Raw genomic sequence first — 55,272 nt, forward strand, 5'->3', positions numbered from 1 at the left:
AAGCCGTAAGGCGATGTATACGGACTGACGCCTGCCCGGTGCTGGAACGTTAAGGGGACCGGTTAGCTCCATTTCGGTGGGGCGAAGCTGAGAACTTAAGCGCCAGTAAACGGCGGTGGTAACTATAACCATCCTAAGGTAGCGAAATTCCTTGTCGGGTAAGTTCCGACCTGCACGAATGGCGTAACGACTTCTCGACTGTCTCAACCATAGGCCCGGTGAAATTGCACTACGAGTAAAGATGCTCGTTTCGCGCAGCAGGACGGAAAGACCCCGGGACCTTTACTATAGCTTGATATTGGTGTTCGGTTCGGCTTGTGTAGGATAGGTGGGAGACTGTGAAGCATGCACGCCAGTGTGTGTGGAGTCGTCGTTGAAATACCACTCTGGTCGTGCTGGATGTCTAACCTGGGTCCGTGATCCGGATCAGGGACAGTGTCTGGTGGGTAGTTTAACTGGGGCGGTTGCCTCCTAAAGGGTAACGGAGGCGCCCAAAGGTTCCCTCAGCCTGGTTGGCAATCAGGTGTTGAGTGTAAGTGCACAAGGGAGCTTGACTGTGAGACCGACGGGTCGAGCAGGGACGAAAGTCGGGACTAGTGATCCGGCGGTGGCTTGTGGAAGCGCCGTCGCTCAACGGATAAAAGGTACCCCGGGGATAACAGGCTGATCTTCCCCAAGAGTCCATATCGACGGGATGGTTTGGCACCTCGATGTCGGCTCGTCGCATCCTGGGGCTGGAGTCGGTCCCAAGGGTTGGGCTGTTCGCCCATTAAAGCGGTACGCGAGCTGGGTTTAGAACGTCGTGAGACAGTTCGGTCCCTATCCGCTGTGCGCGTAGGAGTCTTGAGAAGGGCTGTCCCTAGTACGAGAGGACCGGGACGGACGAACCTCTGGTGTGCCAGTTGTCCTGCCAAGGGCATGGCTGGTTGGCTACGTTCGGGAGGGATAACCGCTGAAAGCATCTAAGCGGGAAGCCTGCTTCGAGATGAGGACTCCCACCCACTTGATGGGGTAAGGCTCCCAGTAGACGACTGGGTTGATAGGCCAGGTGTGGAAGACCGGTAACGGTTGGAGCTGACTGGTACTAATAGGCCGAGGGCTTGTCCTCAGTTGCTCGCGTCCACTGTGTTAGTTCTGAAATAACGAACATCCAAAGTGCCGGATGACGTTAATTTCATAGTGTTTCGGTGGTCATAGCGTTAGGGAAACGCCCGGTTACATTCCGAACCCGGAAGCTAAGCCTTTCAGCGCCGATGGTACTGCAGGGGGGACCCTGTGGGAGAGTAGGACGCCGCCGAACTCCTTTTAAAAGAAAGCCCTGGTGGGGATACCCACCAGGGCTTTCTTGCGTTTGGGGCTAAGCCAACCGGCAAAGGTCTTCCCTTCTCACCCGTCCTGACAAGGGCAGCCCCCGCACCCACCGTTCCGTTTCCTCCACCACCCACACCCCCAGCCTTCGGACCTCGCTCCCCTGTGCTCCCGCGATATGCGGAGTGACCAGCACATTCGGCAGGGAGAACAGCGGATGCCCCGTCGGGAGTGGCTCCGGCTCCGTCACGTCCAGGAACGCGTTGAGCCGCCCCGACGCGCATTCCCGCACCAGCGCCTCCGTGTCGATCAGTGAGCCGCGTGCGGTGTTGACGATCGTGGCGCCGTCCGGAATGAGAGCCAGTCTGCGGGCGTCCAGCATGTGCCGGGTTTCCGGGATAGCGGGAGCGTGAAGCGTGATGACTCTGCTGCTGCCGCACAGTTCCTCGAGACCTACCACCTCGACACCCAGCTTCGCCGCCTCCGGGGCAGACACATAAGGGTCGTACAAAAGCACCCGGCAGCCCGTATCCGCCGCGACCAACCGCTCAAGGACCAGCAGTCCGATGCGTGACGCCCCGACGACACCGACCGTGCGGCCGTCGCCTCCCTCCCGTTCCGCGAATCCGGGCCAGGCGGCAGCGCCACCCGCCGCGTATGCGGACGCCGCTGCCACCGCCTTCTTGGCCGCGAAGGTGATCGCGGCGAGGGCGTAGTCGGCGACCGGGCCGGCATTGGCGTCGGCTGCGGAGGAGACCATGATGCCCCGCTCCCACACCGCCTCCGTGACCAGCCATTTGACGGACCCGGCAGCATGGAGGACCACCCGCACGCGTGGCGTCCGGGCGAGGAAGGCTTCCGTGAGCGGGGGGCTTCCCCAGCCCGTGATGAGAACGTCGGCCTGTTCCGCCGAGCCTCCCACGACCTCCCCACACGCCGCGAGCCTCGTCCGTAGGTCGGCGGGCAGGATCGCGTCCGCTTCCCGCCGGCCCATGGTGATCGCGATCCGGGGTTCGCTCATGCTCCCGAGCCCATGCCCACGGGCGGCTTCAGCTCGGCCGCCGCCTGGGCGATCTGGGCGAGCATCCGGCGCCGTTCCGCCCGGTCGATCAAAAGGCCGCGCGTCACCACCGAGTCGATGCGCTGTGTATTGCGGATGTCGTCCAACGGATCGGCTTCGAGGACGACGAGGTCGGCGGCCTTGCCGGGCTCGATCGTGCCGAGGACGGCCTCCAGGCCGAGGGCGCGGGCCGGCGTGGTGGTGGCGGCCCGTAGGGCGTGGGCCGCCCCTAGGCCGGCCCGGGTGAGGTGTTCCAGCTCCTGGTGGAGGGCGAAGCCGGGGACGAGATAGGGGGCTCCGGAGTCCGTACCGGCGAGGAGGGGGACGCCGTGGCGGTGGAGTTCGCCGACGATCCGCGCGTGATGGGTGTTTAGATCGCGGACGTCGGCATACTCCTGCTCCGTTCGGCCGCCCAGCAGCTCCTCCAACTGGCCCGGCCACGCGCCGGTCAGCCATTCGGGCAGGTGGGCCCACTCGGGGGCCCGGTTCGGGAGGGTGTCCGGGCGCTCCATGACGTGGTGGATGCCGAGCGTCGGGGTGACGAAAGTGCCGTTCGCGGCCAGGCGGTCGAAGACGCGGGCGGCCCGTTCGGGGTCGTGGGAACGGGCGGCGAGCGACTCCAGTTGGTGGACCCGGCGGTACCAGCGGCGGAAGCGGGCGACCGACCCGGCTTCCGCCGGATCGACCCGCAGACCGTTCTCCAGCTCGCGGCGGAGCATCGGCTGGTCCGAACTCGTCGCGGTGAGCAGGGGGTGAAGGTGTTCGATGGTGCGTTGACCGGCGTCGGACGCCTCCGTGACGGACACGGCGTCGGGGCAGTGGCCGGCGTACGGGATCTCTTGCCGTCGGGCTTCGTCCGCGAGGGCGAGATAGACCTCGCGCGTCAGCCGTGAGTACACCTTGATGAAGTCGGCGCCCTCCTGCTTGATGCCGCGGACGGCCTCCCGCGCCTCGGCCTCCGTGCCCGCCTCGACGACCGGGACGGGTGAGACGTCGTCGGTCCAGAGGCTGGGCCGTCCGTCGACGAGGGTGCTGCCGATCACCCACCGAGGGCCCGGGAATTCACCCCGCTCGACGCGGTCGCGGCCGGCGCGGACGGCCGGTGTGCCCCACATCTCCCGGACGGTCGTCACGCCGGTGAGGGCGTAGAGCGGGGCGACGAGCTCCGCCGGGCCGTGGCTGTGGGTGTGCATGTCGATGAGACCCGGGATGACGTACTTCCCGGAGAGGTCCATGACGCGGGCCCCGTGCGGGACGGGCACCTCGGCCGTCCGGCCGACCGTCGCGACGCGGCCGTCGCGGACGACGACGGTCATGTCCTGCTCGGGGCTGTGTGTTCCCGGGGCGGCGATGAGCGTGGTGTGGGTGAGAAGGAGGGTGTCGTGCATGGCGTTACCCCCTGTCGCCTTGGCTTCGGTGGCTTCCGTGCTAGCCGGTCGTAAGGGTGCGGCGGGGCCAGCGCGCCCGTCCCTGCTCCTCGGAGCGCATCAGCGCGTACGTGGGGAGGCCCTGTGCCTCGCCGTGCTCCAGGAGGTCGGGCAGGGCGGGCAGCGGGGCCACGGCCGCCACATCGTCGAGGACGAGGGTGAGTGGTGGGTCGAGCCGGCCGGAGGATGACCGTGCGGCCATGCGGCGGCCGTGCTCGACCACGCTTGAGGCGAGTGCGGTCAGCAAGGGCATCGCACCCGGGCGGGTGCGGGGATCCTCAATCGCCTCACCCACCACGTACAGCGTTCCCCCTTCGGCGATGAATGATTCCGGCGCCGGCGAATTGACTCGATTGGGGTTACAGGCGTCCCGGATGTGGACGGACGTCAGGGCGCTGAGCGCCCGGGCGGCCAGCTCCTGGGCCATGTCGCGGCGTTCGGGGTGGCCGGTGAGGGCGGATTCCAGTTCGCCCGCGGTGCCGCCGGTGGCCTTGGGGCTGGTCCGGAGGATGCGGACCGGTTCGTGGGCCGACGTCCCCTGGGCCCAGCGGTGCACCTGCCGGAAGGGCCGGCCGTCCACGGCGGCGGCGTGCAGCCAGCAGCGCAGCAGGGTCTCGGCGGTGTCGGCGGTGGCCGAGTCGAGGGTGCTGAGGGGCCGTACGGGCGCGAGGAGGGCGGCGGCGCGGGTGGTGGCGGTCTCGCGCGACTCGCAGCCCGTTGTGGGGCTCCAGCGGAGCCGATCGGGGGTGTCGAGGAGGTGGCTCGGGTCGAAGACGTGGACCGGCCCGAGCTTGGCGCGGGCGGTCTTGGTCTCGGCCCAGAGGCCGGGATCGCTGGTGACGACCAGCGCCGGCCCGGCGGCCTCGAGAATCGCGCGTGCGGCGGGGGCGCGGCGGTCGGTGGTGTAGAGGAGGCGGTGGGAGGCTGACGGTGGTGGGACGGCGGGGGTGGCTGGAGCGGCCGGTGTGGTGGCCGGGACCGGGGTCGTCGCCGGAGCCGCCGCCGAAGCCCTTGTCGACGCTTCTGCGTCGGCTGCCCGCGGCTCGCCCGTGTCGGCTGTCCGTGGCTCGGGGATGGCCGTGACAGCCGATTCCACCGCCGGCGCGGCCTCCGTCACCGGTGCAGCCGCTGGCACGACGACAGCCGTCGGCTCGGCCATCCCTGGCGCGCCCGCCGTCCCCGCAGTTCCCGCCGCCCCCACCACCCGGCGGGCCCGTACCGCACGCCAGCGGGCCAGTGTGCCGATCACGAACGTCATCAGCACCACGGCCACCAGCAGCTCGCCGATGAGGATGCCCCAGAACAACCCGTACCCCGACAGGGCCTCCTGCGGGGTGCTCGGCCAGGCGGAGGGGAGGTCGCGGGGCTGGGTCATCAGATGGCGCAGGGCCTGGGGGGTGCGGGTCAGGGTCACCCCCTCCGGCCAGCCGCCGTGTTCGGCGAGGGCGGCCAGGCCGGTGGCCGTCCAGACGAGCAGGGTCAGACCCAGCAGAAAGGCTATGACGCTGAGCAGCAGGCCATCCGGAATTCCACGCTCCACACCCGGGTCCCGGTGCCGCGCCCGGTCCCCGCCCCCCGAGGAGGCCATTTCACGCCACCGTCGATTCCGAGGATCCGTAGGTCGCGGCGGTGCCGTAAGGCTCGTCGGCGAAGGGCGATTCCCGTGCCGCGGCGGCTCGTTCCGCCGCCGCTGCCTCCGCCGCGAGTTCGTGGGTGCGGTCGCCGTCCTCGGTCATGGCCCGGTCGGTGTAGACCAGGGGGCGTTCGGCGTCGGTGATGAGGTGCTTGACGACCTGGACGTTGCCGTTGACGTCCCAGACCGCGATGCCGGGGGTGAGGGTCGGGATGATCTCGACCGCCCAGCGGGGCAGCCCCAGGACCCGGCCCGTGGCCCGGGCCTCGTCCGCCTTCTGGGCGTAGATGGTCCTGGTGGAGGCCATCTTCAGGATCGCCGCGGCTTCCTTCGCCGCCGCGCCGTCGACGACGTCGGAGAGGTGGTGGACCACCGCGACGAACGACAGGCCGAGCCGTCGGCCGAACTTCAGCAGGCGCTGGAAGAGCTGGGCGACGAACGGGGAGTTGATGATGTGCCAGGCTTCCTCGACCAAGAAGATTCGCTTCTTCCGGTCCGGCCTGATCCAGGTGTGCTCCAGCCAGACACCGACGATCGCCATGAGGATCGGCATGGCGATGGAGTTGCGGTCGATGTGGGAGAGGTCGAAGACGATCAGGGGCGCGTCGAGATCGATGCCGGCCGACGTGGGGCCGTCGAACATGCCGCGCAGGTCGCCGTCGACGAGCCGGTCCAGCACCAGGGCGACGTCCAGGCCCCAGGCGCGTACGTCGTCTATGTCGACGTTCATCGACTCCGCGGACTCGGCCTCGGGGTGGCGCAGTTGCTCGACGATGTCGGTGAGGACGGGCTGCCGGTCGAGGATCGACTCGTTCACGTAGGAATGCGCGACCTTGAGGGCGAAGCCGGCGCGTTCGTCGAGCCCCCGGCCGGTGGCCACCTCGATGATGGTGCGGAGGAGGGCGAGCTGGCCGGTCGTGGTGATGGCCGGGTCGAGGGGGTTGAGCCGGATGCCGCCGTCGGCGGCGGCGACGGGGTCGAGGCGGATGGGGGTTATCCCCAGCTGTTGCGCGATCAGGTTCCACTCGCCGACGCCGTCCTCGCCCTGGGCGTCCAGGACGACGACCTGGCGGTCGCGGAAGCGCAGCTGCCGTAGGACGTAGGTCTTCTCCAGCGCGGACTTGCCGTTGCCGGACTCGCCGAGGACGAGCCAGTGGGGGGCGGGCAGTTGCTGGCCGTAGAGCTGGAAGGGGTCGTAGATGTAGCCCTTGCCGGAGTACACCTCACGACCGATGATCACGCCGGAGTCGCCGAGGCCGGGGGCCGCAGTGGGGAGGTAGACGGCCTGCGCCTGCCCGGTGGAGGTGCGGACGGGCAGCCGGGTGGTTTCGACCTTTCCGAACAGGAAACTGGTGAAGGCGTCGGTGACGGTGGCGAGCGGGTCGAGCACGGCATTGCCCCTATCGTCGGATGCCGGTCGCGAACGGCAGCGTGTTGACGAACGCCCGGTGGTGCTCGCGGTCGCACCACTCGAGCTTGAGGTAGCTCTTGCCGGCCGAGGCTCTTATGGTCCGCTTGTCGCGCGCCAGGGCCTCCGGGGAACGGGATGACACGGTGATGTAGCCGACGAGGTTGACGCCGGCCGCGCCGCTGGCGAGGTCCTCGCCGCGCTGGTCGACACGGGAGTGGTGGGCGACGTCGCGCGGGTCGACGACACGGTTCATCTTGGCGGCGCGGGAGGCGTCCGCGTCGTCGTTGGTCTTCTCGGTCAGCATCCGTTCGATGGCGACGTCGGTCGGCTCCAGGTCCATGCAGACCGCGACTGTACGAATCACATCGGGGGTGTGGACGAGAAGGGGAGCGAGGAAATTGACCCCCACGGGTGTCATCGGCCATTCCTTGACCCACGCCGTGGAGTGACACCAGGGTGCCCGGGTGGACGACTCGCGCGTCTTCGCCTGGAGGAACGTGGGTTCCATGGCGTCCAGCTCGGCCGGCCAGGCGTTCCGCTTCGTCATCGCCTGGATGTGGTCGATGGGGTGGTCCGGGTCGTACATCGAGTGGACGAGCGAGGCGAGGCGCGCCTGGCCGAGCGGCTGGCGGACGCGGATGTCCGCCTCGGCGAGACGGGCGCAGATGTCCGTGAGCTCGCGTGCCATGACGACGGCGAGGCCCGCGTCCTTGTCCAGCCGCCGCTTGCCGGCCTCGTGCCGGGAGGCGCGGGCGATGGCCTGGGCCTCGGCGGCCAGTTCACGGCCGTAGTGCATGCAGGCGACGAGGTAGGCGCGGTGCTGCTCGGAGGAGGTGGAGACCATGGACTGCAACTGGTCGTAGGAGTCCTTGAGCCACTCCGGCGCCCGTTCGTCGCCCCGCCGCTCGACGTCCTTGGCGTGGGCGTCCGGGTCGGCGGGGAGCGTGCGGGCGAGCATCTGGATGCGGGTGACGTAGCCGTCGCCGTTGGCGACGTGCTTCAGGAGCGTGCCGAATCGTTCGACCAGTGCTTCCTGGTCCTCCGAGTCGCGGAGGCCGACGCCCGGGCCCTCGATCTCGATCGCGGCGGTGACGGTCCGGCGGTCGGCGTGCAGCAGCACGGCGATCTCGTCCGGGCCGAAGGGCGCGGACAGCCAGTTGATCCGCCCGATCCCGGGCGGCGGTCCGACCTCTATCTCCCGCCCGTCCAGCCGGGTGCCCGCCTCGATCGCACTGGACCGGTACGTCGCACCGCGACGCAGCGTCCGTTTGTACGAGCGGTTGATTTCAAACCACTTGTAGAACGTGCGGTTCTTGTACGGCACGTAGACGGCGGCCAGCGACAGCGCGGGGAAGCCGGTGAGGGACATGATCCGCAAGGGGAGGATCGGCACCAGCAGCCCGCACATCATGCCCAGGAACGCGCCCACGACGATCAGCGCGATCTCGCCGGTCTCCCGGTTCTTGCCGACGACCGCGTTGGGACGTGCGCGGCCGATCAGATACGTACGGCGGGGCGCGATCGGCTGGGACTGGGCCGGGATCGTCAACTCCGCTCACCTCCGGATGTATTGCGCTTGCTGTTGTTCTGCGCGTTGTTCTGCGCGCGGGGCGCGGGCACGGCGGCCGTGCCCGGCACCGAGGCTGCGGAGGGAGCACTTCCGTTGCCGCCGGACGGGGCGGTCGCGGGGCGGGCGCTGTGGGCGGTGACACCGCCGCTGACAGCGCCCGAGGGGCGGGCCGCCTGGGACCCGCCGCCGTCGCCGCGGGTGCTGTGGGTGGTGATGCCCTGCTTGACCAGCGCGGCGGGCGAGGAGATCACGGCGGCGGCCTGGCGGGAGGCCGCGTCCTTGCTGGCGTTGCGGCTGCTGACGATCTCGTCGCCGAAGCCCGGCACGAAGCGGTAGATCATCGCACTGGCGAAGATGGCGAGGAGGATGATCGCGAGGCCGGAGACCACGGCGGAGAAGGAGTTCGGCCCCTTCCCGGAGGACAGTGCTCCGGCGAGGCCGAGCACGATCATGATGATCGGCTTGACCAGGATCACCGCGATCATGATGCCCGCCCAGCGGCGGACGTGCCCCCACATGTTCTTGTCCACCAGCCCCGCGTACACGGCGGTGCCGAGGAGCGCGCCCACGTAGAGCAGGGCGGCCCGGATCACCAGCTCCAGCCACAGCACACCGGCGGCCAGCACGGACACGAGCGACACGACGATCAGCATGATCGGCCCGCCGCCGATGCCGTTGCCCTTCTGCAGGGCCTCGGCGAAGCCGCCGAAGAACTGGTCGTTGTTGGTGGACGAGCCGGTGGCGATGACCTCCGTGACGGCGTCGGTGGCGTTCACGACGGTGTAGAGGATCAGCGGCGTGAACGCGGACGCCAGCACCGTCAGCCACAGGAACCCCACGGCCTCCGTGATCGCCTCGGTGAACGGCACCCCCCGCACCGCCCGCTTGGCCACGGCCAGCAGCCACAGGACGAGGGTGAGGATGGTGGAGGCGGCGAAGACGACGGCGTACTGGCGGAGGAAGGGCGTGTTGGTGAAGTCGACATTGCCGGTGGAGTGGACCGCAGTGGAGAGCTTGTGGATGATCCACGACGCGGCGTCGGCACAGCCCTTGGCGAGGGACGCGAGGGGGTCGGTGACGGTCTGGGGGTCGTTGGGGGAGGTGGAGGTGCCGGGGTTTTTGCCGCCTTGGCAGTAGTCCTTGGCGGGACCCCGGATCAGGTCACAGGGGTTGTTGCCCGCGCTCGGGCTGCCTGACGGGGTAGGCGTGGGCGTTGCCCCCGCGCTGCCGCCCGGTGTGGGGGTCGGTGTCGCGGCCGGTGTGCCCGTCGGCGTTGGTGTCGGAGCGGCGAATGCCCGAGCCGAAAACACGACCACCGTCGTTTGAACGGCTGTCGCTGCGGCCGCGATGGAGAGGCGGCGACTAGCGGGCATAGGTGAACCCTCCGAACCCTTCGACGGCGTCCGACATCTCCTTGGCAGAGGAGGCGGCTTGGTCACGGCCGACCGGCGTCGGGCCGTCCTTCTGCGTGAAGCCGGTGATCTTCCAGTCGCCGTCGACCCACTTCAGGTCGAACGTGTTGGTGTACCAGCCCTCGGAGACGGGCTTGGTCGACCCCTCGCCGGCCAGCCCGAACAGCGACGAGTACCAGACCGCGACACTTGCCATGTCGCCTTCGTACTTGACGATTTTGGTCCCGGTCGGGTTCGTGCGGGACACAAAGGTCATGCCCTTCGGAGCGCTTCCATTGGCATCTAGGCCGATCTTCTTCAGGAAGCCCTGGTCCGAATACACCTTGTCGAGCTCGCCGCCGCGGACAGCGGCGGCATCGGGCGCGTAGACGGCCTCGACGATGACACGACGGCTGTCCTTCCGGAACATCCCGTCGCCCCCCAACGCCACCGCGAAGTTCGCCGCCGCCGACTGCGCCCCCTGCTCCGAATGGGCGAATCCGGAAGCGATGCCACCGGTCTTGCCGTCGACCGGCTTGACCCCCGTGGGAGCGGTCGGGCTGCCGCCGGGGCGGCGCGCGTCGGCGCCGGAGGGGGCGTCCCCGCCGGAGTCACCGCCCCGGTTGGCGAAGGCGATCGCCGCGATGAGCAGCACCACGACACCGACGGCAGTCACCAGGTTCCGGCTGGATGGTCGGCCCCCGCGGCCGGAACGCCCGCCTCCGCGCCGCGTCGGCGCGTAGGGGTCGACCTCGCCCTCCGGAAGCCGCGTGCGCGTCATATGACGGTCGTCGCCGTAGCCGCCCTGGCCGCCACCGTAGCCGTCGTCGCCGAGACTCATCGCTCGCCTGCTCCCTCATACGTCATGGCCGGCTTGCCGCCCGTATATGACGGTAGCGGTGTGAACGGAATCCCGGGGGAGGGCGTGGGGGAGTGAGGGGGCATCAGTTGGCAGCCTCGATGAAGGTGGGCTGGGGGACGAGAGGGCCTGCGCTGAGACGAAGCACCGGCGGTGCGCACGGGATCGAGTGGGGGTGGAAGGGGCGCGTGGAGGGGCTCAGACCGCCATGCCGTAGACAATGGTGAACAGCGTGCCGAGCGAGCCGATGATGAAAACGCCGGTCAGGCCGGCGACGATCAGTCCCTTGCCCTGCTCGGCGCTGAAGGTGTCGCGCAGGGCCGTGGCACCGATCCGCTGCTTCGCCGCGCCCCAGATCGCGATCGCGAGGCAGAGCAGGATCGCGACGGCCATGATGACCTCGATCATCACCCGGGCCTCCCGGCCCAGTTGACCGAAGGGACCCCAGTTAGGGGCGATTCCGCCAATAATGGTGTTGATGTCGCCTTTACCGGCCGCCAAGAACATCTCTAACTCACCGCCCCATACGGGTAGTTGTGTCCACCCCGCCGCACGGCAAAGGCCGGAACCTATCTTCGCTGACATACCGCCGTTCGCATGTCGATTTGGCGGCATTTTTTGTCGGAACCCGTATGACCGGCGGTTGCATGGCCCTGACCTGCGACGAGGCCCGTTGTCAGTGGGGGTCCTATGGTGACTCTGTGTATCACGCGTATGGACGGCGGGCAATGTCCGGCCATGTGAGGGGTATCGCAGGGGGGACGGGGATGTTCGAACGGCAGTGTGTTCGGTGGGTACTCTTCCTGGTCTGCGCATGGTTCAAGATCAAGGGTGGTACGGGTGCTGGTAGCCGGTCGGTACCGGTTGGGGGAGCCGCTCGGCCGCGGCGGCATGGGTGAAGTCTGGCAGGGGCAGGACGAGGTGCTGGGCCGTCAGGTCGCCGTCAAGCTCCTCCTGGGCGACGACGGCGACGAGTCGGCAGCCATGCGCTTCCGGATGGAGGCCCAGACGGCCGCCCGCCTGAACCACCCGCAGGTCATCGCCGTGTACGACTTCGGCGAGTGGGAGGGCCGCTTCTACCTGGTCATGGAGCTGGTCCAGGGATCGAGCCTGGCGGCGGAGCTCGCCGAGCGGCACGTCCTCGCGCCGGCCCGCGCGGCCGACCTGGTGGCCCAGACCGCCTCGGGCCTGGCGGCCGCGCACCGGCAGGGAGTGGTCCACCGGGATGTGAAGCCCGGCAACCTCATGATCGACGCCGCCACCGGCACGCTCAAGATCGGCGACTTCGGCATCGCCCGCTTCGTCGACGAGACCTCCGCTGGGCTGACCCGCGCGGGCCAGATCGTCGGTACGAGCACCTATCTCGCCCCCGAACGCGCCCTGGGCCGGACCGCGGGTCCCGAGTCGGACGTGTACGCGCTGGGCTGCGTGCTGTACCAGATGCTGATCGGTCGACCCCCGTTCTGGGACGAAAACCCGACCGCCCTGCTGTACCTCCACGTGGACAGCCCGCCCGAACCCCCGCGCGATTACCGCCCCGACGTCCCGCCCGCCTTCGAGGACTACCTGCTGAGGATGCTGGCGAAGCAGCCGGAGGAGCGGCCGTCGGCACAGGAGGTCGCGGACTTCTTCTCGGGCGCGGCTTGGCGAGGCACGCCCCAGCCGTCGTCGCCGCCCATGACTTCGCCGTTCGCGGCGGGGGCGCATCGGACCGCCCAGCCGGCAGCAGGGCTGGCTGAGGCGCCGGCCGTGGCGGCGGGGTCGCCGCCTGAGCTCCCGTCCGTACCCGCTGCCGCGCCATCAGCCACGCCCTCGGCTGCACCATCGGGCATGCCTGCGACCATGTCCCCGGTCGCGCCCTCGGCCGTACCGTCCCAGGGCGGCGCCGGACCCCGGACGGGCTCGTCGGCCGTACCCCCGCATCTGCAAGCGGCGCCCATGCCCCACGTGCCCCCCGTGGCCACGGGAGTGCCACCCATGCCGTCCGCCCCGCCCGTGACACCCGTACCGGCCGCGGCGCTGCATCCAGCGCCGCCCATGGCGTCAGGGCCGGTGTCGGGGCCGACGTGGGCTCCGGTGGAGCCCCTGGGCTCAGCCTCCCACGTACCGCCGTTGCCGCCGGCGCTTCAGCGGGAGACGACGACCACGTACGCGCTGCCCTCCGTGCGGACCAGGGCTGCTGCTGCGGCCGGCGCTGCCGGGCGGCAGCGACCGAAGGTACTGCTCGCGGCCGTCGCCGGAGTGATGGTCTTCGTCGTGGCCGCGCTGATCGGCGCCGCGCTGTTCTGAGCCCGATGGTCGCCGAGGGGCGGGAATGAGCCTGGAGTCTAGTCGTCGATTCCCTCGACGAAGTGGTCGAACTCGCCTGCCCTGACGCCCAGGCAGAAGGCCTCCCACTTCTTCTCGGTGGTTACGACGACCGTCTCCGGGTTGATGTTCTCCCGGATGTAGACGTTCCCGTCGCCGCCGAAGGCCACCTCCAGGTATTCGGTCATCGTCTCGTCGTCAGTGGCCGGGATCCAGTTGAGCTCGGGCACGGCAACGCCCCTTCACGCGATGGGATGTTCGGATGAACGTCGGCGACCACGATAGAGGAGCCCGCTGACTCCCGAAGCCTGCTCAGTGCCTCCTGAATGGTGTGAATCATCAACCGGGGCCGACGGAAGACGTCGTCGCCGCTGAACCGGAGCAACTGGCGGATGCCCTCGCAGCCGGAGAGCTCGTTGAAGCGAAGGATGTCGTTCTGGTGCGCGGACCGGCTGCCATGCCAGGTGTGTCCCTCGATCTCCACGCCCAGCCCTTCCGTCCTGAAGAGGAAGTCGAGCCGCAGCAGTCGGCCGTTCGGCGTCGTCACCTCGGCTTGCGACTCCGGATGCAGCCCGACGCCGTGCATCCACAGCCGCGCCATGCTCTCCGCCGGGGACCCGGAGGCCGGATCGGCCAGCGCGAGTGCCTCCCGGGCCGACCGCACGTTCCGCCGGCGGCGGCCGCATCGTCCGTCAAGGTGTCTGCCAGGGCGTCCATCAAGGCGTCCGTCAGGATGCCTGTCAGGACCCAGCGCCTCGCGGATCTGCTCCCGGTCGGCCAGCCCCTGGCCGAGCACGAAGTCGGCGGCGATCACGGCCTCGTGGGCAGGCAGGGCCATCAGCAGGTCGCAGATGGTGCGGAGAGCCGTGGTGACCCGCACACCGGCGACCACCGTGGTCTCACGCGCCGCCAACCGTATGGCGTGCACGACGACGCCGGGCACCCGCGTCTGCCCCCGTCGACGCGGGTCCGTGAACTCGACGACGTCGTCGCCGACGACGCGGGTGACGCGGCCGCGCCGGACGGTCCGGCCGTGCGGAAGGGCGGGAATGCCGTACAGAGCCGCCGCCGAGCCATGGCTGCCCACCCACTCCGGATGTCTCAACTGCACCGCGAGCAGGCGCAGCCGCGTATCGATCCGCAGACCCGGCTGCCCCCATGTCCCGCAGTACAGCCGAGACCAGCCGGCCCGTCGTAACGCCCCCGCCGCACCGCTGGGCCGCAGCCCGCACTCGACGGCCTGCGTCGTGAGCAGGACGCCGCCTTGCGAAGCGGCGACCTCATGAAGATTTCGCTGATCCCCCCGTTTCATGACCCCAGGACACCGCATGGAGCGGAATCCCGCGAGGCCTGTGGATAACCCGGGCGTCCGGGGTAAGAGTCGCTCCGTTCCGCCTGCGTTTATCTCGACCCCCTGAGGGGCGAGATTAAGGTCGGTGCTGTTTGTCGCACGGCAAGCCCCGCCCCGGCGAACCGGCGGCAGGGACCTGTCGCGTGACAGTCGACAGCTACATCGTCACCACCGGTCGATGCCCATGGTCTGCGCCGCGCTGTGGATCGCGTTGTAGTGCGGGATCGACATGTCGGATTTCTTATCCTTCGCCGGCAGATGCTTGTCGGTCTGCCGGAACTCGTCGCGTGCCGCGGCCAGCAGGCTCGTTCCGTAGCTGACCGGCACGTCGGGTTTGCCGTGAACGGGGTGCGACTTGGCGGCCGTCTGGCTTCCCGCGTTGGCGAGGATGCTTCGCGCCTGGTTGTACGCGGCCGCCTTGATCGTCTTCGGATTCGCCACCACGGCGTGCATGCCTGATTCCGCACGGCCGTGGTCGGCGCTGATCGCGGCGGAGGCGGGAGCGACGACCGTGGCGACGACGCCGACCGCGACCGCCGCGGCGAGACCGGTCCGGGTGATGAGGTTCATGAGGCACCTCTCTTACTCGACGGAAGGGTTCCGGTTCTTGCGAAGGAGACTCTTCCCGTGAGGGATTGGCGTCCGATGAACGAAGGATGGACGCGCTGGTCACCGGGCGACGGCCCGGCCTCAGCCCCAGGTCGTACCGGCCGGCTCCTCGATCGTCGTGTTGATGCGGTTGAAGAAGTTGGTCGTGGCGACCATCAGGATGATGGCGGAGAGCTGCTTCTCGTCGAAGTGGTCCGCCGCCTCGTCCCAGATCTCGTCCGGCACGGCCTTGCCCGAACGGTCGGCGATCCGGGCCGTGGCCTCCGCCAGCGCCAGGGCGGCGCGCTCGGCGTCGCTGAAGAACGGCGCCTCGCGCCAGGCGGCGACGTGGTGCAGCCGCTCGTCGGACTCGCCGGCCTTCTTCGCACTGGCGATGCCGCCGTACACACAGGCACTGCACCCGTTGATCTGGCTGGTCCGCAGGTGCACCAGCTCCAGGACCTGCTGCGGGGCGTCGCCCTGGCGGATGGCCGACATGAGGCTCTGGACGCCCTTCATGGCGTCAGGCAGGACGAGTGCCGGGTTTTTCATGCGCGCGTTCATGGTGTGTTCCCCTTCGCTGCCGTGACGACCGGTGCGTCTGCCGCATCGGCCGCTCGAGGTCCGTCACCGCACTGACGGATGGCGATGGGGGAGTGTGACGGATGGGCGAGAAGAACTTTCTGGCTGAGCGATTTGAGGAGCCCTCCCCATCTCCCTGCGGTGGCGTACCGCACGCCGAGTCCGGGCGGGCCTGGGCCCGCCCGACCTTGCCGTCAGCGAGCGGCACACGAGTCACAGATGGTTGGCGGTGATACCCCAACGACGCTTGACGACCACGCTGGATGCGGCCTTGTCGTGAATGCACTGGCGCAAAGGTTTGTCCCAGAGGCAGGAGAGCGCGTTGATCAGTCCACCGAGGGGGACGAGGCCGATGAACTGGTAGACGGCCCAGCGCCCGAAAGCGCCGCCCAGGGACAGGTTCTGCCCGTCCGAGACCCGCGCGACACGCAGCCCGCAGATGCGCTTGCCGAAGGTGCCGCCGTAAGCGTGCGTCATGATGGGCTCATAGAGAGCCATGCTTCCGAAGAACACTATCGCCATGGCTACTCCGCCGGCGTCGTTGTTCTCGGTCAGCCCCATCATGGTCATCCCTACGGTAAAGGCGATAGGGCCTCCCCCGACCACGATGATGAGGATGTCGACGATTCGGGCTCCGAGTCGCACAGCCGGGTTGGGTAGAGCCTCGTCGGGCGGTCCTGGCCTCGGCGGTGTGTACGGCGGGTGGAACTGGGGCTGGTATGCGCCGTATCCGTGGTGCGGTGGTTGCTGGTACTCATGCATGCGGGCGGTCCAATAGAGGCAGTGGTAATCGTTAGCGGTTGTGGTTCGGGGGCAACAGGGGGTGAACGATAGCGGGGGGCTGTGCACTTTCCTCGATCTGAGCCGACCGAGGAGCGGGGGCAGCGCTCAGTCCGGGCCCCTGCGACCGACCGTAGGTCAGTGGGATCGTATTGGCTGTGAACAGCACTGGCTTCTTGGCGCATGCGCCGCAGTACTCGACGACGGGTGAGCTTCTGTCGGCCGCCGCACGGCGACGGGGTATGGACGTGGAAGTTCTGCCCACCAGCGGTGGGGCAGGCGCATTGACCGGACGGCCAGGCGGTCATTACTTCGGTGGGCCTCTGTTCGCTGCTGGAGTTGTGGACGATCTCGAAGTCTCTCTCTTGGAGCCGCCGGATGATTGGCTGACGTCTTTGCCTTTCGAGTACGTCCTGCGCAACATTGAATCGTCCACTCTGGGAGAAGCACGGCACCTGTCCCGACCCGCGTTTGTGAAGCCGCCGAGTGACAAGAGCTTTCCGGCTGCGGTCTACGCCGATGGCAATCGGCTGTCCGGAGCTGCGCACTTGCCGCCGGAGACGCCGGTACAGATCAGTGATGTAGTCGGTTGGGCAAGGGAGTTCCGGCTGTTTGTACTCGACGGTGAGTTTCGTACGGGCAGCCAGTACGCCGTATTCGGCCGTCTGGACTCGGCTCCGCTGGCAGGCCATCCCGACGAGGATGCCGTGCTGCGGTTCGCGGAGGATGTTCTGGCGGCCCGTGGTCACACACTGCCCAGCGCGGTCGTGCTCGACGTGGGCCTCGTGGCGGCGCCTGGAGGTGGTGCTGATGGCTGGGCCGTCATCGAGGCCAACCTGGCGTGGTTTGCCAACTGTTATGCCGCAGATCCGGAGTACGTCCTGGACGTCGTACTGCGCGCGGCCGGGCCCCGGTCGCGGATGTCGGCACGAGATCGCCGGTTCTGTCGCTACCTCAAGGAATCGGAAATGGATTAGCGGAGCATCGACTCCAGCCAAGCCGAGTCATCTTCGCCCTTTGCCACGCGAGTAGTGAACGAAATAGGGATACCCAACTGCTCGATCAACGCGATGGTGTTGGCATTCAATTGGCATGCCGAGTTGGACGTCACGAAACCTGAGACGTCAATGTGCATCCGGTACCCCTGCGCGCGGAGCCCATCCAGTCTTCCTTGCAAAGGAAGTAGATCACTTACCAGAGCTGTAATGTGTTGCTCGACGTCAGTCGACTTCTCGGTCGGCCGATAGCTCCATGAGGTTTCAGCGAGCACGGCAAGGCCCGTCCCGGCCTGGCGCGGCTCTGTGCCCTTGAGCCCGAGGGCCGCGTCAACGGCCTCGAGTGCGAGGCCTGGCCTGGAGACGATGAGTGCAGCTTGTGCCGATTCCCAGCCGGATCCCTGATCAAGCATCGGTCGTCCACCTGTTTCTTTCGATTTACTCTGGCTAGCGCTCATTAATTTTTGGAATTACCTTGAGTGGAATCCCTAGATGCATGATCCGGGTGAGAAGTGTGTGGGGGATCACGAACGTCGCGCCGTCGCCTGCGTATCCGCGGATTTCAAGGTGAACCTGGTGATCGGTCGCGCGGAGACTTCCGAGCTCACCAGTCTTCGACTCGACCAGGGAGAGAAGATGGGCCAGTTGCTCGGCGGGGCCCTTCGCCGTGCGTTGATCGCACTCCAGCATCCAGAGGCCATTGGTGTCGTCGGCAGGGCGCCAGCGACTCGGCCCAGGGAGGCGGGAACTGGTCGGCTCGATCCCCAGCGCCGCCGAGACGGCTCGGGGGTCGAGATCCGGCTTCTCGATGGTGAGGGACACCGTGGTCAGCACCCAAGATCCCGTGGCTTGCACCGTATCGGTCATCTCTGTTTCCAGGTCTCCTGAGAAGAATCTACTCGTAGACATTCTAATACTCGATGTCGCGGCAAGCGGCCCAATGGACGTCGCCCATGCTCGGTTTCAATATCTGAGACAAAGGGGTTCGTTCGCTTACGGTCGTGGACTTCTCAAAGACGCTGAACCCTCCACCCATGCCGGCAGCGGGCGCGTCCAAAGTGTAGTCAGGGATAGTTTCGCCCGGACGGAATGTTTCCACATAGCCTCCTGGGTAAATTCCGGCCTCCACTGTGAGGCCGTTGAGTCCAGGCAGCAGATCTCCATGCGGAACATAGAAGGAGATGGTCGTGCCCGGTGGGACCGTCATCTCACCAGCTCCCCTTCGCAGGTATCCATGGCCGGCAAGAACTGTTTGGCCGTCGGGTCGACCGCCTTCGAAGACACGAGTCGCGTGGTAATGACCGTCGTCGGGTGCGTAGCGGGACTTGTCGATCACCTGTGGGTTGCGCTCGATGAGGGCCTGTTTCACCTCCTGCGGAGCGGGCAGCGGGTCACCCGTACCTCGGTGACCTTCTTCGTGCGGTGTGCTGGCGGAGTGTCCGGTCGGGTCGTCGCGGTGAACCGGCGGACCGTCGCTCCCGTGGGAATCCCCGCTGAGGTGAGTGCCTGTTTCGTGGCTGTGGCTGTCGTTGTGGGCGGTGTACGTGCTGTCCGCGTCGTGTGGGATGCGGTTGGCGTGTGAGCCTTGGGGGGCCGCGTGGTCGGCAGCGCCTGGGGTGGCGGGCACGTGGTGCTCGTGAGTGCCGGGCTGGGATTCGCCCACGCTGGGTGCACGGAGGTGACCCTCTGGGCCCAGGAGGAGGGCTTTGCCGTCCGCTGCCGTGTATTTGAGGGACTCGCCGGCCGGAGTGGGGGTGTGGTCCGGCAGTTTGCCGAGGCTCTGCTTGAGTTCGGCCGCCAGATCGCCGACCTTGAGGATCGCGGGCTTTGCTGCTTTGAGGCCCAGCCGGGCGCCCTTCACCGCGTAGGTAGCGGGGTCGATGACTTCTACGACCTTGGCGGCGGTGGTGATCGCCTTGGCAGTCACTCCTGCCTTGGTCGCGGCGGTCGCCTCACCCACGGGAGTCAGGAGTGTCAGGCCGTTGAATGTAAGCGTGCCAAAGGCGCGACAGGGATTCTTGCCCCACTCGTCCCATGCGACGAGGCCCTTGGACGCGCCGTTGGCGGCCTTTTTGTAGTCCCTGCCCACCTTGGGCAGCCATGAGTCGGGCAGATACCTGGCCACCTCGGCGCCGGGGACGTAGTTACTGGCGAAAGCCAGCAACGCCATGTTCTTCAGGGCCTCATGCGCCTGGTCGGCGCCGTCGACGCCGACCAGCGTGCCCAGTCCTCTGATCTGGGCCCAGGTGCCGTCGATGAGGAAGCCCTTGGCGAAGGCCGTCGTCCCATCGACTGCCTCGTGCCAGAACCACTCCGCGCCCTCGTACTTGCGCTTCTCGACGTTGCCCCATGGGGTCTTCTCCGCCTTCGCGGCTGCCTTGGGGTCGTAGCCGTACATCCCTTTCTTGTGAGTGCCGTCGTCCTCGACGAGGCGCAGGCTCTTGTCGAAGAGGCCGGTGATCTTGTTGAAGGCATTGCGTTCAGCCGCGTGGAACCTCTCCTGGGCCGCCGTCACGGCCTGGATGAGGTGCCTGTTTTCGTCGGTCTTGCTCTGGTTCTTGAGCCACTTGTCGTCGTTGCCGATGGACGCCCGGAAGGCGACGGCCTGTTCACGGAGGCGGTCCAGTTCCTGGACGATCGGGCGGACCTCCGCCGCGTACTCGGACAGGGCCGACTTCACCTTGTTCAGCTCGTCCGCGAAGTGGGCCGCCCGTTCTCGTACGGGCAGGGTCGAGTGGAGGAGCTGTCCGGCCTCGGGGGCCTCGTAGTGGGCCGACAGGCCCTGGAAGGACGCGTGCGTGTCCGTGCCTGTGGCGCGGATGTCGGACGCGTCCTTGGCGAGGCCGGATATGTCGCCTATCAGGGCGTCAAGGTTGCCGGTGAAGTGAGGAATGCTGATCGGGTCTATCGGGGAGCTGTTCACTTCTTGGGTCCGCCCAGCTCCTCCGGCGTGGGAGCCTGGCTTGCCGTGCGCTGAGTATTCGCAGCCATTTCCGTGTCGCCCTGCACGTAGGCCGCCGTCGCGTCCACCGCGCCCTGCAGCGACTTCTTCGCCCTCACGGCGATGTAGGTAAGCTCCGGTGTGGCGTGGTTCGCGTAGGCCTTGAGCGCGAGCCCTACGAGGCCCTCGCCCGCGTCGCACGGGCCCGCCAGGCGGCCGGCGTTACCTGCGGCGGACTCGACGTGTCCGACGTATGAGTTGCCCTGGTTCGCCAGTTTGCCTGCGATCTCGGCCGTCCTGGCGACCACTCCGCGTACGCCGTCGGGCTTGATGTCCCATCTGGACATGGCGGCGCCTGCCCCTCCCCTGAGAAACGATTCCCTTGCGCGTCAGCGCTCGGTTTGCGGCGCCCCCGTGCTCCGCACGTGCGTCCGACGCACGGTCAATCTTTCTATCACTGAGCGTGAGGGGGTGCGCATGAGTATTCGTACTCAGGCGTGTTGGCCGTCAGGTGGTCGCCCGTGAGTAGCGGAGCAGCGCCCGCAGGGTGTGGGGGGAGAGGGAGAGGGTGACGGTTGGGGTGTCGCTCTCGCGGAGGTGGATGGTGGTCGTGTCGTCGCCTGCGGACAGCTCTATGCACTCGCCGTTGTTGCCGCTCGGTCCGCTGAAGGTCGACTTCTGCCATCGGGGCTCTGACATGACTTCCTTCACATCGTGTACATCAGGTGCTGGATGAGGCCAAGGGAATCCTTCCTCGCATGGAACTCAGGTTCGACTTGGTCGTCAATCGGCGGCAAGGCGGAGGTGCTGAGGGACTGGAAGAAATGGGAGAACTGGTTCAGATGCTCTGGGTCGCTGATGAAGGGGGAGGCGACGGGCTGTTCCACATAGGCGGTGTTCAGTTCGGGAACCGGGCCTTCGAAGAGGACGAACGGCGTGCTGGATGTCGGCGGGTTGATGCTTGCCGTGAAGGGGAGGATCTGCACCTGCACGTGGGGCAGGCGTGCCATCCCGACCAGATGGAGGATCTGGCGACGCATGGTGTCCTCGGGCACGAACTGCATGCGCAATGCCGCTTCGTGAATCACGGCGTGGAAGCGCAGCGATCCGTCCTTCAGGGCCCGTTGGCGGCTTAGCCGGAACTGGACGTACTTCTCGATCAGCGCCGGTTCGGTGTGAGGTTCGGCCGACTCGAAGAGGGCCTGCATGTACTCGGCGCTCTGGAGGAGTCCTGGCATGTAAAGCCACTGGAACGAGCGGCATCCGATGGCGGTGGCTTCGAGCTCGGCCAGGTCGAGTGCATGCGGGCCCTGGACGTTCTTGTAGTCCGTCCACCATCCCTTGCCTGTGGATCGGCTCATCGCCACCAGCGCATCGACCAAGGGTTCCGAACGGCAACCATAAGCTTCGGTGAGCGCCCGCAACTTCACCTCGGGAATGGCTGTTCGGGCTGCTTCGATATGGCCCAGGTGGGCCGGCCCGAGGTCGGCAAAGGCTGCCGCGCGCCCGACGGAGAGGCCCGACGAGGTTCGTAGCCTGCGCAGCTCGACGCCCAAACGCCGTTGTCGCTGCGTGGGGTTCGTACGTAGGCCCATGGCGTCCTCCTTGTGATCGTGAGCAGTCTGCCGGTTTTCGGTGCCTTGGTGGCACTCGTTGGGGTCAATCGACTGGAATCGGTTGCCGATCGGCAACTGGACTCCCTACCGTCGAACCCGACCCGCCCTCCCCGGCCCATAAGCCGGAAGTGCACCGCGTCCGCATGCGCGCCCATCCGCGCCCCGTATGCGTGCCCGGCAACGCCACCGCGATCAGCCGCACGGAGGGCTTCCGGCAATCGGTGAAGCCCAGGAGCCACGTCATGTGTCCCATCACCACCGTCGTCCCCATCCGTCCCGACTTCTCCCTCGGTTTCCTCCCCGTCCCGAGCCTCGTCCGGGAGGTGCGTGCTGCCGTGCGCGCCCTCCTCGTCACCGCTCACCGCGACGACCTCGTCGACGACACGCTTCTCCTCACCTCCGAAGTCGTCACCAACGCCGTCAACGCCTGTCGCGGCAGCTCCTGTACGTCCCTCGTCACCGTCTACGCGAAGTGGATGTACGGCGGCGCCCTGCTCGTGCTCGTACGGGACTACGCCCCCGGGGTGCCCCATCAGCGGGCGTGGGCCGTTGATGCCGAGGGCGGGCGGGGGCTGGATCTCATCCGGGGTTGTGCCACCCATTGGGGCGTGTGCCGGCACGGGAGCGGGCCCGGGAAGGCCGTCTGGTTCCGGGTCGCGGCGACGGCGCGGGGTGCTCAGTGATCAGGGACATGATCAGATGTGGCACAGTCTCACCTCGTGGAAGCGCTACGACCTCAGGACCCCCCGCACATCGGTGTGCACACCGTTCTCGCCCGGCTCGGTGCCGGGGGGATGGGGCAGGTGTATCTGGGGCGGTCGCCCGGTGGGCGGCAGGTGGCGATCAAGGTGATCCGGGAGGACTTCGCCGAGTCGCCCGAGGCGCTGGCGCGGTTCCGCCGGGAAGTGGAGACCGTGCGCGCCGTGCGCAGCGCGTACACCGCCAGCCTGATCGACGCCTCGCTCGAGGCGACCCCCTACTGGCTCGCCACCGAGTACGTGCCCGGGCCCACCCTCGTGGAGGCGGTACGGGCGCGCGGGCCGCTGCCCGCCGATACGTGTCTGCGGCTGTTCGCGGCGCTCGCGGAGGCGCTCTCGCATGTGCACGAGCACGGGGTGCTCCACCGCGATCTGAAGCCGCACAACGTCATCCTCTCGGCCGTCGGGCCCAAGCTCATCGACTTCGGCATCGCACGCGGCGCCGAGCAGACCGCGCTCACCCAGGCCGGTGCCGCGCCGGGCACGCCCGGGTACACCGCGCCCGAGATCATCACCCGGAACGACGTCAGCGCCGCCGCCGACGTCTTCGCGCTCGGCGCGACCATGGCCGTCGTGGCGACCGGGCGGCCGCCCTACGGCGAGGGCTCGCTGGAGTCCGTGACGTACCGGGTCGTCCATGGGGAAGTGGACGTGGCCGGTGTGGAGCCGGTGCTCGCGGAGCTGATCCGGGAGTGCGTCGCGGGCGATCCGGGCAAGCGGCCGGATCCCGCCGGGATCATCGCGCGGTGCGCGGTGAGTTCGGCGATCGTTGACGATCCGGTGTACCGGGAGTTGACGGCGGCGGGCGGGACGCCCACGGTGCCGCCGCCGGTCGCTCAGCGGACGCCCACGGCCCCTGGGGCTTCCGCGCCTCCGGCCGGGTACGTGCCGACCTTGATGCCGGGGTCTGTGGGTGGAGCCGCGGGTGGGGCCGTGGGCGGTGCCGCCGCATCGCCTCGTCGTACCAAGCTGTGGCTGACCGTCGGCGCCGCTTCCGTCGCGCTGGGCGTCGTCGCCGCGCTCGCCGTCCAGTCGCTTAGCGACGACGACGCTAAGGGCAGCGCGGACAAGGCGCTGGGCAAGGAGCAGGCGAAGCCGGCCGCTTCCCCCTCGGCGTCGGGCTCGCCGTCGGCGTCCGGCGCGCCGTCCGCCGGTCAGGGCGACGGCAAGGAGCCGGCCTATATCGAGGCGACCAACCCCAACCGTGATTTCTGGACCCCCAAGGAAGGGGACCCCGACGGCCAGGGCTCGTGCGGCCTGCCGCCCGAGGAACGGGCCGGCCGGGGCGAACTGCTGGCCTCGATCGTGAACGTCGAGAACCCGGCGAGTCACCAGATGTCCGGCAAAGTAAAGATTTCGTTCCGCTTCAAGTACGCCGACCCCGCCCTCCCTCGGCCGTACTTCGTCTCCGTGGCTGTCAAACCTCCACATGAGATCGACTCGAGGACGGGCAAGCCGTTGGCGGGCTTGGTGAGCGCAAACCTCGGTCTGGGGTTCACCAGCAAACCGGTGAACCTCCTGCCCGACGGCGTGTCCGGCTTCGAAGGCAAGGACATCCAACTGACCTACCCCGACGACTTCCAGCAGTTCGTCATGGGCGAGCCCGTCGGATCGGCCATCCCCGTCGGGAACGACCCCGGTAACTGGACTGTGCTCTTCCAGCACGTCAAGGGCACGAAGGAGTACGCGAGTTTCGACTGCCGTGGCTTCGTCGCGAAGTAGTCGGGAGCGGTTCTCGCACGATATTCCGGAAACGGCAGTGCAAGGCGCCTGCCATGGGGGAAGGTTGACGGGTGCGGAAGCTCTGGGTGGGCGTGGGTGTCGGCATCGCGATGTGCCTGAGTTTCGTCGGGCTGCTCGTTGTCGGGGTGTACGTGGCCGCCGGGAACATCACCGGTCTGGGCAAGGGCGGCACGGTCGGGCTCGCCAAGGGCGCCGTGCCCGAGCAGTACCAGGCGCTCGTGGCCAAGTGGGGCAATCTCTGTCCCGCCCTCAACCCCGCCGTGCTGGCCGCCCAGCTCTACACCGAGAGCAACTGGGACCCGACGGCCAAGAGCCCCGCCGCCGCGATGGGGATCGCCCAGTTCATCCAGGAGACGTGGGACACCGAGGGCATCGACGGCAACGGCGACGGCAAGAAGGACATCTGGGATCCGGCGGACGCCATTCCGTCGGCCGCCTCCTATGACTGCCAGCTGTCCAAGGACGTAAAGGGTGTGGCCGGTGACATCACGGACAACATGCTGGCCGCTTACAACGCCGGCCCGTACCGCGTCATCAAGGCCGGCGGGGTTCCCGCCATCAGCGAGACGCAGGGCTATGTGAAGTCCATCCGCAGCCTGGAGAAGAGCTTCGCCCGACCGGTCGGCCGGGTGGCGCCCTCGCAGCAGGCGGCCGGGGCCATCTACTACGCCCAGGAGAAGCTCGGCACCCCGTATCTGTGGGGTGGTGACGGCGGGCCCGAGGACAACGGCCGCTTCGACTGCTCCGGGCTGACCAAGGCCGCGTACGCCTCGGTCGGGATCGAGCTGCCGCGCGTCGCGAACGACCAGTGGAACGCCGGTCCGCACCCCAAGCGGGACGAGCTCCTCCCGGGGGATCTCGTCTTCTACGCGAACGACCTGAACGACCCGCGCAGCATCCACCACGTGGGTCTCTACATCGGCGGCGGATACATGATCCACGCGCCGCGGACGGGCGCCGTGATCCGGTTCGAGAAGATCGACTCGCAGCCGGACTACATCGGCGCCACCCGGGTCACCGCGGACGGGGCGAAGGCGCTGCCCGCCGCGCAGGGGGCGGCGGGGAGGAAGGCCTGAGCCCTCCTCAGATCGGGGTGGTGGTGTGTGATGCCGCATCAGGTGCGAATGGCTTGAACTCCCCGTGAATCTCTCCCCTGAGCTGGGGTGATGGGTCACCCTTCGATAACGTCCAGGTGATCATTGGGTGGAGAGTGGAACGGCGGGCCGGAGTCGGGCGTTCCATTGGAGTGGGAAAGCAGCGCCGCGAGCTGCGGCGCACGGACCACGGGGGTCAGTGGCTGGGCGTGGTGTCGGGCGACAGATAGGGGCGGCGGCGATGGCTGGACTCGTGACGGGAGACCCCATGCCGGTGGCCGTGCTGGCCGGGGGTGAGACCAACCCCGACGTCAGCCTGCTCTACGACATCAACGGCATCGCCAAGGGCGCACCCAACTGGGCCGATCGGGCCATGGAGTTCATCGGCGAATACGGCATCCTCTTCGGCCTCGCCGTGTTGATGCTGTGCGCCTGGTGGAGCGTTCGCAAGAGCAAGGACGCCCCGGCCGGGACGGCCGCGCTGCTGTGGTCGCCGCTCGCGGCCGGGATCGCCCTGCTGATCAACGTGCCCATCCGGGGGTTCGTCCGCCGGCCCCGGCCCTTCCTCGACCACCAGGGCCTGGAGGTGCTGGTCAAGGGGAAGACGGACTTCTCCTTCGTCAGCGACCACGCCACGCTGACAATGGCGCTCGGCGTCGGACTGTTCGTGGCCAACCGGAAGTACGGGCTCATCGGCATCGGGCTCGCCCTGCTCGAGGGATTCTGCCGGGTTTACATGGGCGTGCATTACCCAACGGACGTCGTCGGCGGGCTGGCGCTCGGGACGGCCGTCACGCTGCTTCTCGCCCCGCTGGCGATGATGCTGCTCACGCCGTTGACGCGGTGGGTTGCCGGGACGCGGCGAGCCGGGTGGCTCGTTCGGGCGGGGTCGGCTGGTGCCGGGGCGGATTCCGCTGTCGCGGTGGCGCCTGGGGTGGCGGGATGTGAGCGCGGCGTTCGGGCGCACGATCGGGATCTGGCCGCCTGAGTGCTCCGCTGCAGTGCGTTCGCGTTCGTCTGCGGGCCGGTGGGGGCTGGTCGCGCAGTTCCCCGCGCCCCTACGGGGCGCCCGACGTGCTCGTTACGTGATCCTCCGCGTCCGCTCGCGCCAAGGAGCGGGCTCTGCGGGCCGGGCCGTACCAGCCGCACGTACAGCGCGCCGTGCAGAACGAGCCCCGTTCGCTCGTACTGATGATGTGGTCAGCGGGATCGGACACGTGACCACGCTACCCGGCCGTGACGACCGCCCCGGGGCGGTCGTTGGAAGAAGCGGGTTCCACTAGCGTGCGGCAGGGGGCTTACGGCCATGGCGGTGCAGGGACGCAGACGCGGAGGCGCGATCGTCGCCACCGCGCTGGCGGGCGGCATCGCCCTCGGGGTGTTCGTCGTCTCCGGCTGCGCCGAGCAGGGCGGGCCCGCCGAGCGGGGCCAGGACGGCAAGGGCTTGTGGCACGCGGCGAGCGGTCAGGTCCGGCAGGCGCAGCTCGAGGGCCCGGTGGGGGTGGATCCCGCGCGGGCGCTCGCCGTCGTGCGGCACGCCCCCGAGGCCCTGGTCCGGGCCGGGGGCGCCAGGGTGCGGACGTCCATGGAGACCGTCAGCGGCGGGACGCGGCTGACGATCCGGGGCAAGGGCGGCTACGACTTCACCCGCCCGGTGGGACGGCTCACCGTGACGCTGCCCGAGGGTGCCGACGGGAGCGTCGGCCGCCGGGCGATCACGGAGGTCTTCACGCCGGGCGCGCTGTATATGAAGAACCGGGGCGCGGGTGTTCCCGCCGGCAAATGGGTCCGGCTCGACACGGGTGCCCTCCCGGACGGCGATCTCCTCACGAGCGGTGCCACCGACCCCCTCGCGGCGGCCGAGCTGCTCGGCGGGGCGCGCGAGGTGGCGTACGTACGGGACGAGTGGATCGGCGACACGCGCGTGGGGCACTACTGGGGGACGATCGATCTGGACCGGGCCGCGCGCGCCGCGCCCGAACGGGACCGGGCCGCGCTGGCAGCCGCGGCGAAAGGGTTCTCCAGTGGGACGGTCGCGTTCGACGCCTATCTCGACGAGGCGGGACGGCCGCGGGTGCTGCGCTACCGCTTCGGGGTCGGGGCGCGGGACGCACGGGCCGGCGGACGTGCGCCGGTGGGCGAGACGCGTGGGCCGGGGGGTGAGACGCGCGGCCCGGTGGACGGGACGCGTGGCCCGGTGGGCGGGATGGGGGTCGCCACGGCCCCCGCGACGTTCTCTCCCGGCGGGGGCGCACCTGGCGGAGGCCTTCCCGGGGCGCCCGCCTATCAGCGGCAGAGCGCGGCGCCCGGCACGCCGATGGCCACCCCGATGACCGTGGTCTCGACCGTCGAGCTCGGCTCCTTTGGATTCCGGCCGGACATCTGGCTTCCCGCGCCCGCCGAAATCTATGCGGGCACGGTCGCTTCGCCACAGAAATAACGCGGGAGGACATGGTTGGCCATGGAAATGGTCCATCTGTGCCATGCGCGGTGTGTGTACCGATCACTACGCTGGAAAGCGGTGACCTGACGGCCCAGGCCGGTGAGTCCCGAAGCCCCGAGGACCCGAGGAGGTGAATCGCGTGGTTCCGCGACGCGGTTTGTGCGGCGGGCCGGACCCCGTGGCCCTCATCGAGATCGATCTCTACGGTGAATTGATGATCGCGGCGTCCATGGCGGACGAGGAGCGGCTCAGCGTCGACCGGATCGATGAGGTTCTCCGCGTCGTCCGGCCCGTGCGGCGGACGGAGCCGGGGAATCCCGCCGGCCCCGCCAACCCCGTCGGCTCCGCCAATCCCGCCGGCCCCGGCAAGGCGTCAGGTGCGCAGTAGCCGCGCGATGGCGGCGCTGGCCTCCTCCACCTTCGCGTCGATCTCCGACCCGCCCTTGAGGGCCGCGTCGGCCACGCAGTGGCGGAGGTGCTCCTGGAGGAGCTGGAGGGCGAAGGACTGGAGGGCCTTGGTGCTCGCCGACACCTGCGTGAGTATGTCGATGCAGTAGACGTCCTCCTCGACCATGCGCTGGAGGCCGCGGATCTGGCCCTCGATCCGGCGCAGCCGCTTGAGGTGCTGGTCCTTCTGCTTGCTGTAGCCGTGCGGGCCCGAAGGGGCCTCGTCGCCGTGGCAGGGCGCCCCGACCGGTTCAGTGGCACTGGTCACTGTGGCCTCCCTGGCCGTCATGGCGTCCTCCGGCTTTCTGCCGACGCGTCCGCGCTGGTCATCGGCGGGGTGCGGGTTAACGTCACGCTTGTCGGCGTCTTACCGTTCATCACCCGTTTGTATACCCCCGGCGGGTATATCGTACCCAAATTCACCGCCGGAGGCCCGTACCGCCTTCATGAGCACTCTGCCCGATGGGCGACACTGAGGGAATGCCAGTTAGCTGTGGCCGGATGATGCGCCTAGCATCAACGAGACCGAATCCGCTGCACCCCGAGGATCCCACGTGCGCTTTCGTCTGACCCCCAGGGAGACGAGCTTCTACGACATGTTCGCCGCCTCCGCGGACAACATCGTCACGGGCTCCAAGCTCCTGATGGAACTGCTCGGAGCGGATGCCTCCGCCCGGGCCGAGATCGCCGAACGGATGCGGGCAGCGGAGCACGCCGGGGATGACGCGACCCACGCGATCTTCCACCAGCTGAACTCCTCCTTCATCACGCCGTTCGACCGCGAGGACATCTACACTCTCGCCGGTTCGCTCGACGACATCATGGACTTCATGGAGGAGGCCGTCGATCTGGTCGTCCTCTACCAGGTCGAGGAGCTGCCGAAGGGCGTCGAGCAGCAGATCGAGGTCCTCGCGCGGGCGGCGGAGCTGACCGCCGAGGCGATGCCGAACCTGCGGACGATGACCAACCTGACCGAGTACTGGATCGAGGTCAACCGCCTCGAGAACCAGGCCGACCAGATCCACCGCAAGCTGCTCGCGCACCTCTTCAACGGCAAGTACGACGCCATCGAGGTGCTCAAGCTCAAGCAGATCGTGGATGTGCTCGAGGAGGCCGCCGACGCGTTCGAACACGTGGCGAACACCGTCGAGACCATCGCGGTCAAGGAGTCCTGACCTCCGGTGGATACGTTTGCACTAGTCGTGACCATCGCGGTCGCGCTCGGATTCACCTATACGAACGGCTTCCACGACTCCGCGAACGCCATCGCCACCTCGGTCTCCACGCGGGCGCTGACCCCGCGCGCGGCCCTCGCGATGGCGGCCGTGATGAACCTCGCCGGTGCCTTCCTGGGCAGCGGCGTGGCCAAGACGGTCAGCGAGGGCCTGATCGAGACGCCGGTGGGCGACAAGGGGATGGGCATCCTCTTCGCGGCCCTCATCGGCGCGATCGCCTGGAACCTGATCACCTGGTACTTCGGTCTGCCCTCGTCCTCCTCGCACGCCCTCTTCGGCGGCATGGTGGGCGCGGCGCTCGCGGGCGGCACGACCGTCATCTGGACGGGCGTCATCGACAAGATCGTCGTCCCGATGTTCCTCTCGCCGTTCGTCGGCCTGATCCTCGGCTATCTGGTGATGGTCGCGATCATGTGGATGTTCCGCCGGGCCAACCCGCACAAGGCCAAGCGCGGCTTCCGTATCGCGCAGACCGTCTCGGCCGCCGGCATGGCGCTCGGTCACGGTCTCCAGGACGCCCAGAAGACCATGGGCATCGTGATGATGGCCCTGGTCATCGGCGATGTGCAGAGCAAGGGCGACGCGATCCCGGTCTGGGTCAAGCTCGCCTGCGCGATCATGCTCTCGCTGGGTACGTACGCGGGTGGCTGGCGCATCATGCGGACGCTGGGCCGGAAGATCATCGAGCTGGACCCGCCGCAGGGTTTCGCGGCGGAGACGACCGGCGCGTCCGTGATGTTCACGACCGCGTTCATGTTCCACGCGCCGATCTCCACGACGCACGTCATCACCTCGGCCATCATGGGCGTGGGTGCGACGAAGCGGGTCAACGCGGTGCGGTGGGGTGTCGCCAAGAACATCATTCTTGGGTGGTTCATCACGATGCCGGCCGCGGCGCTTGTCGCTGCGCTGGCCTATTGGGTGGTCAACCTGGCGTTCGGGTAGCCCCCGGCCCCGACAAATGGGCCCGCCCCCTGGTGCGAACAGGGGGCGGGCCTTTGCCTTGCGGTGGCACCGCCATGCAGCACCGCGAGGCGGCTTGTGTGCGGGTGCGGGCCTCATGTGGCTGGTCGCGCCCGCGCGGCGGAGCCGCATGGTGTTCGGCCCCGCGCCCCTGACGGGGCGCTCCTCACCCGAAGCGGCCCGAGATGTAGTCCTCCGTCGCCTGGACCGACGGGTTGGAGAAGATGCGCGCCGTGTCGTCGATCTCGATCAGCTTGCCCGGCTGGCCGACGCCCGCCAGGTTGAAGAAGGCGGTGCGGTCGGAGACCCGGGCCGCCTGCTGCATGTTGTGGGTCACGATGACGATCGTGAACCGTTCCTTCAGCTCGCCGATGAGGTCCTCGATGGCGAGCGTGGAGATCGGGTCGAGCGCCGAGCAGGGCTCGTCCATCAGCAGGACCTGCGGCTCCACCGCGATGGCCCGGGCGATGCACAGACGCTGCTGCTGACCGCCGGAGAGGCCGGCGCCCGGCTTGTTGAGGCGGTCCTTGACCTCGTTCCAGAGGTTGGCGCCCTTGAGGGACTTCTCCACGATCCCGTCCAGCTCGGACTTGCGGTACCGGCCGCCGTTGAGGCGGACGCCGGCGACCACGTTCTCGTAGATGGACATGGTCGGGAAGGGGTTCGGGCGCTGGAAGACCATGCCGACCGTGCGGCGCACGGAGACCGGGTCGACCCCGGAGCCGTACAGGTTCTCGTCGTCCAGCATCACCTTGCCCTCGACACGGCCGCCCGGGGTGACCTCGTGCATCCGGTTGAGGGTGCGCAGGAAGGTGGACTTGCCGCAGCCGGAGGGGCCGATGAAGGCCGTCACGGAGCGGGGCTCCACGGTCATCGAGATGTCCTCGATGGCCTTGTGGGTGCCGTAGTAGGCGTTCAGGCCGCTGACGTCGATTCGCTTGGCCATAGGGATCACTACTTTCGGGAAATCAAACCGCGTCAGCGGCCGGCCTTGGGGGCCTTCCAGCGGGCGATGCCGCGGGCCACCAGGTTGAGGATCATGACGAAGGCGATGAGGACCAGGGCCGCGGCCCAGGCGCGGTCGTAGCTGGCCTCGTTGCCGGCCGCCCACTGCTCGTAGATGTAGTACGGCAGGGAGGACTGGGCGCCTTCGAAGGGGTTGTTGTTGATCACCTGGGAGCCGAAGACCAGGAGGACGATCGGGGCGGACTCACCGGCGATACGGGCGACCGCGAGCATCACACCCGTGGCGATGCCGCCTATGGCGGTGGGCAGGACGACCTTGAGGATCGTGCGCCACTTGGGCACGCCCAGGGCGTAGGAGGCCTCGCGCAGCTCGTTGGGGACGAGCTTGAGCATCTCCTCCGTGGAGCGGACGACGACCGGCATCATCAGGATGGCCAGGGCCATCGACCCGGCGAAGCCGGAGTAGCCGTTGTCCATCATCAGGATCCAGAAGCTGAGGACGAACAGGCCCGCGACGATCGACGGGATACCCGTCATGACGTCGACGAAGAAGGTGACCGCCTTCGCGAGCCTGCCGCGGCCGTACTCGACCAGGTAGATCGCCGTCAGCAGCCCGATGGGGGCCGCGATGGCGGTGGCGATGCCGACCTGCTCCAGGGTGCCGATGATGGCGTGGTAGACGCCGCCGCCGGGCTGGATGGTCAGGACGCCGGCCATGGAGTGGGAGAGGAAGTTCCCGTCGAGCACCTTCGCGCCGCGCGAGACCGTCTCCCACATCAGCGAGACCAGCGGGACGACCGCGAGAAGGAAGCAGACCCACACCATGCTGGTGGCGAGACGGTCCTTGGCCTGCCGGAGGCCCTCGACGCGGGCCGCCAGGACGAACATCCCGGCGACGAAGACCACCGCCGCGATCAGGCCCCACTGGATGCGGCTGCCGAGGCCCGCGCCCAGGCCGGTGCCGACGCCGACGGCGACCGCGGCGGCCGCGAGGGCGGCGGGCGCCCAGCGCGGGAGGCGGGGCTGGCGCAGCGTGTACGAGGGGAGGGGCGCGCTGTCGGCGACGACCGTGCTGTCCATGGTCACGTCGCTCATGCCGTGTACTCCTTGCGGCGGGCGATGATCATCCGGGCTGCGCCGTTGACCAGCAGGGTCAGGACGAAGAGGACGAGACCGGAGGCGATCAGGGCGTCCTTGCCGATCTCACCGGACTCCTTGAAGCTGCTCGCGATGTTCTGAGCGAACGTTCCGCCACCCGGGTCGAGCAGGCTCTTGCCGATGGTGAAGCTGGGGGAGAGGACGGTGGCGACGGCCATCGTCTCGCCGAGGGCGCGGCCCAGGCCCAGCATCGAGGCGCTGATGACACCGGAGCGGCCGAAGGGGAGGACGGACATCCGGATGACTTCCCAGCGGGTCGCGCCGAGCGCGAGCGCGGCCTCCTCGTGCATCTTCGGGGCCTGGAGGAAGACCTCGCGGCTGACGCTGGTGACGATCGGCAGGATCATGATCGCCAGCAGGATGCCGATGGTGAAGAGCGAGCGGGCGGCGCCGCCCTGGTAGGCGAAGATCCCGGTCCAGCCGAAGTAGTCGTTCAGCCAGGTGTAGAGCCCGCCGAGGTGCGGCACCAGGAAGAGGGCGCCCCACAGGCCGTAGACGATCGAGGGGACGGCCGCGAGCAGGTCGATGACGTAGCTCAGCGGTGCGGCGAGCTTGCGCGGCGCGTAGTGCGAGATGAACAGCGCGATGCCGATGGCCACGGGCACGGCGATGAGCATCGCGATGAGCGAGCTGACGATCGTGCCGAACGCCAGGACCGCGATGCCGAACTTCGGCGGCGTGGAGTTGGCGGCCCACTCGAAGGTGGTGAAGAAGTCGCCCTCGTTCTTGGAGAGGGCGCCGGCCGCCCGCACGGTGAGGAAGACCGCGATGGCGGCCATGATCACCAGGAGCAGGATCCCGGAGCCCCGGGAGAGGCCGAGGAAGATCCGGTCACCGGCGCGGGAGGTTTTCCGCGGGGGCGGTGGGCCGGGTTCGGTGGCTGAGGTTATTTCCATGGTTTCTCCGGTCTGCGGGGCGGCTGGCGCCGGGCCTTCCGGGTTGCTCGGCCCGGTCGTGCTGGGTCGGCGCCAGCGCGCCCTGGTGCGGCGGTGCACCGGATGGTTCGGACGGGGCTCGGGGCCCTGTGCGGCCCGGTGGGCGGTTTGTGCCCACCCTCCCCCGGCTACCGCTGGGAGGTGCCCCCAGCCCTGCGGAACGGGGTGTCTGCGAACCGGGTCAGGAGAGGGTGGCGATGGTCTCGCGGACCTTCTTCGCGATCTCCGTGGGCAGCGGGGCGTAGCCGAGGCCCTTGAGGACCGACTGGCCGTCCTCGCTCGCGATGTAGGTCAGGAAGGACTTGGTGGCCGGCAGGGTGTCGGCCTTGTTGCCCTTGTCGCCGACGATCTCGTACGTGACCAGGGTGATCGGGTAGGCGCCCTCGGCCTTGGTGGCGTAGTTGAGCTTGAGGGCCAGGTCCGAGCCGGAGCCGACGATCTTGGCCTCGGCGATCGCCTTGGAGGCGTTGTCCGAGGTGGCCTCGACCGGGGCGGCCGCGCCGGTGTTGAGCTTCACCGTCTTGATGCTGTTGGCGGTGGCGTAGCTCAGCTCGAAGTAGGAGATGGCGCCGGAGGTCTGCTTGACCTGCGAGGAGACACCGGCGGAGCCGTCGGCCGACTGGCCGCCCTTGGCCTTCCAGGCCTTGGCGGGCTCGTACGACCAGGAGGAGGGCGCGGCGGCCTTGAGGTACTTGGTGAAGTTGTCCGTGGTGCCGGACTCGTCGGAGCGGTGGAACGCCTGGATCTTCAGGTCGGGGAGCTTGGCGTCCTTGTTGAGCTTGGCGATCGCCTCGTCGTTCCACTTCTCGATCTTGCCGTCGAAGATCTTGGCGAGGGTGTCGGCGTCGAGGATCAGGTTGTCCACGCCCGGGACGTTGTAGCCGATGGCGATGGGGCCGCCGACCATGGGGAGGTTGATGCCCTGGCCGCCCTTGACGGCCTCCTTGGACTTGGTGACCTCCTCCGGCTTCAGCGCCGAGTCGGAGCCCGCGAAGGCCGTCTTGCCCTGGAGGAACTCCTGGACGCCGGCGCCGGAACCCGTGGCCTTGTAGTTGATCTGGGTGTCCTTGCAGGCCGCCGAGTAGTTCTTGACCCACAGGTCCATGGCGTTCTTCTGCGCGGAGGAGCCGGAGGCCAGCAGCTGGCCCTTGCCCTCGCACTTGATGTTGCCCGCCGCCTTGGTGGAGTCGCCGCCGCCCGTGGAGCCGCCGCCGCTGTTGTCGTCCGAGCCGCACGCCGTGAGCACCAGGGCGCTCGAGACGGCGATGGCGCCGAGAGCGACGGTGCGAAGCCGGTTCTTGCGCTGAAGCTTCACTTTCGGGAGTTCCTTCCGGGAGCCGCCGCTGGGGCGGCGTGCGAGAGGTGTCGGTACGAGCGGTCCTGCCCGCACCCTCTACTCGGCGAAATTAGGCAGATCAGGTGAAGCGGTCGATGGGTGAGAGTGAACGGAGGGTGAACCTCACCCGTCAGGGCGGTTGCCCGCACGAGGGTCCGGTTCCTTGTGCAGTGTGACGCAGGTCTCTATCGATTTGACGCCAGGCATGGCAGCATCCGAACCTCGCGTGACGGTATGTCAGGCATGGGGGTGAAGGTGCGGAGGTGGCCGGTGGGGCGTCCGGGCAGGCGGAACGATGACCGTACGAGCGGTGGACAGCGCTTGGTGGTGGCGACGGCGCTCGTGTGCGCGGCCGGGCTGGCGGTGCTGGGCGCGCCGGGAGTGACGTACGCGGCGCCCGGGCCGACGCCGGACCCGAGACCCTCCGCCACCACCGGAGGCGCCACGGCGGACGACGCCACCCGGCGCCTGGAGGCCATCCGCAAGGAGGTCGAGGAGCTCTACCGCAAGGCCGAGACCGCCACCGACGCCTACAACGCCGCCGGTGAGCAGCTGCGCCTCCAGGAGAAGTCGGTCGCGGACCTCACCCGGCGGCTGGAGGCGGCCCGGAAGCGCATGGACACGCTGCGGGCCCAGGCGGGCGCCCTGGCCCGCGCCCAGTACCGCAGCGGTGGCTTCAACCGGACCCAGCTCTTCCTCAGCGGGTCCCCCGACTCCTTCCTCGGCAACGTCTCCCTCGCCCGCAAGGGCGAGCAGGCCACCCGCCGGATGCTGACGGAGGTCACGGCCGCGAAGGCGGACCTGGAGCGCTACACCCAGGCCGCGGACGAGCGCCGGAAGACGCTGGACGCGGAGAAGAAGAAGCGCGAAGCGGCGAAGAAGGAGATCCAGGAGCGGCTCGACACCGCCAAGCAGCTGGAATCACGACTCGCGGACCAGGAGAAGGAGAGACTTCGGCTGCTGGAGGAGGAGCGGGCCCGGCAGGCCCAGGACCGCTGGCTCTCCTCGGACGCCGCCAAGTGGCTCACCGGCCGGGGCTCCGTCACGGCGAGCGGCGACGCCGCCCGCGCGATCGACTTCGCGACCGCGCAGATCGGCAAGGACTACGTCTGGGGCGCCGAGGGCCCGGACACCTACGACTGCTCCGGCCTCACCCTCAAGGCCTGGGCGGCGGCGGGCCGGGCCATCCCCCGCACCTCGCAGGAGCAGTGGCGGCAGCTGCCCAAGGTCGACGTCAAAGACATGCGCCCCGGCGACCTGGTCATCTACTACGCGGACGCCAGCCACGTGGGCATGTACATCGGCGAGGGCCGGATCGTCCACGCGCCGCGACCGGGCCGGCAGGTGACCATCACGGGCGCGGGCTCGATGCCGGTGCTGGGGGTCGTCCGGCCGGGGTAGCGGCGGGTCGTCCGGCCGGGGTGACGGCGGGTCGTCCGGCCGGGGTAGCGGCGGGTCGTACGGCCGGGGTAGCGGCGGGTCGTCCGGCCGCCTGGCGGGCGGGCCGGGCCGCGCCCCGGGGTCCGTCCGTGCGCCCGGCGGCCGTACGGCCATCAGCTCGTAGGACGGTCCGCTTGTCCTCGCGCGGGCGTCAACTCCCGTCACCCGTAAGGCATATGACGGAGGCGGGTGGCTGCGTACCATTCCGCTCGGGCGGGCTCTGGCGCTAGGGTCACGTTCTGTACTCGTCTGTCGGCGAGGTGCCGCGCCCCCCGGCGGGGGCACCCCCTCGTGGTGGCCGGGGGAGGAAGGACCGAAGCGATGCCCGTATCCGCGCCCTGGCCGGCGGAGCCGCCCGCCGCGCCGCCCGACGGCGGGCTGACGCTGCTGGTGATCGAGGACGCCCCCGGCGGGGCCCTGTCCGGCCCCCGCGTGGCGGAGATGACCGGCACGGCCGAGGGGCCCGTACGCGTCCGGACCGCCCGCAACCTCACCGAGGCGGAGCGGCTGCTCACCGACGACGTGCAGTGCATCCTGCTCGACCTCGCCCTCCCCTCCCGGGCCTACGCCCCCGGGGGCGGCCACGAGCTGGACACCCTGCGCCAGGTGCTGCGGCTGGCCCCCCATCAGGCCGTCCTGGCGCTGACCGCCGAGACCGACGCCGCGCGGGCGGCGGAGGCGGTCCGGGTCGGCGCGCAGGACTACCTCTTCCGCGACGAGCTGGACGGCCGGGTGCTCGGCCGGGCCATCCGCTACGCCGTCGAGCGCAAGCGCGCCGACTCCGACCGGCGGCAGCTCACCGAGTCCCGGCTGCGGGCCCAGGAGAACGCCCGGCTGGAGCGCGGCCTGCTGCCCCATCCGCTGCTGGCCGGCTCCGAGCTGCGCTTCGCCGCCCGCTACCGGCCCGGCCGCAGCCGCGCCCTGCTCGGCGGGGACTTCTACGACACGGTCCGCACCGCCGACGGCACGGTCCACGCGATGATCGGCGACGTCTGCGGGCACGGCCCCGACGAGGCGGCCCTCGGCGTCGAGCTGCGCATAGCGTGGCGGGCGCTGACGCTCGCCGGGCTGTGCGGCGACGAGCTACTGGTCACCCTCCAGCAGGTGCTCGAGTACGAGCGGGCGGACGAGGAGGTCTTCGCGACCCTGTGCATGGTGGACATCGCGCCGGGCGGGCGCTCGGCCGCGCTCTGCCTCGCCGGGCACCCGGCACCCCTGCTCGTCCGTCCCGGGCATGCCCCGGCCCTGCTGCCGCAGGAGGGCGGCGGCCCGGCGCTGGGGCTGCTGTCCGCCGCGCGCTGGCCGCACCGCGAGATCCGGCTGGGGGCGGAGTGGAGCCTGATGATGTACACGGACGGCCTGGTCGAGGGCCGGGTGGGCGCGGGCACGCGGCGGCTGGGCCAGGAGGGGATGATCGAGCTGGTCGCCCGCCGGCTGAAGGAGGGCCTCACCGGGGAGGACCTGCTGGAGGCGGTCGTGGCGGAGGTACGGGCCCTCAACGGCGGTGACCTGACGGACGACCTCGCGGTGATGCTGCTCGCCAGGGGCTAGGGCCCTGGGCGGGAGATGTGTCAGCGGCCGCCGTTGTACGGGCCGTACGGGCCGTCCGAGCTGGAGCCCCGGCGGCGCGGGCCGCCCCGGCCGGAGACCTGCCGCAGGGCGGGGCGCACGTCGACCATGTAGACGATCGTGGCGATCAGGCCGAGGATCGGCAGGAAGTTCAGGATGCCGAAGAAGAGGTTCACGGCGATCGCGATACCGAGGATGATCAGCCAGAAGCCCTTGGACTGCTTGTCCGCCGCGCGGTAGGCGTCCTCCCGGCGGACGGCCGCGTCGACGAAGGCGACGACCGTGAAGACCAGCAGCCCGATAGACACCCAGGACAGGATCTCGCCGAAGCCTTCCACCAGCATGCCGCTCACCTCTCAGTGCGTCCGTTGCCCACCGTACCCGGAGAACGATCCGGGCAGGTGGTCCGTGCCCGGATCGTTCCGCGCGCTGCGTGCTCCGTCGCGGGCGGCCTAGGCGTCCTCACCGGCCTTGGCGTCCGCCTTCTTCGCGGTGGCGGGCTTGCGGGCGGCGGTCCGGCGGGCGGCGGGCTTGGACGCGTCGTCCGAGCCTTCCGCGGCGGCGGGCTCCGACGATCCCTCGGCCGGCTGGTCGTCCTTGGCGGCGGCGCCGTTCCCCTCGCCGCTGCCCGGCTCCACGGCGACGGCGATCTCGGAGAACCCCTCGGCGGCCTCGCCGCGCCAGGTCTTCACGGCCGTGCGCCCGCGCTCGGCCAGCTTCTCGAACTGCTCACCGGCCTGGGCGGCCACCGCGACGACCTGGCCGACGCCCTGAAGCGCCAGGTCCTGGGCCTTCTGGCCGAGCTTCTTGGCGTCGGTGTCGACGGTCCCGACGAACTCGGTGACCTTGGCGGTCACCTGCGTCTGGACCTCCTTGGCCTGCTGCTTCACCCGCCCGCCCAGCTCCTTGGGGTCGGTGTTGCGCAGCTGCTCGAAACGGCCGGGGGCCTCGGCGACGAGCTGCCCCACCTTCTCCGCCGCGAGGTCGGCGGCGCCGGCGGTGGCGTAGAGGGTGTCGGTGGCCGTCTTGCGGATGTCCTGAGTGAGGGCCATGGCGAAGGGTCTCCCGATCAGCTCGAAGGGTTGCTCTGGTCGTCGTCCGTCTTGCCCGTACCGCCGCTCGTCCCGCCCGGACCGTTCTGTTCGGGAGCGGTTCCGGGCGTGGCGAGGGCGTTCTCCTTGCGGAAGGACTCGTAGATCTGGAGCAGCACCTGCTTCTGCCGCTCGTTGATCGAGGGGTCGGCGAGGATCACGCTGCGGACCTCCGCCTCCTCCCGGTCCCGCTGGTCGAGCATCCCGGCCTGCACGTACAGCGTCTCGGCGGAGATCCGCAGCGCCTTGGCCAGCTGCTGCAGGATCTCGGCGCTCGGCTTGCGCAGGCCGCGCTCGATCTGACTGAGGTACGGGTTGGACACTCCGGCGGCATCCGCGAGCTGCCGCAACGTCAGCTGCGCGGTGCGCCGCTGCTCGCGGAGGTACTCGCCGAGATTGCCGACGTTGAGTGATGCCATGGTGCCGATGGTGCCGCAGCTTGCTAACTATTGCAAGCGGATGCTTGCAATAGTTTTCCGCCAGTCGGGGAGGCGACGGTGGGGGCGCCGGCCACGCGGCGTTCGCCGCCGTTGCGCTCCTGCCAGAGGCGGTAGACCTCGACGGCGTCCTCGCGGGGCTCGTGGCGCATGGGCAGCCGGCGCTGGTCCCAGTTCTTGCCGAACTCCTCGTAGAAGGTGTTCAGCTCGAAGTACTTGCGGTCGTCGACGTAGTGCGGTTCGTACGCGTCGCGGGTGGTGAGGAAGACGACCTCGTCCGGGGAGCAGTAGTAGAGGGAGCCCAGGCACATCGGGCAGGGGTGGGCGAGGACGTAGATGGTGGTGCCGGCCAGGTGCTCGGTGCCCAGCTTCACGCACGCCTCGCGGATGGCGAGGATCTCGGCGTGGGCGGTGGGGTCGTCGGTCTGGGCGACCTTGTTCGCGCTCTCGGCGAGGATCTCGCCGTCCTTGACGATGACCGTCGCGAACGGGCGGCCGCCTTCGGCGACGTTCTGCCGGGCGAGGTCGATGGTGCGCTGGATGAAGTCCATGAGCGGGTCTTTCCGGTGCGGGGGAGGGGTGCGGGGGAGGGGCGGGGCCGTTCGGCCCCGCCCCCGGCCGGTCAGAAGGGCTTCGTCGGCAGGTACTTGCCGTCCAGGGTGATGACGGCGCGCTCGCCACCCTCGGGGTCGGCGACCTTCTTCACGTCCAGCTTGAAGTTGATCGCGGAGATGATGCCGTCACCGAACTCCTCGTGGACCAGGGCCTTGAGGGTGGTGCCGTAGACCTGCAGCATCTCGTAGAAGCGGTAGATCGTCGGGTCGGTGGGGATGCCGCCGGGGATCGAGCCGCGGGTCGGGATGGTCTGCAGCAGCATCGCCGCGTCCTCGTCCAGGCCGAGCAGCTCGGCGACGGCCTTGGCGGACTGCTCCGGCAGGGGGTGCTGGCCGAGGACGGCGGCGGTGGTGAAGGCCACCGACAGGCCGGAGGCGTCGGCTATCCGCTGCCAGGACAGGTTCTTGCGGGTCTTGGCCTCCACGGCCTGGGCGGCCAGGGCCTCGCGGGCGGTCGGGTCGAACTGGGCGTGCACCATGAGAGGGGCTCCTTTTTCTGGGGTGGGGTGGGGTGGGGTGGTTCGGGGCGGGATTCGGGCCGGGTCTCGCGTCAGGACGCGAGGGCGGTGCCCGTGCCGGTGACGTCGAGGGCTTCGACGCGCCCGGAGGCGATGTCGAAGACCCAGCCGTGCAGCGCCACCTTCTTCTCCGCCAGCGCCCGGGCGACGGAGGGATGGGTGGTCAGGTTCGTCAGCTGCGCGTACACGTTCTGGCGGACCAGGGCGCCGGTCTTCTCCGGGCCGGCCGCCATGCCGGCGGTGCGGGCCACGGCGGCGTCCGCGTGCCGCAGCCAGTCGGCGACCACCGGCGCGCCGGACAGGTCGTGGCCTTCGGCCAGGGCGGTCATCGCGCCGCAGGCGGAGTGCCCGCACACCACGATGTCGGTGACGCCCAGCACGGCGACGGCGTACTCGATGCTGGCCGTGACCCCATTCGCGCCGGGCGTATAGGCGGGGACGAGGTTTCCGGCGGTGCGGATGACAAACAGCTCGCCCGGCTCGCCCTGGGTGATCAGCTCGGGGACGACGCGGGCGTCCGAGCAGCCGATGAACAGCGTGTGCGGTGTGTGGTGCGTGGCCAGGTGGGTGAAGAGGTCCGCCTTGGCCGGGAAGACGTCTCGCTGGAATCGCGCGACGCCCTCGGTGAGGTCCTGCATGGGGTCACTCCCTTCGGTAGCCGTCGGGCCCTTGGGGGCCGGCGAGATCCACCATGCATGAGCTGCACCTATAGAGTCCAAGAGTTGTTCTCCATGAGAGCTATTGGTGCTGTCTATAGTGGCGGGTATGGCCGCCCTCGAACTGCGTCACCTGCGCTACCTGCTCGCCGTCGCGGAGCACGGGAACTTCACCCGCGCCGCCGAAGAGCTCCACATCTCCCAGCCCACCCTCTCCCAGCAGATCAAACAGCTGGAGCGCACGGTGGGCGTGCAGTTGCTCGACCGCACCGGCCGGACCGTACGGCCCACCGACGCCGGCCAGGTCTACGTCGAGCACGCCCGCCGGGCGCTGCGCGACCTCGCCGCCGCCGAACGCGCCGTCCACGACGTGCAGGACCTCTCCCGCGGCCACCTCCGCCTCGCGGTCACGCCGACGTTCACCGCCTACCTCGTCGGCCCGGTCGTCGCCGAGCTCCACGCCCGCCATCCCGGCATCACCCTGACCGTCACCGAAGAGACCCAGGACCGCATCGAGGCCGGTCTGGCCGGCGACGAGATCGACCTCGGCATCGCCTTCGCCGGGCCCCACCCGCCCGGCATCACCGCCACACCGCTGTTCACCGAGACCCTCAGCCTCGTCACCACCGCACAGCACGCCCCCACCACCGGCGATCGGCCCATGCCCGTCCAGGACCTCGAACGGCAGCAGCTCGCCCTGCTCAGCGCCGACTTCGCCACCCGGGGCCACATCGACGCCTACTTCACCCGCCACCGGGTCCAACCGCGCATCGCCGTGGAAGCCAACTCCATCCAGGCCCTCACCGAGATCGTCCGGCGCACCCCCCTGGCCACCGTCCTCCCCGACGCCATCACCCACGATCACCCCCACCTCACCCCCGTCCCCCTCGACCCGCCCCTGCCCACCCGCACCGTCACCCTCCTCACCCGCGAGGGCGCCTACCGGTCCGCCGCCACCCGCGCCTTCACCCGCCTCGTCCACGGCCACGTCGCGAACCGCGCCTACACCCCGGCCTGAGCGGCGGACGACGGGAGAGGGGCGACCCGGATGCCGCGCACCCGGAGGAGTTACCATCACTGCTGCAAGGAACAGGGGCCCGTGAACAGGGCCCGGACAGAAGGAGGTGGGACCGATCAACGCTGTGTCAGGTCGGGTGCTCTCGTCCCGCGACGTCGTGGTCGTGCCGGTCTAGGTGGACCGGGAGGGCGCCCTTCGTATCCCGAAAGGCTCCCGTGTCGGTTTCTTTCGCCGCTTCCGCGGCTCTGCAACTTCTCTCCTTCCGTAATGCCGTCATCTCCACGCTGCGCACCGCCGGTTGCGTCTTCGCCGAGGACGAGGCGGAGCTGATCCTCTCCGCTGCGGGCTCGCCGGACGAGCTCCACGCCATGGTGGACCGGCGGGCGGCCGGCCAGCCGCTTGAACACGTCGTCGGCTGGGCCGAGTTCCGGGGCCTGCGGATCGCGGTCGACCCCGGCGTCTTCGTACCGCGCCGGCGTACCGAATTCCTCGTCCAACAGGCCGTCAGCCACGCCCTGGGCCGTGGTCCGGACGTGGTCGCCGTGGACCTGTGCTGCGGGTCCGGCGCGCTGGGCGCGGCGCTGGTGGCCGGGGTGGGGGAGGCCGGCGGGGGGACGGGCGTCGAGCTGTACGCGGCCGACATCGACCCCGCCGCCGTGCGGTGCGCGCGCCGCAATGTCGCCGCGTCCGGCGGGCGGGTCCTGGAGGGCGATCTGTACGCGCCGCTGCCCGCCGCGCTCCGCGGCCGTGTCGACGTCCTGCTCGCCAACGCCCCCTACGTCCCCACCGACGCCATCGGGCTGCTGCCCGCCGAGGCGCGGGTCCACGAGGCGCGGGTGGCGCTCGACGGCGGACCGGACGGGCTCGACGTCCAGCGCCGAGTGGCCGCCGGAGCCGCGCGCTGGCTGGCGCCCGGCGGGCATCTGCTGATGGAGACGAGCGAGCGGCAGGCGTCCCGGACGGTCGAGGTCTTCGCCGGCGGTGGGCTGGAGGCGGCGGTCGTCCACTGCGAGGACCTGGGCGCCACCGTGGCGATAGGGACGCTCCCGCAGCGCTGACCTGCGTTTCCGCGCCCGCCATATGGTGGGATGAGCGGTGTGAACCGTGCCGCCGTCGAGGACACCAACCGCCGGATGCTGAGGGCGCGGGACGCCATGGACCGCGCCTACGCGGAGCCCCTGGACGTCCCCGCCCTCGCCCGGATCGCCCATGTGTCCGAGGCGCATTTCAGCCGTACCTTCCGCGCGACGTTCGGGGAGACCCCGCACCGCTACCTCCAGCGGCGGCGCGTCGAGCGGGCGATGTTCCTGCTGCGTGAGACCGGGCGACCGGTCACGGACATCTGCTTCGAGGTCGGCTTCGGCAGTCCCGGGACGTTCAGCCGGACGTTCCGGGACATCGTCGGCATGTCGCCCCGGGAGTACCGCAAGCAGGCGGTCGCGCGGCATGTGCCCACCTGCTTCGCGATGGCGTGGATCCGGCCGGGGAGCTGACCGGGACCTGAGGGGACCCCTGGGAGCCGACGGGCGTGGCAGGTGAGCAGTTTTGGATAAGTTTTCGGGCGCCTGGCCGAATAGCGTTGTCCTCATGTTCAACGCCATCACGCACTCGCAGATTTACGTCCTCGACCAGGACGAGGCCCTCGACTTCTACGTCGGCAAGCTGGGCCTGGAGATCACCGCCGACATCCCGCTGGGCTTTATGCGCTGGCTGACCGTCGGCGTCCCCGGTGACGCCGGCCGCCAGATCCTGCTGGAGCAGCCGGGCGGGCCGATGATGTCCGACGAGACGGCGGCGCAGGTGCGCGACCTGGTCACCAAGGGCGCGATGGCCGGCTGGCTGATTCTCACCACGCCGGACTGCCACAAGACCTACGAGACGCTGCTGGCCAAGGGCGTCGAGTTCACCGAGCCGCCGACCGAGCGCCCCTACGGGATCGACTGCGGGCTGCGCGACCCGTTCGGCAACCGCATCCGCTTCACGCAGCCGAAGGTCTGACGGGCCGCAGGCCCCGGTAATTCCGTTGCCGCCCGCCCCGGCCGGTGCTGTGGTGTGCGGATGGACAAGGACACGGTGGACACGGTGGCGGCGCTCCTGCCGCTCTACGACCGCGAGATGCGGGAGGGCGTACGGGCCGACGGGCCCGGCGCCCGCGTCGAGCGCGTCGAGTACCCCGGGCGCTCCGGAACGGTCGTCGTCCGGCACGTCGGCGCGGACGCCGACGGCTGGAACGGCGTCGTCTGGTCGGACCTCGACGAGGACACGGCGGACGCCGCCATCGCCGAACAGGTGGCGTACTTCGCCTCGCTCGGCCGCGAGTTCGAGTGGAAGCTGTACGGCCACGACCTGCCGGCCGACCTGCCGCGCAGGCTGCGGGCGGCCGGTTTCGTGGCCGAGCCCATGGAGACGCTGATGGTCGCCGCCATCGCGGACCTCCCGGCCGGTTCCGGGCCCCCGGAGGGGATCCGGCTGCTCCCTGTCACCGACGCGGCCGGCGTCGACCTGGCGGTGGCCGCCCAGGAGCGGGCGTTCGGCGAGTCCCGGGAGCAGCACCGGAAGCTGCTTCTCGACCAGCTGGACTCGGACGTTCCGCTCGCGGTCGTCGCCATGGCCGGGGACGTTCCGGTGAGCGCGGCGCGGATGGAACTCCACCCCGGGACGTCCTTCGTGAGCCTGTGGGGCGGCGGTACCGCGCCGGAGTGGCGGGGGCGGGGGATCTACCGCGCGCTCGTCCACCACCGGGCGTGGCTGGCGGCCGAGCACGGGTACCGCCATCTGCACGTCGACGCGTCGGCGATGAGCCGGCCGATCCTGGAGCGGCTGGGATTCGTGGCGCTGGGGACGACCACGCCATATGTTTTCCTGCCGTGAGTGCCTTCGGGCCGTGAGCCGTCCGGCTGCCGCCCGCGAGGGCCTCGGCGGCTGAAATATACCTACTCGAAGGTATATTGCCGCTCATGGTGAACGAGGCGAACGATCCGGCGGCGTGCACCTCGGCGACCGCGTTCCCGGCCCGGACGATCGACTGCGCCCGGGGGCCCGCCCCCAAGCAGGACCGGTCGATCCGCACCAAGGCCCTCGTCCTGCGCGCGGCGGCCGAGCTCTTCGCCGCGCGCGGCTTCCGGCACACGTCCGTCAAGGACGTGGCGGACCGGGTGGAGATGACCAAGGGCGCGGTGTACTTCCACTACCCGTCCAAGGAGTCGCTCGCCGTCGCCGTCGTCGAGCACCACTACGCCCGCTGGCCCGAACTGCTGGAGGAGATCCGGGAGGAGGGCCTGTCCCCGCTGGACACCGCCGCGGAGATGCTGAACCGGGCGGCCGTCGCCTTCCGCGACGACGTCGTCGTCCAGGCGGGCGCCCGGCTCCAGCTCGAGCGCCCGGAGATCGACGCCACGCTCCCCACGCCCTACGTCGACTGGACCGAGCTGCTCACCGGCCTGCTGACGGCCGCGCGCGACGAGGGCCGGCTGCGCGAGGGCGTCGAGCCGGCGGCGGCCGCGCGCTCGCTCGTCGCGGGCTTCTTCGGCATGCAGCACATCTCGGACGTGCTCGAGCACCGGGCCGACATCGTGGAGCGGTGGCGCGAGGTGGGCGGGCTGATGTTCTTCGCGCTCCGCGCGTAGCCCCCGGGGTCAGGCGCGCGCCCTCAGACCTCCACCAGCACCGTGAACGGGCCGTTGTTCGTCAGCGACACCTTCATGTCCGCCCCGAACACCCCCGTCTCCACCCGCGCCCCCAGCGCCCGCAGTCGCGCCACGACCTCGTCGACGAGGGGCTCCGCGACCGGGCCCGGGGCCGCCGCGTTCCACGTGGGGCGGCGCCCCTTGCGGGCGTCACCGTAGAGGGTGAACTGCGAGATCACGAGGAGCGGTGCCCCCACGTCCGAGCAGGACTTCTCGTCCGCCAGGATCCGCAGGCTCCACAGCTTCCGTGCCAGCTGCGCGCAGCGCTCCGGCGTGTCGTCGTGCGTCACCCCGACCAGCACGCACAGGCCCTCGCCGACGATCTCGCCGACCACCCGGCCGTCCACGGCGACGCTCGCCCCGTCCACCCTCTGCACCACAGCACGCATACGGACCATGATGCCCTGCGCCCATTCAGGTCCGTTCGGGCGGAGAGGCCCTGCGCACCGGGCGCACCGGGTGGCACGATGCGTGCAAGGCGGTGCTCTTCGCGGGCATCGGCAAGGCGATCCGTGCCGCACACCGCCGCCCGAGGGGACGGAACCGCATGACGAAGGACCTCACGGAGGGCCTCACCAAGGACCTCACGGACCTCGAAGAGCTCAAGCGGCTCAAGGACTTGAAGGGCCTGACGGCAGTGGACAGCTTGCAGGCCAGACCGCCGAGCCAGCGCTCCGGGCGGCAGGCGGACGTCCCCGGGCGGCGGCTGAACGAGCTGCGGCTGAACGAGCTGCGCGCGATGCGCCGGGACGCCCGGCGCGACGAGGCGGATCTCAGCTATGTGCGGCGGCTCCTCCAGGGCCGCATCGACATTCTGCGGGCGGAGCTGGCGCGCCGGGCGACGCCGGGTTCCCCGCTGGTGGAGCGGCTTCTGGTGGAACGGCTCTCGGAGATCCTGGCGGACGGCCCGTCCACCCACCGTTCCTCGGCCCGGCACGTGACGCTGGGCACCCCGCGCGGCGAGGAGTACCGGCGGCTGGCCGAGGACATGCTGTCGGAGGTCGAGCTGTCCGATCTGGGCGCCCGGACGGACGGGGAGCTACGGGCCGGTATGGGCCGGCTGGTGGCGTACGAGCGGCAGGTCTCCCTGCGCCGTCAGGGACTGCAGCGCACCACGGACGACTGCAGCGCCGAGATCGCACGCCGGTACCGTGAAGGGGAAGCACAGGTGGACGACCTGCTCTCGTGATCCGCCCGGCCTTCTGATGCGGGACACCGACGTCGGTACCGCCCGCTGAGCGGGTCCTTCCGTCTGGGCAGGTCCTGTTCCGGATCATTGACGGTCGTAGGAATTCGCGTGCGTCCCGCCCCGGCCCGCCCCTAGCGTGCTCGCATGACCGCGAGCACCGGCATCGAGATCCGTACGATCGACGACGACGACGTCCCGGCCTGGACGCGCGCCATGCACACCGGTTTCCTCCGGCCCCCCGTGGTCTCCAAGGAGGAGGTCGAGATACGTCGTGCCGGCATGGATCTCGACCGCACGCAGGGGGCCTTCGATGGAGGGCGCTGTGTCGCGGCCTTCCGCAGCTTCGCGCAGCGGCTCACCGTGCCGGGCGGGGCGTCCGTCGCGGCCGACGCCGTCTCCAACGTGTCCGTCTCGCCCACCCACCGCCGCCGCGGTCTGCTCGGCCGGATGATGACGAACGACCTGCGGCTCGCCAAGGAGCGCGGCGACGCGGCGGCGACCCTGATCGCCGCCGAGTGGCTCATCTACGGCCGGTACGGCTTCGGCCCCGCCTCCTGGACCACCGAGTGGGAGGTGGACGTGGCCCGCGCGGGCCTGGACCGCCGCTACGCGGGGCCCGCGGACGGCGGGCGCGTCGACTTCGTGGACCCCGGCACGGCGCGCGAGCTCGGCCCCGCCCTCCACGAGCGGCTGCGCGCCACGCGGCCCGGCTTCGTCGACCGTGACGAGCGCTGGTGGCGACGGGCCACGGGCGACCTCCGCCCGGCCGGCCGGCCATGGACGGAGCCGTTCTACGTCGTCTACCGCGCCCCCGACGGCGCTGTCGACGGCCTCCTCGCCTACACCGCCCAGGACACGTGGGAGGCCAAGCGCCCGCACGGCACCGCCTCCGTGCTCGACCTGATCGCGGTGAGCACCGAGGCCGAACGGGCCCTGTGGCACTTCCTGCTGTCGGTCGACTGGATCACCACCGTCCGCTCCGGCTTCCGCGCCCCCGACGACCTGCTCCCGCTGCTGCTGCCCGACCCGCGCGCCGCCAAGGTCACCACGCACGCCGACCTCCTGTGGCTGCGCCCGCTGGACGTGCCGGCCCTGCTGGAGGCCCGGACGTACGCCCACCCCGGCACGCTGGTCGTCGAGATCGCCGACCCGGACGGCTACGCGGGCGGGCGCTTCCTGCTGGAGGCGGGGCCGGACGGCGCCGCCCGCTGCGCTGCCACCGCGCGCCCGGCCGATCTCGCCCTGGGCGTGGGCGACCTGGGCGCCCTGTACCTGGGCGACGAGTCCGTCGTACGGCTGGCCGCGCTGGGCCGGGTCGCCGAGGAGCGGCCGGGCGCGGCGGCGCGCGCCGAGCTGATGCTGCGCACGGCCCGGCGGCCGTGGTGCCCGGACGTCTTCTGAGCCGCCGCCCGCCCGTTTTCCGAGCCGCCCGTTCCCGCCGTGCGGGCGCCCGGAAATCCACGCTTGACCTCAAGCATGGTTGAGGTAAGAGGCTTCTTCCAGCGCCCGGGCAGCCCGCCGGAAACGCCGAGAAATCGCCGAGAAATCGCTGAGAAGAGGACCCGTCATGTCCGAGACCCCCTACCGCCTCGCCGTCGTCGTCGCTTCCACCCGTGAGGGCCGGTTCGGCCCCACGGTCGCCGAGTGGCTCGCCGACCAGACCGCACGGCGCGACGACATCGACGTCGACGTCATCGATCTCGCCGAACACCCGCTTCCCGTCAGCCTGTCCAAGAACCCCAGTGCCGAGGACGCCGCCGTGCTGGCCGCCGTGACTCCTCGGCTGGCGGCGGCCGACGCCTTCGTCGTCATCACGCCCGAGTACAACCACAGCTACCCGGCGCCCCTGAAGAACCTCATCGACTGGCACTACACCCAGTGGCAGGCCAAGCCGGTCGCCTTCGTCTCCTACGGCGGTCTCTCCGGCGGCCTGCGCGCGGTCGAGCACCTGCGCCCGGTCTTCGCCGAACTGCACGCCGTCACCATCCGCGAGACCGTCAGCTTCCACAGCCCCTGGGGCAAGCTGGACGCCTCGGGCCGCCACGTGGACGAGGAGGCGGGCCAGTTGGCCGCCGGTGCCGCCAAGGTGATGCTGGACCAGCTCTCCTGGTGGGCCGTCTCCCTGCGCGAGGCCCGCGCCACCCGCCCGTACGGCGCGTGAGCCCCTGCGCCCCGGCCGGCCCTACCCGGCCGGGAGCATGGCGACGACGCTCTGCGCCAGCCCGCCGTCCACCGGCAGCTTCACGCCGGTGGTGAACGTCGCCTCGGCGGCCAGGAACAGCGCGGCCCGCGCCACCTCGTCGGCCGAACCGTGCCGACCCATCGGCGTGCTGACGTCGCCCAGCTCCCTGAAGTGCAGCCGCTCCTCGTCGGACATGGCGGCCACGCCCATGGTGGGCGTGTCGATGAAGCCGGGGCTCACGGCGTTGACCCGGATGCCCTGCCCGACCAGCTCGGCGGCCAGCACCTGGGCGAACGCCCACACGGCGGCCTTCGAGCCCGCGTAGACGCCCATACCGGGCGCCCCCATGGAGTCCGCGACGCTCGTGGTGAACACGATCGCCCCGCCCTCGCGCAGCAGCGGGATCATCCGCTGCACCGTGAAGAACGCCCCCTTGGCGTTGACCCCGAACTGCCGGTCGTAGGACTCCTCGGTGACCTCCGCGACCGGGCCGAGCTCCGCGACCCCGGCGTTGACGAAGAGGTAGTCGACATGGCCGAGGACCTCCTCGGCCGTCGCGCCCAGCGCGGCGATGTCGTCGAGGCTGGTGGTGTCGGAGCGGACGACATGGGCGAGGGCGCCCAGTTCCTCCTGGGCCCGGAGCAGGTGCGCGTCTCTCAAGCCGGTCAATAACACCTCCGCCCCGCCCGCGACGAGGCGTCTGGCGATGGCCAGCCCCACGCCCATGGTTCCGCCGGTGATGACGGCCTTCTTGCCCTCGTACCGACCGCTGTTCCGGCCGTCGTGCTCACCGTCGTGCTTACGGCCGTACTTACCGCCGTGACGAGGCTCGTCGGTGAACATGTCCGTGGTTTCGATGGAAATCGCCATGACCGTACTCTTTCGCGTCCCACTGACGACCCGCTGCGGAAGAGCTGACGGTCCACGGTCATGTCAGCCCGGCCCGGAGCGGTCCGCTGAGCTACGGTCGACGGCATGCGGTTCGGGGTGCTCGGTCCACTGACGGTGTGGGACGACGCGGGGGATGCGGTCAGGGTGCGCGAGGCGAAGGTCCGCGCGCTGCTGACGGACCTCCTGGTGCACGAAGGCCGGCCGGTCCCCACCGACCGGCTCGTCGACGACCTGTGGGGCGGCACGCCCCCCGGCAACCCCGCCAACGCCCTCCAGGCCAAGGTCTCCCAGCTGCGCCGGACCGTCGGCCGCGACCGCGTCGTCCACACCCCGCCCGGCTACCGGCTCCGCCTGGACACCGGCGACACCGACGCCGACCGCTTCCAGGCCCTCGTCGCCCGCGCCCGGGCCGTCACCGGGCCCCGCGAGCGCGCCGCGCTGCTCACCGAGGCGCTGGGCCTGTGGCGCGGCCCCGCCTACGCCGACTTCGCCGACGCCGCGTACGTCCGCGCCGCCGCCCTGCGCCTGGAGGAACTCCGGCTGACCGCGCTGGAGGAACAGGCCGAGGCCCGGCTCGAACTGGACGAACACGGCCGCCTCGCCGGCGAGCTCACCGCGCTCGTCGCCCGGCACCCGCTGCGCGAACGGCTGCGCGCGGTCCAGATGCGCGCCCTGTACCGGGCCGGGCGGCAGAGCGAGGCCCTCGCCTCCTACGCCGGGCTGCGCGAACGGCTCGCCCGCGAGCTGGGCCTGGACCCGGTACCGGAACTCACCGCCCTCCACCAGGCGATCCTCACCCAAGCCCCGGAACTCACGGCCCGCGCCGCCGCCCTCCCCGATGCGACGGCCGTACGCACCAACCTGCCCGCCCCCCTCACCGAACTCATCGGCCGCGAGGACGCCACGGCCGAGGTGACCGCCCTCCTGCGCACCGGACGGCTGGTGACGCTCACCGGGCCGGGCGGCGTCGGCAAGACCGTCCTCGCGGTGGAGGCGGCGGGCCGGCTCGCGGGCGGCCGCTTCGACGAGGTGTGGCTGGCGGAACTGGCCGGGCAGCACGGCGACGCCGACTCCCTGGCCGAGGTGATCGCCGGAGCCATGGGCGTACGCGACGACGGGGCCCCGCACGGCGCGCCCGCGCCGCTGTCGGCCGTCGAACGCCTCGGCCAGCGGCTGCGCGACCGGCGGGCCCTGCTGATCCTCGACAACTGCGAGCAGGTCGTCGAGGCCGCCGCCGAGCTCACCGACCGGCTGCTGCGGGCCGCGCCCGGCCTGCGCGTCCTGGCCACCAGCCAGGAGCCGCTGGGCCTGCCCGCCGAGACGGTGCGCTCCGTCGAACCGCTGCCGCAGGCCGACGCGGTACGGCTGTTCACCGTCCGCGCGGCCGCCGCCGCGCCCGGCTTCGTCCTGGACGACCGCAGCAGGGACGCCGTCGACGTCATCTGCCGCCGCCTGGACGGGCTCCCGCTCGCCCTGGAACTCGCCGCCACCCGCGTCCGGGCGCTGGGCGTCCGCGAGCTCGCCTCCCGGCTGGACGACCGCTTCCGCCTCCTGACGGGCCGTCGGCGCGGCGCGCCGCGCAGGCAGCAGACGCTGCGGGCCGTCATCGACTGGAGCTGGGGGCTGCTGACCGTCCCCGAACGGACCGTGCTGCGCCGGCTGGCCGCGCACACCGACGGCTGCACACTGGCGGCGGCGGAGGCCGTCTGCGCGGGCGAGGGCGTCGCGCGCGAGGACGTACTGGGCCTGCTGGCCCGGCTCGTCGACCGGTCCCTGGTCCTGGTGACCGACTGCGAGCGGGGCCCCCGCTACCGGCTGCTGGAGTCCGTCGCCGCCTACGCCACCGAGCGGCTGCGCGAGGTGGCGGACGAGACGTGTGTGCGCCGGCGGCACCTGCGCTACTACGCCGACCTCGCCGAGCGCGCCCGTCCGTATCTCCACGGCGCCGAACAGCGCGAGTGGCTGCACCGGCTGGACGCCGAGAGCGGCAACATGCGCGCCGCCCTCGACACGGCCGTCCGGGAGGGCGCGGCGGACGAAGCCCGCCGGCTGGTGGGCTCCCTGGCCTGGTACTGGCTGCTGCGCGGCCGGCTGGGCGAGGCGCGCCGCTGGGCGGAGGCGGCCCTGTCGACCGGCGAGTCGGGCGAGATCCGGGCCGTGCACAGCGGTTTCGCGCTGCTCTCGGGCCACCGGGCCGAACCGCCGGCGTACGAGGGGCTGGACGGGCCGGGCGTCCGGGCCAGGGCCCGCTGGTTCCTGGCGTACGCCCTGTTCAACACCGGTGATCTCGCCGCCAGCGAGAAGCAGACGGAGCTGGCGCTCGTGGGCTTCCGGGAGCACGGCGACCGCTGGGGCGTCGCCGCCGCCCTCGCCCTGCGCGCCACCCACGCGATGATCCGCGGCGAGCTGGCCGCCGTCCGGCGCGACGGCGAGGCCAGCGCGGCCCTCTTCCGGGAGCTGGGCGACCGGTGGGGCCAGCTCCAGAGCGTGGCGCCGCTCGCGACCCTGGCCGAGATCGGCGGGGACTACGCGCGGGCCGAACGGCTGCTGAACGACGCCCTGGTCATCGCCGAGGACCTGGACCTGGCCACCGAGGTCTCCTTCCTCCTCTCCCACCTCGGCCGGATCGCCCTGCTGACCGGCGCCCGGGGCGCGGCCCGGGAGCTCCACGAACGGGCGCGGCGGACGGCCGTGGCCCAGGGCTTCAAGTTCGGCGAGATCCACGCCGAGCTGGGCCAGGCGCTCTCGGCCCGGCGGGACGGGGACCTCGCCACTGCGGAAACGATTCTGCTGAAGATCCGCGACTGGTACGACGCGGTGGCGGCGGAGCCGGGCAATCCGCTGGTCCTCGACGAACTGGGCTTCGTCGCCGAGCTGCGCGGCGACGCGGTGGCGGCGTGGCTGCTGCACCGCGAGGCGCTCGAGATCGCCCGGCTGATCGGCGACCCGCGCGCGATGGCCCTGCCCCTGGAGGGCCTCTCCGGCGCCGCCGCGCTCGGCGGCGACCCCGGGCTGGCCGCGCTCCTCCTGGGCGCCGCCGCGGGCGCCCGCGCCTCGGCGGGCGCCCCCCTGCCGCCGGCCGAACGCGGCGATGTCGACCGCGTCACGGCGGGCGCCCGGGCGGCCCTGGGCGAGGAGGCCTTCACGGTGTCCTTCGCCCGGGGCACGCGACTGGGGCTGGCGGTGCTGGGGGCGGGGGTGGGGAGGGGGGCCGACGCCCCGGCTTTCGTCGTGGGCGCTGCTCAGGGCGTGGGCGCCGCTCAGAACGTGGGGGCCGCTCAGGACGCGGGCGTCCAGGCGGCGACCAGGTCGAGGAGGCCGGGGAAGCGGGTGTTGAGGTCGTCGACGCGGACGTGGCTGCGGCGCTCGAGCCCGTACTGCCGCTGACGGGTGACGCCCGCCTCGCGCAGGACCTTGAAGTGATGGGTGAGCGAGGACTTGGGGCGGTCCAGGCCGAACCAGCCGCACGGGTGGTCGAACCGCTCGGACTCCAGGAGGAGTTTGCGGACGATCCCCATGCGGAGGGGGTCGCTGAGCGCGCCCATGACCGCCTCCAGGCGGATCTCGTCGACCGCGGGCTCCGGGAGGGGCTCGGGCAGGTCGTCGGGGGTGGGCAGGACTGTCATGACCGCTCCCTGGTGGCGCCGTCTCGCTGTGCGAATTCCTTGTACGAGTTTGATCGTACTGCATGCTAAGTTCGACTCGACTCGTACTGGAGCGTGCCAAGGGGGACCCCTGTGACCATCACTCGACCCGCGCCGTTGGAGGCGACGGCGGCGGTTGCCGTTCCGGCCCGGTGGATCTGGCTGGCGGCCTGGCCTGTCACAGCGGTTTTCGTCCTGTCCAACGCGGCGACACCGCTGTACGCGCTGTGGCAACGCGACATCGGCTTCTCCAAGGGCACGATGACCGTCGTCTTCGCCTGCTACATCGTGGGCCTCATCGGCTCGTTGCTGGTGTCGGGCGTGGTCTCCGACCGGGTGGGCCGCAAGCCGGTGCTGCTCCCGGCGCTGGGGCTGGCGGTGCTGGCCTGCGGGATCTTCGCCACGGCCACGTCGGTGGCCGCGCTGATGGCGGCCCGGCTGTTCACGGGGGTCGCGGTCGGGGCGGTGGTCTCCGCGGGCATGGCGGCGGTGACGGACGTGGCCGGCCCCGAACGCAAGCGGCTCGGCGCGCTGCTGGCCTCCTGCGCGATGGTGCTCGGCGCGGGCCTGGGGCCGCTGCTGGCCGGCGTGCTCTCCGAGACGCTGCCCGGTCCGACCGCGACCGTCTTCCTGGTCGAGATCGCGCTGCTCGCCCTCGCGTTCGTGACCGTGCTGCGCATGCCGGTGCCCCGGCCGTCGGGCGCGGGCGGGGGCGGGGGTGTGGGTGCGGGCGCCTGGATCCGGCTGCCCAAGGTGCCGCGGGGGAGCGGGCGTCAGTTGTTCCTCGGGATCGCGGTGTTCGCGCCCGGCATCACGTCGACGTCCTTCGTGCTCTCGCTCGGGCCGTCGCTGCTGTCCGGGCTGCTGGGCACGACCAGCCGGGTGGTCGCGGGGGCGATGGCGTTCGTGATGTTCCTCGCCGCCACGGGGGTGCAGTTCGCGGTGAAGGGGCTGCGGGTGCGGGGGATTCTGGTGGGTGGTGCGGTGAGTGTCGTGGCGGGGATGGTGGCTCTGATGGCCGCCGTGTGGACGTCGTCCGTCGTCCTCCTGGCCGCTGCGGCGGTCCTCGCCGGCGCGGGGCAGGGCATGGGCCAGCTCGGCGGGCTCTCCCTGCTGAACTCCACCGTCCCCGGCACCCGCCTCGCCGAGGCCAACGCCGCGCTGAACGTCGGCGGTTACGTCCCGGCCGGCGCCCTCCCCGTCGCGGCGGGCTACCTGAGCGACGGCATCGGCCTGACGGGTGGGGCGACGACGTTCGCGGTGGTGCTCGGTGTATTGGGGGCGGTGGGGGGCGGGGTGGCGGCGCGGCTCGGTCCCGCGAGGGGTTAGTCCCCAGCCCCGCCCCTTCCCGTTTCCCGGGGCTGCCGCCCCGGCCCCCGCACGTGCGCGGTGGACACGGGGCTTCGCCCCCGACCCCGAGGCTCCGCCCGGGGTCCACGG

General features: G+C 70.2%; 56 protein-coding genes and 2 rRNA genes (1 of these 58 cut by a window edge). 25 read left to right on the top strand and 33 right to left on the bottom strand.

Features of this window, described 5'->3' with window-relative positions; genetic code table 11:
• A 23S ribosomal RNA gene (locus tag EKH77_RS18040) occupies window positions 1-1,108 on the top strand (it extends 2,013 nt beyond the left edge of the window).
• A 75-nt stretch (window positions 1,109-1,183) separates the two neighbouring features.
• A 5S ribosomal RNA gene (gene rrf / locus EKH77_RS18045) occupies window positions 1,184-1,300 on the top strand.
• Window positions 1,301-1,357: 57 nt separating this feature from the next.
• Here the strand turns inward: rrf and EKH77_RS18050 are convergent.
• From EKH77_RS18050 to EKH77_RS18085, 8 genes are all read right to left on the bottom strand, one after another.
• Window positions 1,358-2,329 carry a hydroxyacid dehydrogenase gene (locus EKH77_RS18050; protein WP_240667400.1) on the bottom strand — a complete coding sequence of 324 codons (972 nt, stop codon included), beginning with the start codon at window positions 2,327-2,329 and terminating at the stop codon, window positions 1,358-1,360.
• Window positions 2,326-3,756 carry an amidohydrolase family protein gene (locus EKH77_RS18055; protein ID WP_126915382.1) on the bottom strand — a complete coding sequence of 477 codons (1,431 nt, stop codon included), beginning with the start codon at window positions 3,754-3,756 and terminating at the stop codon, window positions 2,326-2,328. The genes EKH77_RS18050 and EKH77_RS18055 overlap by 4 nt, the downstream gene beginning before the upstream one ends.
• A 40-nt stretch (window positions 3,757-3,796) precedes the next feature.
• Window positions 3,797-5,383, bottom strand: a complete 1,587-nt coding sequence (locus EKH77_RS18060) for a type VI secretion protein (protein ID WP_126915383.1) — start codon at window positions 5,381-5,383, stop codon at window positions 3,797-3,799.
• Window position 5,384: 1 nt separating this feature from the next.
• Window positions 5,385-6,818: an ATP-binding protein gene (locus EKH77_RS18065; protein ID WP_126915384.1), complete on the bottom strand. Its 1,434-nt coding sequence runs from the start codon at window positions 6,816-6,818 to the stop codon at window positions 5,385-5,387.
• A 10-nt stretch (window positions 6,819-6,828) separates the two neighbouring features.
• The gene (locus EKH77_RS18070; protein ID WP_126918129.1) at window positions 6,829-8,382 is read right to left on the bottom strand and encodes an SCO6880 family protein; all 1,554 of its coding nucleotides are present in this window, start codon (window positions 8,380-8,382) and stop codon (window positions 6,829-6,831) included.
• Window positions 8,383-8,384: 2 nt separating this feature from the next.
• Entirely contained in the window at window positions 8,385-9,782 is a 1,398-nt protein-coding gene (locus tag EKH77_RS18075; RefSeq protein WP_126915385.1) for a hypothetical protein, read from the bottom strand.
• The gene (locus EKH77_RS18080; protein ID WP_126915386.1) at window positions 9,772-10,641 is read right to left on the bottom strand and encodes a hypothetical protein; all 870 of its coding nucleotides are present in this window, start codon (window positions 10,639-10,641) and stop codon (window positions 9,772-9,774) included. Before EKH77_RS18080 ends, EKH77_RS18075 begins: the two co-directional genes overlap by 11 nt.
• A 216-nt stretch (window positions 10,642-10,857) precedes the next feature.
• On the bottom strand, window positions 10,858-11,166 hold the full coding sequence (locus EKH77_RS18085; RefSeq protein WP_099199098.1) for a hypothetical protein: 309 nt from the start codon (window positions 11,164-11,166) through the stop codon (window positions 10,858-10,860).
• 333 nt (window positions 11,167-11,499) lie between these two features.
• On the opposite strand from EKH77_RS18085, the gene EKH77_RS18090 reads away from it, so the two are divergent.
• Window positions 11,500-12,948: a serine/threonine-protein kinase gene (locus tag EKH77_RS18090; protein ID WP_126915387.1), complete on the top strand. Its 1,449-nt coding sequence runs from the start codon at window positions 11,500-11,502 to the stop codon at window positions 12,946-12,948.
• 38 nt (window positions 12,949-12,986) lie between these two features.
• Here the strand turns inward: EKH77_RS18090 and EKH77_RS18095 are convergent, their stop codons facing one another.
• From EKH77_RS18095 to EKH77_RS18115, 5 genes are all read right to left on the bottom strand, one after another.
• Window positions 12,987-13,196, bottom strand: coding sequence for a DUF397 domain-containing protein (locus EKH77_RS18095; RefSeq protein ID WP_358219718.1), 210 nt, complete (start codon window positions 13,194-13,196; stop codon window positions 12,987-12,989).
• Entirely contained in the window at window positions 13,151-14,278 is a 1,128-nt protein-coding gene (locus EKH77_RS18100; RefSeq protein ID WP_126915388.1) for a hypothetical protein, read from the bottom strand. Before EKH77_RS18100 ends, EKH77_RS18095 begins: the two co-directional genes overlap by 46 nt.
• Before the next feature lie 204 nt (window positions 14,279-14,482).
• On the bottom strand, window positions 14,483-14,887 hold the full coding sequence (locus EKH77_RS18105) for a hypothetical protein (protein ID WP_206279876.1): 405 nt from the start codon (window positions 14,885-14,887) through the stop codon (window positions 14,483-14,485).
• A gap of 120 nt (window positions 14,888-15,007) precedes the next feature.
• Window positions 15,008-15,469 (bottom strand): carboxymuconolactone decarboxylase family protein, encoded by a 462-nt coding sequence (locus tag EKH77_RS18110; protein ID WP_126915389.1) that lies wholly within the window; start codon window positions 15,467-15,469, stop codon window positions 15,008-15,010.
• A gap of 231 nt (window positions 15,470-15,700) precedes the next feature.
• Window positions 15,701-16,132: an RDD family protein gene (locus EKH77_RS18115; protein ID WP_240667401.1), complete on the bottom strand. Its 432-nt coding sequence runs from the start codon at window positions 16,130-16,132 to the stop codon at window positions 15,701-15,703.
• Window positions 16,133-16,425: 293 nt separating this feature from the next.
• On the opposite strand from EKH77_RS18115, the gene EKH77_RS18120 reads away from it, so the two are divergent.
• On the top strand, window positions 16,426-17,244 hold the full coding sequence (locus tag EKH77_RS18120) for an ATP-grasp domain-containing protein (protein ID WP_240667402.1): 819 nt from the start codon (window positions 16,426-16,428) through the stop codon (window positions 17,242-17,244).
• On the opposite strand, the gene EKH77_RS18125 is transcribed toward EKH77_RS18120, so the two are convergent.
• The 6 genes from EKH77_RS18125 to EKH77_RS18150 form a co-directional block, all read right to left on the bottom strand.
• Complete coding sequence (locus EKH77_RS18125; RefSeq protein ID WP_164737812.1) at window positions 17,241-17,675, bottom strand: DUF4279 domain-containing protein; 435 nt, start codon at window positions 17,673-17,675, stop codon at window positions 17,241-17,243. The genes EKH77_RS18120 and EKH77_RS18125 overlap by 4 nt on opposite strands.
• A 34-nt stretch (window positions 17,676-17,709) precedes the next feature.
• Complete coding sequence (locus EKH77_RS18130; RefSeq protein WP_164737813.1) at window positions 17,710-18,129, bottom strand: DUF4279 domain-containing protein; 420 nt, start codon at window positions 18,127-18,129, stop codon at window positions 17,710-17,712.
• A gap of 43 nt (window positions 18,130-18,172) precedes the next feature.
• Window positions 18,173-20,185, bottom strand: a complete 2,013-nt coding sequence (locus tag EKH77_RS18135) for a putative adhesin (protein WP_126915393.1) — start codon at window positions 20,183-20,185, stop codon at window positions 18,173-18,175.
• On the bottom strand, window positions 20,182-20,550 hold the full coding sequence (locus EKH77_RS18140; protein WP_126915394.1) for a DUF6507 family protein: 369 nt from the start codon (window positions 20,548-20,550) through the stop codon (window positions 20,182-20,184). Before EKH77_RS18140 ends, EKH77_RS18135 begins: the two co-directional genes overlap by 4 nt.
• A 160-nt stretch (window positions 20,551-20,710) precedes the next feature.
• The gene (locus EKH77_RS18145; protein ID WP_126915395.1) at window positions 20,711-20,902 is read right to left on the bottom strand and encodes a DUF397 domain-containing protein; all 192 of its coding nucleotides are present in this window, start codon (window positions 20,900-20,902) and stop codon (window positions 20,711-20,713) included.
• A gap of 8 nt (window positions 20,903-20,910) precedes the next feature.
• Window positions 20,911-21,894, bottom strand: a complete 984-nt coding sequence (locus EKH77_RS18150) for a helix-turn-helix domain-containing protein (RefSeq protein ID WP_240667403.1) — start codon at window positions 21,892-21,894, stop codon at window positions 20,911-20,913.
• 167 nt (window positions 21,895-22,061) lie between these two features.
• Here EKH77_RS18150 and EKH77_RS18155 point away from each other — a divergent pair, with 167 nt between their 5' ends.
• From EKH77_RS18155 to EKH77_RS18180, 6 genes are all read left to right on the top strand, one after another.
• Window positions 22,062-22,502, top strand: a complete 441-nt coding sequence (locus EKH77_RS18155; RefSeq protein ID WP_126915396.1) for an ATP-binding protein — start codon at window positions 22,062-22,064, stop codon at window positions 22,500-22,502.
• Between the two features lie 18 nt (window positions 22,503-22,520).
• A complete protein-coding gene (locus EKH77_RS18160; RefSeq protein WP_240667404.1) occupies window positions 22,521-24,299 on the top strand; it encodes a serine/threonine-protein kinase in 1,779 nt (592 codons plus the stop codon).
• A 71-nt stretch (window positions 24,300-24,370) separates the two neighbouring features.
• Window positions 24,371-25,396: an NlpC/P60 family protein gene (locus tag EKH77_RS18165; RefSeq protein ID WP_276319224.1), complete on the top strand. Its 1,026-nt coding sequence runs from the start codon at window positions 24,371-24,373 to the stop codon at window positions 25,394-25,396.
• 292 nt (window positions 25,397-25,688) lie between these two features.
• Window positions 25,689-26,402 (top strand): phosphatase PAP2 family protein, encoded by a 714-nt coding sequence (locus tag EKH77_RS18170; protein WP_126918136.1) that lies wholly within the window; start codon window positions 25,689-25,691, stop codon window positions 26,400-26,402.
• A gap of 318 nt (window positions 26,403-26,720) precedes the next feature.
• Window positions 26,721-27,854, top strand: coding sequence for a hypothetical protein (locus tag EKH77_RS18175; RefSeq protein WP_206279877.1), 1,134 nt, complete (start codon window positions 26,721-26,723; stop codon window positions 27,852-27,854).
• A gap of 142 nt (window positions 27,855-27,996) precedes the next feature.
• A complete protein-coding gene (locus EKH77_RS18180; RefSeq protein ID WP_126915397.1) occupies window positions 27,997-28,245 on the top strand; it encodes a hypothetical protein in 249 nt (82 codons plus the stop codon).
• Here EKH77_RS18180 and EKH77_RS18185 read toward each other — a convergent pair.
• The gene (locus EKH77_RS18185; RefSeq protein ID WP_126915398.1) at window positions 28,231-28,593 is read right to left on the bottom strand and encodes a metal-sensitive transcriptional regulator; all 363 of its coding nucleotides are present in this window, start codon (window positions 28,591-28,593) and stop codon (window positions 28,231-28,233) included. The two genes, EKH77_RS18180 and EKH77_RS18185, sit on opposite strands and share 15 nt — an antisense overlap.
• 265 nt (window positions 28,594-28,858) lie before the next feature.
• On the opposite strand from EKH77_RS18185, the gene EKH77_RS18190 reads away from it, so the two are divergent.
• A complete protein-coding gene (locus EKH77_RS18190) occupies window positions 28,859-29,479 on the top strand; it encodes a DUF47 domain-containing protein (RefSeq protein WP_126915399.1) in 621 nt (206 codons plus the stop codon).
• Window positions 29,480-29,485: 6 nt separating this feature from the next.
• Window positions 29,486-30,484: an inorganic phosphate transporter gene (locus EKH77_RS18195; protein ID WP_126915400.1), complete on the top strand. Its 999-nt coding sequence runs from the start codon at window positions 29,486-29,488 to the stop codon at window positions 30,482-30,484.
• 184 nt (window positions 30,485-30,668) lie between these two features.
• Here the strand turns inward: EKH77_RS18195 and pstB are convergent, their stop codons facing one another.
• The 4 genes from pstB to pstS form a co-directional block, all read right to left on the bottom strand.
• The gene (pstB, locus tag EKH77_RS18200) at window positions 30,669-31,448 is read right to left on the bottom strand and encodes a phosphate ABC transporter ATP-binding protein PstB (protein ID WP_126915401.1); all 780 of its coding nucleotides are present in this window, start codon (window positions 31,446-31,448) and stop codon (window positions 30,669-30,671) included.
• A gap of 32 nt (window positions 31,449-31,480) precedes the next feature.
• A complete protein-coding gene (gene pstA / locus EKH77_RS18205) occupies window positions 31,481-32,563 on the bottom strand; it encodes a phosphate ABC transporter permease PstA (RefSeq protein ID WP_240667405.1) in 1,083 nt (360 codons plus the stop codon).
• Window positions 32,560-33,522 carry a phosphate ABC transporter permease subunit PstC gene (pstC, locus tag EKH77_RS18210; protein ID WP_126915402.1) on the bottom strand — a complete coding sequence of 321 codons (963 nt, stop codon included), beginning with the start codon at window positions 33,520-33,522 and terminating at the stop codon, window positions 32,560-32,562. The genes pstA and pstC overlap by 4 nt, the downstream gene beginning before the upstream one ends.
• Before the next feature lie 220 nt (window positions 33,523-33,742).
• Entirely contained in the window at window positions 33,743-34,876 is a 1,134-nt protein-coding gene (gene pstS, locus EKH77_RS18215; protein ID WP_126915403.1) for a phosphate ABC transporter substrate-binding protein PstS, read from the bottom strand.
• Between the two features lie 345 nt (window positions 34,877-35,221).
• On the opposite strand from pstS, the gene EKH77_RS18220 reads away from it, so the two are divergent.
• Both EKH77_RS18220 and EKH77_RS18230 read left to right on the top strand, forming a co-directional pair.
• The gene (locus tag EKH77_RS18220) at window positions 35,222-36,298 is read left to right on the top strand and encodes a C40 family peptidase (RefSeq protein WP_240667758.1); all 1,077 of its coding nucleotides are present in this window, start codon (window positions 35,222-35,224) and stop codon (window positions 36,296-36,298) included.
• A gap of 360 nt (window positions 36,299-36,658) precedes the next feature.
• Window positions 36,659-37,888: a PP2C family protein-serine/threonine phosphatase gene (locus EKH77_RS18230; protein ID WP_126915404.1), complete on the top strand. Its 1,230-nt coding sequence runs from the start codon at window positions 36,659-36,661 to the stop codon at window positions 37,886-37,888.
• A gap of 20 nt (window positions 37,889-37,908) precedes the next feature.
• Here EKH77_RS18230 and EKH77_RS18235 read toward each other — a convergent pair whose 3' ends face one another.
• From EKH77_RS18235 to EKH77_RS18260, 6 genes are all read right to left on the bottom strand, one after another.
• Window positions 37,909-38,250: a DUF2516 family protein gene (locus EKH77_RS18235; RefSeq protein WP_126915405.1), complete on the bottom strand. Its 342-nt coding sequence runs from the start codon at window positions 38,248-38,250 to the stop codon at window positions 37,909-37,911.
• A 108-nt stretch (window positions 38,251-38,358) separates the two neighbouring features.
• Entirely contained in the window at window positions 38,359-38,958 is a 600-nt protein-coding gene (locus tag EKH77_RS18240; RefSeq protein ID WP_126915406.1) for a hypothetical protein, read from the bottom strand.
• Window positions 38,959-38,975: 17 nt separating this feature from the next.
• The gene (locus EKH77_RS18245; protein ID WP_126915407.1) at window positions 38,976-39,416 is read right to left on the bottom strand and encodes a helix-turn-helix domain-containing protein; all 441 of its coding nucleotides are present in this window, start codon (window positions 39,414-39,416) and stop codon (window positions 38,976-38,978) included.
• Window positions 39,417-39,439: 23 nt separating this feature from the next.
• Entirely contained in the window at window positions 39,440-39,985 is a 546-nt protein-coding gene (locus EKH77_RS18250) for a nucleoside deaminase (protein ID WP_126915408.1), read from the bottom strand.
• A 71-nt stretch (window positions 39,986-40,056) separates the two neighbouring features.
• Complete coding sequence (cynS, locus tag EKH77_RS18255) at window positions 40,057-40,527, bottom strand: cyanase (protein WP_126915409.1); 471 nt, start codon at window positions 40,525-40,527, stop codon at window positions 40,057-40,059.
• A gap of 71 nt (window positions 40,528-40,598) precedes the next feature.
• Window positions 40,599-41,204 (bottom strand): carbonic anhydrase, encoded by a 606-nt coding sequence (locus EKH77_RS18260; protein ID WP_126915410.1) that lies wholly within the window; start codon window positions 41,202-41,204, stop codon window positions 40,599-40,601.
• 127 nt (window positions 41,205-41,331) lie between these two features.
• On the opposite strand from EKH77_RS18260, the gene cynR reads away from it, so the two are divergent.
• From cynR to EKH77_RS18290, 6 genes are all read left to right on the top strand, one after another.
• Window positions 41,332-42,240 carry a transcriptional regulator CynR gene (gene cynR / locus EKH77_RS18265; RefSeq protein ID WP_126915411.1) on the top strand — a complete coding sequence of 303 codons (909 nt, stop codon included), beginning with the start codon at window positions 41,332-41,334 and terminating at the stop codon, window positions 42,238-42,240.
• Window positions 42,241-42,455: 215 nt separating this feature from the next.
• On the top strand, window positions 42,456-43,298 hold the full coding sequence (locus tag EKH77_RS18270) for a putative protein N(5)-glutamine methyltransferase (protein ID WP_126915412.1): 843 nt from the start codon (window positions 42,456-42,458) through the stop codon (window positions 43,296-43,298).
• A 30-nt stretch (window positions 43,299-43,328) separates the two neighbouring features.
• On the top strand, window positions 43,329-43,733 hold the full coding sequence (locus EKH77_RS18275) for a helix-turn-helix domain-containing protein (protein WP_240667406.1): 405 nt from the start codon (window positions 43,329-43,331) through the stop codon (window positions 43,731-43,733).
• 94 nt (window positions 43,734-43,827) lie between these two features.
• The gene (locus EKH77_RS18280) at window positions 43,828-44,238 is read left to right on the top strand and encodes a VOC family protein (RefSeq protein ID WP_126915413.1); all 411 of its coding nucleotides are present in this window, start codon (window positions 43,828-43,830) and stop codon (window positions 44,236-44,238) included.
• A gap of 60 nt (window positions 44,239-44,298) precedes the next feature.
• Window positions 44,299-45,111 carry a GNAT family N-acetyltransferase gene (locus EKH77_RS18285; protein ID WP_240667407.1) on the top strand — a complete coding sequence of 271 codons (813 nt, stop codon included), beginning with the start codon at window positions 44,299-44,301 and terminating at the stop codon, window positions 45,109-45,111.
• A gap of 86 nt (window positions 45,112-45,197) precedes the next feature.
• Window positions 45,198-45,866 (top strand): ScbR family autoregulator-binding transcription factor, encoded by a 669-nt coding sequence (locus EKH77_RS18290; RefSeq protein ID WP_126915414.1) that lies wholly within the window; start codon window positions 45,198-45,200, stop codon window positions 45,864-45,866.
• Between the two features lie 23 nt (window positions 45,867-45,889).
• Here EKH77_RS18290 and dtd read toward each other — a convergent pair whose 3' ends face one another.
• Entirely contained in the window at window positions 45,890-46,315 is a 426-nt protein-coding gene (dtd, locus tag EKH77_RS18295; RefSeq protein ID WP_126915415.1) for a D-aminoacyl-tRNA deacylase, read from the bottom strand.
• 158 nt (window positions 46,316-46,473) lie between these two features.
• On the opposite strand from dtd, the gene EKH77_RS18300 reads away from it, so the two are divergent.
• From EKH77_RS18300 to EKH77_RS18310, 3 genes are all read left to right on the top strand, one after another.
• Window positions 46,474-47,115, top strand: coding sequence for an AmfC protein (locus EKH77_RS18300; protein ID WP_240667408.1), 642 nt, complete (start codon window positions 46,474-46,476; stop codon window positions 47,113-47,115).
• A 144-nt stretch (window positions 47,116-47,259) separates the two neighbouring features.
• Window positions 47,260-48,516 (top strand): GNAT family N-acetyltransferase, encoded by a 1,257-nt coding sequence (locus tag EKH77_RS18305; protein WP_126915416.1) that lies wholly within the window; start codon window positions 47,260-47,262, stop codon window positions 48,514-48,516.
• 166 nt (window positions 48,517-48,682) lie between these two features.
• Entirely contained in the window at window positions 48,683-49,276 is a 594-nt protein-coding gene (locus EKH77_RS18310) for an NADPH-dependent FMN reductase (protein WP_126915417.1), read from the top strand.
• Window positions 49,277-49,297: 21 nt separating this feature from the next.
• Here EKH77_RS18310 and EKH77_RS18315 read toward each other — a convergent pair whose 3' ends face one another.
• Complete coding sequence (locus EKH77_RS18315; protein WP_276319225.1) at window positions 49,298-50,167, bottom strand: SDR family oxidoreductase; 870 nt, start codon at window positions 50,165-50,167, stop codon at window positions 49,298-49,300.
• Window positions 50,168-50,272: 105 nt separating this feature from the next.
• Between EKH77_RS18315 and EKH77_RS18320 the strand changes: the two genes are divergently transcribed.
• Window positions 50,273-53,575, top strand: coding sequence for a BTAD domain-containing putative transcriptional regulator (locus EKH77_RS18320; RefSeq protein ID WP_206279878.1), 3,303 nt, complete (start codon window positions 50,273-50,275; stop codon window positions 53,573-53,575).
• On the opposite strand, the gene EKH77_RS18325 is transcribed toward EKH77_RS18320, so the two are convergent.
• Complete coding sequence (locus EKH77_RS18325) at window positions 53,467-53,814, bottom strand: ArsR/SmtB family transcription factor (RefSeq protein ID WP_126915418.1); 348 nt, start codon at window positions 53,812-53,814, stop codon at window positions 53,467-53,469. The two genes, EKH77_RS18320 and EKH77_RS18325, sit on opposite strands and share 109 nt — an antisense overlap.
• Before the next feature lie 111 nt (window positions 53,815-53,925).
• On the opposite strand from EKH77_RS18325, the gene EKH77_RS18330 reads away from it, so the two are divergent.
• Window positions 53,926-55,161, top strand: coding sequence for an MFS transporter (locus tag EKH77_RS18330; RefSeq protein ID WP_240667409.1), 1,236 nt, complete (start codon window positions 53,926-53,928; stop codon window positions 55,159-55,161).
• The last annotated feature ends 111 nt before the right edge of the window (window positions 55,162-55,272 follow it).

Origin of the sequence: Streptomyces luteoverticillatus (assembly GCF_003970715.1) — a bacterium.
Lineage (GTDB): Bacteria > Actinomycetota > Actinomycetes > Streptomycetales > Streptomycetaceae > Streptomyces > Streptomyces abikoensis.

Excerpts from the sequence above, each read along its gene's own strand:
- EKH77_RS18175 (WP_206279877.1), top strand. The coding sequence starts at position 26,721 with ATGGCGGTGCAGGGACGCAGACGCGGAGGCGCGATCGTCGCCACCGCG.
- dtd (WP_126915415.1), bottom strand. The coding sequence starts at position 46,315 with ATGCGTGCTGTGGTGCAGAGGGTGGACGGGGCGAGCGTCGCCGTGGAC.
- EKH77_RS18260 (WP_126915410.1), bottom strand. The coding sequence starts at position 41,204 with ATGCAGGACCTCACCGAGGGCGTCGCGCGATTCCAGCGAGACGTCTTC.
- EKH77_RS18075 (WP_126915385.1), bottom strand. The coding sequence starts at position 9,782 with ATGCCCGCTAGTCGCCGCCTCTCCATCGCGGCCGCAGCGACAGCCGTT.
- EKH77_RS18250 (WP_126915408.1), bottom strand. The coding sequence starts at position 39,985 with ATGGACTTCATCCAGCGCACCATCGACCTCGCCCGGCAGAACGTCGCC.
- EKH77_RS18280 (WP_126915413.1), top strand. The coding sequence starts at position 43,828 with ATGTTCAACGCCATCACGCACTCGCAGATTTACGTCCTCGACCAGGAC.
- cynS (WP_126915409.1), bottom strand. The coding sequence starts at position 40,527 with ATGGTGCACGCCCAGTTCGACCCGACCGCCCGCGAGGCCCTGGCCGCC.
- EKH77_RS18145 (WP_126915395.1), bottom strand. The coding sequence starts at position 20,902 with ATGTCAGAGCCCCGATGGCAGAAGTCGACCTTCAGCGGACCGAGCGGC.
- EKH77_RS18240 (WP_126915406.1), bottom strand. The coding sequence starts at position 38,958 with ATGGCCCTCACTCAGGACATCCGCAAGACGGCCACCGACACCCTCTAC.
- EKH77_RS18320 (WP_206279878.1), top strand. The coding sequence starts at position 50,273 with ATGCGGTTCGGGGTGCTCGGTCCACTGACGGTGTGGGACGACGCGGGG.
- EKH77_RS18275 (WP_240667406.1), top strand. The coding sequence starts at position 43,329 with ATGAGCGGTGTGAACCGTGCCGCCGTCGAGGACACCAACCGCCGGATG.
- EKH77_RS18235 (WP_126915405.1), bottom strand. The coding sequence starts at position 38,250 with ATGCTGGTGGAAGGCTTCGGCGAGATCCTGTCCTGGGTGTCTATCGGG.
- EKH77_RS18110 (WP_126915389.1), bottom strand. The coding sequence starts at position 15,469 with ATGAACGCGCGCATGAAAAACCCGGCACTCGTCCTGCCTGACGCCATG.
- EKH77_RS18325 (WP_126915418.1), bottom strand. The coding sequence starts at position 53,814 with ATGACAGTCCTGCCCACCCCCGACGACCTGCCCGAGCCCCTCCCGGAG.
- EKH77_RS18055 (WP_126915382.1), bottom strand. The coding sequence starts at position 3,756 with ATGCACGACACCCTCCTTCTCACCCACACCACGCTCATCGCCGCCCCG.
- pstB (WP_126915401.1), bottom strand. The coding sequence starts at position 31,448 with ATGGCCAAGCGAATCGACGTCAGCGGCCTGAACGCCTACTACGGCACC.
- EKH77_RS18300 (WP_240667408.1), top strand. The coding sequence starts at position 46,474 with ATGACGAAGGACCTCACGGAGGGCCTCACCAAGGACCTCACGGACCTC.
- pstC (WP_126915402.1), bottom strand. The coding sequence starts at position 33,522 with ATGGAAATAACCTCAGCCACCGAACCCGGCCCACCGCCCCCGCGGAAA.
- EKH77_RS18245 (WP_126915407.1), bottom strand. The coding sequence starts at position 39,416 with ATGGCATCACTCAACGTCGGCAATCTCGGCGAGTACCTCCGCGAGCAG.
- EKH77_RS18140 (WP_126915394.1), bottom strand. The coding sequence starts at position 20,550 with ATGTCCAGATGGGACATCAAGCCCGACGGCGTACGCGGAGTGGTCGCC.
- pstA (WP_240667405.1), bottom strand. The coding sequence starts at position 32,563 with ATGAGCGACGTGACCATGGACAGCACGGTCGTCGCCGACAGCGCGCCC.
- EKH77_RS18130 (WP_164737813.1), bottom strand. The coding sequence starts at position 18,129 with ATGACCGATACGGTGCAAGCCACGGGATCTTGGGTGCTGACCACGGTG.
- EKH77_RS18315 (WP_276319225.1), bottom strand. The coding sequence starts at position 50,167 with ATGGCGATTTCCATCGAAACCACGGACATGTTCACCGACGAGCCTCGT.
- EKH77_RS18100 (WP_126915388.1), bottom strand. The coding sequence starts at position 14,278 with ATGAAACGGGGGGATCAGCGAAATCTTCATGAGGTCGCCGCTTCGCAA.
- EKH77_RS18290 (WP_126915414.1), top strand. The coding sequence starts at position 45,198 with ATGGTGAACGAGGCGAACGATCCGGCGGCGTGCACCTCGGCGACCGCG.
- EKH77_RS18105 (WP_206279876.1), bottom strand. The coding sequence starts at position 14,887 with ATGAACCTCATCACCCGGACCGGTCTCGCCGCGGCGGTCGCGGTCGGC.
- EKH77_RS18185 (WP_126915398.1), bottom strand. The coding sequence starts at position 28,593 with ATGACGGCCAGGGAGGCCACAGTGACCAGTGCCACTGAACCGGTCGGG.
- EKH77_RS18310 (WP_126915417.1), top strand. The coding sequence starts at position 48,683 with ATGTCCGAGACCCCCTACCGCCTCGCCGTCGTCGTCGCTTCCACCCGT.
- EKH77_RS18085 (WP_099199098.1), bottom strand. The coding sequence starts at position 11,166 with ATGTTCTTGGCGGCCGGTAAAGGCGACATCAACACCATTATTGGCGGA.
- EKH77_RS18080 (WP_126915386.1), bottom strand. The coding sequence starts at position 10,641 with ATGAGTCTCGGCGACGACGGCTACGGTGGCGGCCAGGGCGGCTACGGC.
- EKH77_RS18125 (WP_164737812.1), bottom strand. The coding sequence starts at position 17,675 with ATGCTTGATCAGGGATCCGGCTGGGAATCGGCACAAGCTGCACTCATC.
- EKH77_RS18050 (WP_240667400.1), bottom strand. The coding sequence starts at position 2,329 with ATGAGCGAACCCCGGATCGCGATCACCATGGGCCGGCGGGAAGCGGAC.
- EKH77_RS18155 (WP_126915396.1), top strand. The coding sequence starts at position 22,062 with ATGTGTCCCATCACCACCGTCGTCCCCATCCGTCCCGACTTCTCCCTC.
- cynR (WP_126915411.1), top strand. The coding sequence starts at position 41,332 with ATGGCCGCCCTCGAACTGCGTCACCTGCGCTACCTGCTCGCCGTCGCG.
- EKH77_RS18285 (WP_240667407.1), top strand. The coding sequence starts at position 44,299 with ATGGACAAGGACACGGTGGACACGGTGGCGGCGCTCCTGCCGCTCTAC.
- EKH77_RS18305 (WP_126915416.1), top strand. The coding sequence starts at position 47,260 with ATGACCGCGAGCACCGGCATCGAGATCCGTACGATCGACGACGACGAC.
- EKH77_RS18230 (WP_126915404.1), top strand. The coding sequence starts at position 36,659 with ATGCCCGTATCCGCGCCCTGGCCGGCGGAGCCGCCCGCCGCGCCGCCC.
- EKH77_RS18060 (WP_126915383.1), bottom strand. The coding sequence starts at position 5,383 with ATGGCCTCCTCGGGGGGCGGGGACCGGGCGCGGCACCGGGACCCGGGT.